The organism is Methylobacterium sp. E-066 (assembly GCF_022829635.1).
In the GTDB taxonomy this organism is placed as follows: Bacteria; Pseudomonadota; Alphaproteobacteria; order Rhizobiales; family Beijerinckiaceae; genus Methylobacterium.
In genome coordinates this window covers 57,396-102,694 of the sequence record NZ_JAKSYO010000215.1, presented here as the reverse complement: position 1 = coordinate 102,694, position 45,299 = coordinate 57,396, and the positions used below count along the sequence as shown (strand labels likewise).

At 65.4% G+C, this 45,299-nt stretch carries 47 protein-coding genes and 1 pseudogene (1 of these 48 only partly in view); 22 read left to right on the top strand and 26 right to left on the bottom strand.

Translation table 11 applies throughout. The features are described from left to right. The coding region (locus MKL20_RS32865) for a transposase (protein WP_244040221.1) at positions 1-175 on the bottom strand (175 nt) is incomplete at its 3' end. Between the two features lie 193 nt (positions 176-368). Between MKL20_RS32865 and MKL20_RS32860 the strand changes: the two genes are divergently transcribed. From MKL20_RS32860 to MKL20_RS32850, 4 genes and pseudogenes are all read left to right on the top strand, one after another. Next, entirely contained in the window at positions 369-1,673 is a 1,305-nt protein-coding gene (locus MKL20_RS32860) for an HD-GYP domain-containing protein (RefSeq protein WP_279595127.1), read from the top strand. Positions 1,674-2,332: 659 nt separating this feature from the next. Beyond that, the gene (locus tag MKL20_RS32855; RefSeq protein ID WP_244040215.1) at positions 2,333-2,614 is read left to right on the top strand and encodes a hypothetical protein; all 282 of its coding nucleotides are present in this window, start codon (positions 2,333-2,335) and stop codon (positions 2,612-2,614) included. After that, positions 2,599-2,751: pseudogene (locus tag MKL20_RS33320) on the top strand (GAF domain-containing protein); the annotation flags it as partial. The gene MKL20_RS32855 and the pseudogene MKL20_RS33320, both read left to right, overlap by 16 nt. A 57-nt stretch (positions 2,752-2,808) precedes the next feature. After that, a complete protein-coding gene (locus MKL20_RS32850) occupies positions 2,809-4,227 on the top strand; it encodes a sensor histidine kinase (protein WP_244040214.1) in 1,419 nt (472 codons plus the stop codon). 22 nt (positions 4,228-4,249) lie between these two features. Here the strand turns inward: MKL20_RS32850 and MKL20_RS32845 are convergent, their stop codons facing one another. Beyond that, on the bottom strand, positions 4,250-4,654 hold the full coding sequence (locus MKL20_RS32845; protein WP_244040213.1) for a response regulator: 405 nt from the start codon (positions 4,652-4,654) through the stop codon (positions 4,250-4,252). Between the two features lie 264 nt (positions 4,655-4,918). On the opposite strand from MKL20_RS32845, the gene MKL20_RS32840 reads away from it, so the two are divergent. Next, positions 4,919-6,103 carry a DNA methyltransferase gene (locus MKL20_RS32840; protein ID WP_244040212.1) on the top strand — a complete coding sequence of 395 codons (1,185 nt, stop codon included), beginning with the start codon at positions 4,919-4,921 and terminating at the stop codon, positions 6,101-6,103. Between the two features lie 44 nt (positions 6,104-6,147). Here MKL20_RS32840 and MKL20_RS32835 read toward each other — a convergent pair whose 3' ends face one another. From MKL20_RS32835 to MKL20_RS32825, 3 genes are all read right to left on the bottom strand, one after another. Further along, positions 6,148-6,345, bottom strand: a complete 198-nt coding sequence (locus tag MKL20_RS32835; protein ID WP_244040211.1) for a hypothetical protein — start codon at positions 6,343-6,345, stop codon at positions 6,148-6,150. A gap of 46 nt (positions 6,346-6,391) precedes the next feature. Then, positions 6,392-7,228 carry an EamA family transporter gene (locus tag MKL20_RS32830; protein ID WP_244040210.1) on the bottom strand — a complete coding sequence of 279 codons (837 nt, stop codon included), beginning with the start codon at positions 7,226-7,228 and terminating at the stop codon, positions 6,392-6,394. A 261-nt stretch (positions 7,229-7,489) separates the two neighbouring features. After that, a complete protein-coding gene (locus MKL20_RS32825) occupies positions 7,490-7,864 on the bottom strand; it encodes a VOC family protein (RefSeq protein WP_244040209.1) in 375 nt (124 codons plus the stop codon). A gap of 534 nt (positions 7,865-8,398) precedes the next feature. Here MKL20_RS32825 and MKL20_RS32820 point away from each other — a divergent pair. The 4 genes from MKL20_RS32820 to MKL20_RS32805 all read left to right on the top strand — a co-directional run bounded on the left by MKL20_RS32820 (position 8,399) and on the right by MKL20_RS32805 (position 11,585). Beyond that, complete coding sequence (locus MKL20_RS32820; protein WP_244040208.1) at positions 8,399-9,079, top strand: GntR family transcriptional regulator; 681 nt, start codon at positions 8,399-8,401, stop codon at positions 9,077-9,079. A gap of 99 nt (positions 9,080-9,178) precedes the next feature. After that, positions 9,179-10,525 carry a dicarboxylate/amino acid:cation symporter gene (locus tag MKL20_RS32815; RefSeq protein WP_244040207.1) on the top strand — a complete coding sequence of 449 codons (1,347 nt, stop codon included), beginning with the start codon at positions 9,179-9,181 and terminating at the stop codon, positions 10,523-10,525. A gap of 146 nt (positions 10,526-10,671) precedes the next feature. Further along, positions 10,672-11,085, top strand: coding sequence for a DUF3830 family protein (locus MKL20_RS32810; protein ID WP_244040206.1), 414 nt, complete (start codon positions 10,672-10,674; stop codon positions 11,083-11,085). A gap of 254 nt (positions 11,086-11,339) precedes the next feature. Continuing rightward, positions 11,340-11,585: a hypothetical protein gene (locus MKL20_RS32805; protein ID WP_244040205.1), complete on the top strand. Its 246-nt coding sequence runs from the start codon at positions 11,340-11,342 to the stop codon at positions 11,583-11,585. A 237-nt stretch (positions 11,586-11,822) separates the two neighbouring features. Here MKL20_RS32805 and MKL20_RS32800 read toward each other — a convergent pair whose 3' ends face one another. Beyond that, positions 11,823-12,290, bottom strand: coding sequence for a hypothetical protein (locus MKL20_RS32800; protein ID WP_244040204.1), 468 nt, complete (start codon positions 12,288-12,290; stop codon positions 11,823-11,825). A 145-nt stretch (positions 12,291-12,435) separates the two neighbouring features. Then, positions 12,436-12,660: a helix-turn-helix transcriptional regulator gene (locus tag MKL20_RS32795; RefSeq protein WP_244040203.1), complete on the bottom strand. Its 225-nt coding sequence runs from the start codon at positions 12,658-12,660 to the stop codon at positions 12,436-12,438. A gap of 194 nt (positions 12,661-12,854) precedes the next feature. Here MKL20_RS32795 and MKL20_RS32790 point away from each other — a divergent pair, with 194 nt between their 5' ends. Next, positions 12,855-13,187, top strand: a complete 333-nt coding sequence (locus MKL20_RS32790; protein ID WP_244040202.1) for a hypothetical protein — start codon at positions 12,855-12,857, stop codon at positions 13,185-13,187. Positions 13,188-13,698: 511 nt separating this feature from the next. Here the strand turns inward: MKL20_RS32790 and MKL20_RS32785 are convergent. The 16 genes from MKL20_RS32785 to MKL20_RS32710 form a co-directional block, all read right to left on the bottom strand. Next, the gene (locus MKL20_RS32785; protein WP_244040201.1) at positions 13,699-14,475 is read right to left on the bottom strand and encodes an HpcH/HpaI aldolase family protein; all 777 of its coding nucleotides are present in this window, start codon (positions 14,473-14,475) and stop codon (positions 13,699-13,701) included. A 391-nt stretch (positions 14,476-14,866) separates the two neighbouring features. Next, positions 14,867-16,231, bottom strand: a complete 1,365-nt coding sequence (locus tag MKL20_RS32780; protein WP_313902763.1) for an MmgE/PrpD family protein — start codon at positions 16,229-16,231, stop codon at positions 14,867-14,869. Then, positions 16,228-16,920 carry an ABC transporter ATP-binding protein gene (locus MKL20_RS32775; RefSeq protein ID WP_244040200.1) on the bottom strand — a complete coding sequence of 231 codons (693 nt, stop codon included), beginning with the start codon at positions 16,918-16,920 and terminating at the stop codon, positions 16,228-16,230. Before MKL20_RS32775 ends, MKL20_RS32780 begins: the two co-directional genes overlap by 4 nt. After that, positions 16,920-17,660: an ABC transporter ATP-binding protein gene (locus MKL20_RS32770; protein WP_244040199.1), complete on the bottom strand. Its 741-nt coding sequence runs from the start codon at positions 17,658-17,660 to the stop codon at positions 16,920-16,922. The genes MKL20_RS32775 and MKL20_RS32770 overlap by 1 nt, the downstream gene beginning before the upstream one ends. A 22-nt stretch (positions 17,661-17,682) precedes the next feature. Further along, positions 17,683-18,684, bottom strand: a complete 1,002-nt coding sequence (locus MKL20_RS32765) for a branched-chain amino acid ABC transporter permease (RefSeq protein ID WP_244040198.1) — start codon at positions 18,682-18,684, stop codon at positions 17,683-17,685. Position 18,685: 1 nt separating this feature from the next. After that, the gene (locus MKL20_RS32760; RefSeq protein ID WP_244040197.1) at positions 18,686-19,552 is read right to left on the bottom strand and encodes a branched-chain amino acid ABC transporter permease; all 867 of its coding nucleotides are present in this window, start codon (positions 19,550-19,552) and stop codon (positions 18,686-18,688) included. 36 nt (positions 19,553-19,588) lie between these two features. Next, complete coding sequence (locus MKL20_RS32755; protein ID WP_244040196.1) at positions 19,589-20,785, bottom strand: ABC transporter substrate-binding protein; 1,197 nt, start codon at positions 20,783-20,785, stop codon at positions 19,589-19,591. 15 nt (positions 20,786-20,800) lie between these two features. Continuing rightward, complete coding sequence (locus MKL20_RS32750) at positions 20,801-21,976, bottom strand: ABC transporter substrate-binding protein (protein ID WP_244040195.1); 1,176 nt, start codon at positions 21,974-21,976, stop codon at positions 20,801-20,803. A 140-nt stretch (positions 21,977-22,116) separates the two neighbouring features. Then, positions 22,117-23,037, bottom strand: coding sequence for an amidohydrolase family protein (locus tag MKL20_RS32745; protein ID WP_244040194.1), 921 nt, complete (start codon positions 23,035-23,037; stop codon positions 22,117-22,119). Positions 23,038-23,056: 19 nt separating this feature from the next. Next, positions 23,057-24,403 carry an MmgE/PrpD family protein gene (locus tag MKL20_RS32740; protein ID WP_244040193.1) on the bottom strand — a complete coding sequence of 449 codons (1,347 nt, stop codon included), beginning with the start codon at positions 24,401-24,403 and terminating at the stop codon, positions 23,057-23,059. Between the two features lie 44 nt (positions 24,404-24,447). Beyond that, positions 24,448-24,963, bottom strand: coding sequence for an acyl dehydratase (locus tag MKL20_RS32735; protein ID WP_244040192.1), 516 nt, complete (start codon positions 24,961-24,963; stop codon positions 24,448-24,450). Between the two features lie 135 nt (positions 24,964-25,098). Beyond that, entirely contained in the window at positions 25,099-25,947 is an 849-nt protein-coding gene (locus MKL20_RS32730; RefSeq protein WP_244040191.1) for an alpha/beta fold hydrolase, read from the bottom strand. A gap of 33 nt (positions 25,948-25,980) precedes the next feature. Beyond that, the gene (locus tag MKL20_RS32725) at positions 25,981-26,862 is read right to left on the bottom strand and encodes an SMP-30/gluconolactonase/LRE family protein (protein WP_244040190.1); all 882 of its coding nucleotides are present in this window, start codon (positions 26,860-26,862) and stop codon (positions 25,981-25,983) included. Between the two features lie 76 nt (positions 26,863-26,938). Further along, positions 26,939-28,189 (bottom strand): acyl-CoA dehydrogenase family protein, encoded by a 1,251-nt coding sequence (locus MKL20_RS32720; RefSeq protein ID WP_244040189.1) that lies wholly within the window; start codon positions 28,187-28,189, stop codon positions 26,939-26,941. 38 nt (positions 28,190-28,227) lie between these two features. Then, complete coding sequence (locus MKL20_RS32715) at positions 28,228-28,752, bottom strand: MaoC family dehydratase N-terminal domain-containing protein (protein WP_244040188.1); 525 nt, start codon at positions 28,750-28,752, stop codon at positions 28,228-28,230. Between the two features lie 27 nt (positions 28,753-28,779). Next, on the bottom strand, positions 28,780-30,000 hold the full coding sequence (locus tag MKL20_RS32710; RefSeq protein ID WP_244040187.1) for a CaiB/BaiF CoA transferase family protein: 1,221 nt from the start codon (positions 29,998-30,000) through the stop codon (positions 28,780-28,782). Positions 30,001-30,308: 308 nt separating this feature from the next. Between MKL20_RS32710 and MKL20_RS32705 the strand changes: the two genes are divergently transcribed. Both MKL20_RS32705 and MKL20_RS32700 read left to right on the top strand, forming a co-directional pair. Further along, positions 30,309-31,040 carry an IclR family transcriptional regulator gene (locus MKL20_RS32705; RefSeq protein WP_244040186.1) on the top strand — a complete coding sequence of 244 codons (732 nt, stop codon included), beginning with the start codon at positions 30,309-30,311 and terminating at the stop codon, positions 31,038-31,040. Then, positions 31,037-31,879, top strand: coding sequence for an IclR family transcriptional regulator (locus MKL20_RS32700; RefSeq protein ID WP_244040185.1), 843 nt, complete (start codon positions 31,037-31,039; stop codon positions 31,877-31,879). The genes MKL20_RS32705 and MKL20_RS32700 overlap by 4 nt, the downstream gene beginning before the upstream one ends. A gap of 8 nt (positions 31,880-31,887) precedes the next feature. On the opposite strand, the gene MKL20_RS32695 is transcribed toward MKL20_RS32700, so the two are convergent. Together MKL20_RS32695 and MKL20_RS32690 are read right to left on the bottom strand one after the other, a co-directional pair. Beyond that, positions 31,888-32,769 (bottom strand): MBL fold metallo-hydrolase, encoded by an 882-nt coding sequence (locus MKL20_RS32695; protein WP_244040184.1) that lies wholly within the window; start codon positions 32,767-32,769, stop codon positions 31,888-31,890. A gap of 10 nt (positions 32,770-32,779) precedes the next feature. After that, positions 32,780-33,943, bottom strand: coding sequence for an NADH:flavin oxidoreductase/NADH oxidase (locus MKL20_RS32690; protein ID WP_244040183.1), 1,164 nt, complete (start codon positions 33,941-33,943; stop codon positions 32,780-32,782). 176 nt (positions 33,944-34,119) lie between these two features. Between MKL20_RS32690 and MKL20_RS32685 the strand changes: the two genes are divergently transcribed. The 8 genes from MKL20_RS32685 to MKL20_RS32650 all read left to right on the top strand — a co-directional run bounded on the left by MKL20_RS32685 (position 34,120) and on the right by MKL20_RS32650 (position 42,688). Next, positions 34,120-35,082, top strand: a complete 963-nt coding sequence (locus tag MKL20_RS32685) for a hydroxymethylglutaryl-CoA lyase (RefSeq protein WP_244040182.1) — start codon at positions 34,120-34,122, stop codon at positions 35,080-35,082. 498 nt (positions 35,083-35,580) lie between these two features. Then, complete coding sequence (gene dctP, locus MKL20_RS32680) at positions 35,581-36,600, top strand: TRAP transporter substrate-binding protein DctP (RefSeq protein ID WP_244040181.1); 1,020 nt, start codon at positions 35,581-35,583, stop codon at positions 36,598-36,600. Positions 36,601-36,614: 14 nt separating this feature from the next. Beyond that, positions 36,615-37,124: a TRAP transporter small permease gene (locus MKL20_RS32675; RefSeq protein ID WP_244040180.1), complete on the top strand. Its 510-nt coding sequence runs from the start codon at positions 36,615-36,617 to the stop codon at positions 37,122-37,124. A gap of 79 nt (positions 37,125-37,203) precedes the next feature. Continuing rightward, positions 37,204-38,490, top strand: a complete 1,287-nt coding sequence (locus tag MKL20_RS32670) for a TRAP transporter large permease (RefSeq protein ID WP_244040179.1) — start codon at positions 37,204-37,206, stop codon at positions 38,488-38,490. Continuing rightward, positions 38,454-39,644, top strand: a complete 1,191-nt coding sequence (locus MKL20_RS32665; RefSeq protein WP_244040178.1) for a CaiB/BaiF CoA transferase family protein — start codon at positions 38,454-38,456, stop codon at positions 39,642-39,644. The genes MKL20_RS32670 and MKL20_RS32665 overlap by 37 nt, the downstream gene beginning before the upstream one ends. A 7-nt stretch (positions 39,645-39,651) precedes the next feature. Beyond that, complete coding sequence (locus tag MKL20_RS32660) at positions 39,652-40,446, top strand: enoyl-CoA hydratase/isomerase family protein (protein ID WP_244040177.1); 795 nt, start codon at positions 39,652-39,654, stop codon at positions 40,444-40,446. Between the two features lie 29 nt (positions 40,447-40,475). Next, on the top strand, positions 40,476-41,675 hold the full coding sequence (locus MKL20_RS32655) for an acyl-CoA dehydrogenase family protein (protein WP_244040176.1): 1,200 nt from the start codon (positions 40,476-40,478) through the stop codon (positions 41,673-41,675). 161 nt (positions 41,676-41,836) lie between these two features. Further along, positions 41,837-42,688 (top strand): alpha/beta fold hydrolase, encoded by an 852-nt coding sequence (locus MKL20_RS32650; RefSeq protein WP_244040175.1) that lies wholly within the window; start codon positions 41,837-41,839, stop codon positions 42,686-42,688. 61 nt (positions 42,689-42,749) lie between these two features. Here the strand turns inward: MKL20_RS32650 and MKL20_RS32645 are convergent, their stop codons facing one another. Further along, a complete protein-coding gene (locus tag MKL20_RS32645; protein WP_244040174.1) occupies positions 42,750-43,406 on the bottom strand; it encodes an IclR family transcriptional regulator in 657 nt (218 codons plus the stop codon). Between the two features lie 231 nt (positions 43,407-43,637). Here MKL20_RS32645 and MKL20_RS32640 point away from each other — a divergent pair, with 231 nt between their 5' ends. Then, the gene (locus tag MKL20_RS32640; RefSeq protein WP_244040173.1) at positions 43,638-44,585 is read left to right on the top strand and encodes a hydroxymethylglutaryl-CoA lyase; all 948 of its coding nucleotides are present in this window, start codon (positions 43,638-43,640) and stop codon (positions 44,583-44,585) included. Next, positions 44,582-45,299: the 5' portion of a CaiB/BaiF CoA transferase family protein gene (locus tag MKL20_RS32635; protein WP_244040172.1), read on the top strand. Its footprint extends 548 nt past the window's final position; only the first 718 of its 1,266 coding nucleotides appear in the window; the start codon lies at positions 44,582-44,584; its stop codon lies beyond the right edge, outside the window. The genes MKL20_RS32640 and MKL20_RS32635 overlap by 4 nt, the downstream gene beginning before the upstream one ends.

The window sequence follows — 45,299 nt, the reverse complement described above, 5'->3', positions numbered from 1 at the left end:
AGGGCACACCCTCGGCCCGCGCCGCCATCGGCTGGACGCTCTTGCGGTCACCCAAGCCGATCAGACCGCTCACGTAGAGCGGGCACATAGCCCGACGCGCCGGATGCGACAGTCCCGCAAGGAACGGCTGCAGCCACCGGTTCAGATCCTCACGCCATCCGCCAGCACCTGACATCGCGAGCACCCACGCTCATGGCCGTGGCAGGCGAATCCGCAAAAACCTCCAGCGTTCCCTCAATCTGCCAAAGTAGTGCTAGTTCGCATCGCGAAAAAGGGCTGCGGCTGTGGAAACGACACACGCAAAATCGCAAAATCCTTTCCCAAGTGGCGTTCGCCTTTCCGATATTCTGGCTGCTCTCAGCCACGCCTTGGATCTCACCGAAGGGCAGCCTGTCGGGCATTGCGTGCGTGCCACATACATCGGTATGCACGTGGGGCGTGCGATGGGACTTTCGACGCGCGAGCTATGGGAACTCTACTACACGATCATGTTGAAGGACCTGGGCTGCTCCAGCAACGCCGCTCGGATCTGTGCGCTGTACCTGTCAGACGACATCGGGTTCAAACGCGACTTCAAGACCGTCAGCGACAGTCTCCCGAAGGTGTTGAGCTTCGTGTTTTCACACACCGGGCTGAAGGCTGGTCTGGCTGAACGCTTTCGAGCCGTGCTAAACATCCTCCAGAACGGCGGGACGATCGTCGATGACCTGATCCAGACCCGTTGCCAGCGCGGCGCCGAGATCGCGAAGCGTCTACGCTTCCCACCCGCCGTCTGCGCGGCAATCCATGCGCTGGACGAACATTGGAACAGCACGGGGCGTCCGGACCATCTCGACGGACCGGCAATCCCACTCTACGCCCGCATCGCGCTCCTGGCTCAGGTTGCGGACGTGTTCCATACGGCGGCTGGTCCCGCGGCAGCCCTTACCGAGGTCAGAAGTCGGTCAGGGACTTGGTTTGATCCCCAGGTTGTCGCTTGTTTTGAGCAGGCGACAGCGGCGCCGAACTTCTGGGTGACGCTGGGTTCGGAAGCTGTCGAAGCGGAGGTCTCAGCGTTGGAGCCAACGCAGAGCGATGTCGTCGTCGATGAAGCGTATCTCGACGACATCGCTCGGGCGTTCGCCCAGGTAATCGATGCGAAGAGCCCGTTCACCTCCGGTCACTCCGAGCGCGTTGCCGTCTACGCCGACATGGTGGCGATCGAACTTGGCTTAGAACCCCAACGTCGCCGTTGGCTTCGGCGCGCCGCCCTCCTGCACGACATCGGCAAGCTCGGCGTCTCGAATACGATCCTCGACAAGAACGGTAAGCTCGACGACGACGAGTGGCGTAGCATGCGCGCCCACGCGCTCCTGTCCGAGACGATCTTGACCCGCGTACCTGTCTTCAACGACTTGGCTCGGATCGGCGGTTGTCACCACGAGCGTCTGGATGGACGCGGCTATCCGCGGGGTTTGAAAGAGGACGAGATCACCCTGGAGACGCGCATCGTCCTGGTTGCGGACGTGTTCGACGCGCTCACCGCCGACAGGCCGTATCGTAGTGCGATGCCGCTGGATAAGGCGCTAGGGATCATGCGCGCTGACCTGAACACGGCCTTCGATCCGTCTTGCTTCGCGGCACTGGAGCGGGCGCTTGCCGCGATAGAGGGGGACTTGGCGCGGGCTGCCTGATGTTGATCTACACGCTCACCAGGAGAAGAAGGAGTCGAGACCCAGCATCATGAACGCCAGCGTCGCCCCGGCCCCAATAATCCCCGCCGCCATTACGATGATTTCCACGATGGCGATCTCCGAGGGACTTGTTCGCCGTAAACCGGAGATAGGGCGGCAAAGTTTCCGTGGTGCCCGTTCACCATCTGATGAAGCGATCGAGGGCCGGTAAAGCCGCGACGGTGAGCGCGACAGCCCCGAGCGCTGCAACTAGCATGACCACGAGCGCAACAGACACGAGCAAGCCACTCCCGAACGGTTTCGGGATCAACCTGCTCAGGATGAAATCCGTGCTGTGCGACAAAATGGCCCGTAGGCGCTGATAGGTTCGTTTCCTGGTTGCTCACAACAGCGGTGGCGCTGGCTGAGGGCGGTTTTTCGACAGCCCAACTCGTGGCGGATGAGGTGATCAAGTCCGCTCTGCTGCATGATCCGCCGCTTAGACGCGTCACGATCGATCATTTCGTCGTCGGCAACGATCATGAGCGCCGCCACTCCCAGCATTCTCAAGTCGCCGCCGCTATAGGAGTCGATAGTGATTGTTCGCGGCCATGCTTGGATGTCTGATATGGAGGTTTCGCCGTGGGGTCAGACTTGCGTGAACAAGTGCGCTCCCGGTCATGAATGATCCGATCGTCCCCCCTCTCGTTCAGGACGACGATCGGCTCCGCGCGCTCAATGACCTCAGACTGCTCGACACCCCACCGGAGCAGAGCTTCGACGACATCGCACAGTTGGCGACCCTCGTATGCGCCACGCCGGTCGGGCTGGTGTCGCTCGTGTCAGGTGATCGGCAGTGGTTCAAGGCCCGCGTCGGTTTCCCAGCGTGCCAGACCGACCTCAACGCATCCGTATGCGCCTATAGCCTCTCGGAGTCGGATCTCCGATCATTCCGGACCTGACCGCTGACCCGCGCACGCGGAGCAACCCTCTCGTCGTCAGAGATCCATTCATCCGGTTCTATGCCGGGGCACCCTTCCGCGGGCCGGATGGGCACGTGCTCGGGACCCTGTGTGTCATCGATCACGCGCCTCGGCCCGATGGCCTTGACGAGCGGCAGGCGGATGGCCTCCGGCGCTTGGCCCGACAAGTCACGATGATCCTGCATGAGCGCGCGCAGAACTCGCGGCTGCGCGCCGAGCAGGCGGCCCGCGTGGCAGAAGCCACCCACTGGCGCAACCTGTTCACCCAGCTTCGTGAAGGCTTCGTCGTGGGCGAGGTCATCCGCGACGATCAGGGGCGGGTCACGGACTGGCGCTATCTCGAAATGAACTCGGCCTGGGGGGATCTGATCGGGATCTCGCCCGAGCAGGCGATCGGTCGCACGATCCGTGAGGTGCTCCCAGATGTCGAAGACGCCTGGGTCGAGGAATTCGCCCATGTCGTGGAGACCGGCGAGCCGATCACGCTCATGCGTTACTTGAGCAAGCTCGACCGCTGGTACGAGGGCCGGGCGCAGAAGCTCGGGCGCGATATTTTCACCGTGCTGTTCCTGGAGGTGACAGAGCGAGTAAAGGCCGAGCGCGCCGCACGGGCGCAACAGGCACAATTGCTCACCGTGATGGAGAGCGTGCCCATCGGCATTCTACTGGCTGAAGCGCCGTCAGGCCGCATTCTGATGGGCAACCGTCGTTTGGCTGAGATACTCGGCCACGATACCCTCTACGCGACCTCCAGCAACGCCTACACCGACTTCATCGCCTACCATGCGGACGGTCGGTGCGTGGACGCCAGCGAGTATCCCCTCGCTCAGGTCAGCAGCGGCGCGTGCGACCGTTCCAGCATCGAGGTGCAGTACCAGCGCCCAGACGGCGAGCGGCGTTGGATCGCGATAGCCGGGGAGGCGATCAAGGATGGGCAGGGAGAGTTGGTCGGCGCGGTCGTCGCCATCAGCGACATCGGCATTCGCAAGAACGCGGATGCGCAGCAGGACGTGCTCAACCGCGAACTCAGCCACCGGCTGAAGAACACGCTGACTCTGGTGCAGGCGATAGCCGCGCAGACCCTGCGCAACGCACCGGACATCGAAGCGGCCCGTGATGCGCTCGCCGCCCGCCTCGTCGCGCTCGGCAAGGCGCATGACATCCTGCTGGCCGGACACATCGACGGCGCGTGTGTGCGCGAGATCGTGCACGGAGCCCTCGACCTGCACGACGATACCGGGCTGCGGTTCCAACTCGACGGCCCGAGCCTGTCCGTTGGCCCCTCGACGACGCTTTCCCTGGGGTTGATCCTGCACGAGCTTGGCACGAACTCCACGAAGTACGGGGCGCTGTCCGTACCAGGGGGGATCGTATCTATCGACTGGTCGATCGAAGGCGTCGGCACCGAGGCCGCGTTCCGGTTCACGTGGCGGGAGCGGGGTGGTCCCACGGTGAAGCCACCGACCCGCATAGGGTTTGGCTCGCGCCTGATCCAGCGCGGCTTGTCCGGCGGCGATGTGGTGCTGGCCTATCCGCGTGATGGGGTGACGTGCACGCTGACGACGCTGTTGACGGGCTTACGATCAGGTTGATGCAGGCTCATCTTGCGAGCACTCAAATGCTGCCTGTCTGTCGCGACACGATGGCGTAGGCGGCACTGACAAGTTCAGATCCGTGGCAGGGCTTGCTCCTGAACTGTACGCCGCTCGGGAACTGGCCCAATCTCGGCCGGTCAGCGCCAGAGAGAACGACGACCCCGATCTCAGGCCAACGTGCAATGACGCAACGCACGAACTCATGGCCTCCCATGCCCCCGAGGGGCATGTCGAGGTCCGTGATTACGACCCGGATGTCGTCCCGCGAGGACAGGATCGCCATCGCCTCGTTCGCATGCCGCGCCTCGAACACGGTCATGTTCGCCTCGGTGAACACGTCCGCCGTTGCTAAAAGCAAAAGCGGCTCGTCCTCGACGACGAGCACGCCGATCTGATCATTTCGGAGAGGCGCCAGCGTCGGCACGGCGTCAGGTCTTGGGCTGGTCGAGGTAGGCGGCCACGCTTGTGGGACGCTAATGCCGGTCAGTGGCGCGATAGGCGGGGGAGGCGCATCCGCTTGAAGATCGACACGGACGTGCTTGGCTCGATCCGTCGAACGCGGGTCGTACTGGCCGCAGCGCTCCGGAACCACGAGACGGCCGACAACGCTGCGAGTAACCTGGGTTGCATCGGACGGACATATACGGTTTCACCCTCATGAGGCACGATTTCCGTAAAGGTTCGTCCCATGAATGCGGTGAGGTTGGGTGGCGAACTTCGCCGGGTCCGGCGCGAGGCGAATTTATCGCAATCCGCGCTGGCCGCACGATGCGGGCTTCATCTTGAGACGATAGCAGGCTTGGAGCGCGATCGAGGGACCGTTGCATCGCTCACCGTGGTCCTCACCGCGCTCGGGCACTGGTTCGAAGTTCAATACGATCCGTCTCAGTCGCTTGGCGAGCACCTGGAGGAGCGTCGCCGCAAGATGAGTAAGCACGTGGAGGGGCGCCTCCGAGGGAAAATCACGAAGACACGTCTGGCGGAGATGAGCGGCATCTCACGGCCAAGCTTGGAGCAAGTCCTGACGGATCGAGGTCAGGTCAACACGCTCGTCTCCGTAATGCACGCCCTCGGTCTCTCGCTGAGGCTCGTGCCCGCGACTGCCGCGGCCGAAGCTCCACCACTACGCCTACGATCGCACATTCGCGAGGTTCATCACGGCGACTGTCGTGAAATTATGACTCAACTGGAGGCTGGATCCATAGATGTTGTCTTTACAAGCCCACCCTATAACGCCGGAAAAGCCTCCGAAGAGTCGCTTAACCTCGTAGAGTACCTAGAGTTTGTGCGGGAATGGACCGCCGAACTTCCTCGCCTTCTTAGCCCAAAAGCGAATGTCTGGCTGAACCTCGGCTATACCCTCGATGATGGGCAGGCCGTTCCACTAACGTATCTATATTACCCAATAATGCGTGCGCATGGGTTTCGCCTCGTTCAGGAAATTGTATGGCGCTACGAAGGTGGCATGGCCTACAAGCGCCGCTTCACTCACCGGACTGAACGTCTCCAATGGTGGACCTTAGATAATAACTTCAGGTTCTATTTGGATGCCGTGCACGAGCCGGGCGAGAACAGGACAGATGATCCGCGCAACAACCCGCGGGGGAAGAACCCTGGCGACTATTGGTATTTCGATCGCGTCGCGGCCTCCTCGGCTGAAAAGACTCTGCATCCTTGTCAGACACCTGAGGTCATTATCGAGCGTGTGATCAAGTCTTGCTCCCGCCCTGGACAGATTATTTTGGACCCCTTCGGCGGATCAGGCACCACTGGCGTAGTGGCCTCGGGTCTCGGTCGGGGTTTCATATTAATCGAAAAAGACGAGCAGTACGTCAGCGAGGCAAGTCAGCGACTGGAGGCTGCTGTTGCATAGCATGGGCCTCCCGCCATGCCGGGCGCGGGTGTACTCAAAGATGATTATTCCCACGCGGCATCGAGTTGCGGGTCCCGCCGAGACGGCGCTTCGATGCGGACCCGAGGCATGGTGCGCAGCACGAGTTCCTCGAGGCTCACGCCCTTATCCATGGCCTCTTCGAGCGCCTGAGAGATCTCCTCCGGCTCCATCCTACCGATGATGGCCTGTGCGTCTTGCAACCTGATCTGCAGGTAGGTCATTGCGGCGCCTCCGAAGCGGGATGCCGTCATCGGGGACAAACCCTAATCAAAGGGTTCGGTAGGCCAGACATGCCGCGCCCATAGCGATGGCGGCGCAGGATGCGAGGCGGCGCTTGGTCAGCGTCTCCTTGAGGAACAGGCATCCGATGATGGCGGCGTAGACCACGCTGGTCTCGCGCAGCGCCGATACCACGCCCATAGCGTCGTACTGCATGGCCCAGATGACGATGCCGTAGGCGAGGAGCGAGACGAGGCCGCCGGTCAGCGCCATCCCAGTCTGCACCCTGGTGTAGGCCGGTGGCCTGCCACGCATCATGTAGAAGATCGGCGGCATAGTGAGGCTCCAGCACAGGAACATGCTGTTCGTGTAGGCCACGCTGCTTCCGGCCAGCCGGACGCCGATGCCATCAACGACGGTATACGCCCCGATCAGAACGCCCGTGGTTAGGGCGGCGGGGAGGAAGTCGGAGCGAAGGCCCTTACCCTGGAAGGCCAGCGAAATGATCCCTGCGGACACCAGCGCGATGCCGATGGCAGAGACGATGTTGATAGCCTCATGAGCGAAGAGCATCGCGCCCAGAGCGACCAGAACAGGCGAGGAACCGCGTGAGATTGGGTATGTCTGCCCGAGGTCACCGACGCGGTAGGTCCGCACGAGGGACAGGTTGTAGCCTGTGTGGATGATGGCCGAGGCGATCACGTAGGGCCAGCTTGCCGCGTTGGGCCACGGTACGAACACCGCAGCGACCGCGGTGACGCAGGTGACCGCAATCATCATCAGCGTCATGGACCAGAGCCGGTCGCCCCCGCCGCGGAGCACCGCATTCCATCCGGCATGCAGGATCGCTGCGCACATCACGCAGGTGAGGACGAACGGGCTCATGAGCCTCCCGTGAGCTTTCACTCACAGGATGATGGCCGCTCATGCGGCTGGCAAACGAGTTATGCTGGCGCTCGTGTTAGGAATGGTCACACGAACGCTCCTCCCCTGCGCGCAGGTCCTATCAAGCTGACCAGCAGATGCATCCCGGGCTCGTGTCTGGTCGATGGCCCGAGATTGCTCAGTCTAATGGCCGGTAGCTCGGTCAATATAAATCGGCGTGCGCGGGTCTACCGAGGTACACGACGACTGGCGTCGATCCGTTCACTTCGTCGGTTGAGTGCGTGCGGTAAGCTTATTTCCGTCCGGATCGCGAAGATAGGCGACGAAGGCTCCGTTCGGGCGCTCTGTGGGCGGACTCTCGATGGCGGTGCCACCATGCGTCGTACCAGCTTCGTGCCATGCGAGAACATGATCGCGGCTCACGGCGGCGAGACCGATCGTACCACCGTTGGCTACGGTCGCTGGCTTGCCGTCGATCGGCATCGTGATCATCAACTGACTGCCTTCGTGAGCGTAGATCAGCCTGCCTCTGGCATCTATCTCGCACGGCTTGCCTCCCAACGCGGCGAAGGTGGCGTCGTAGAAGCCTCTGGCCCGCTTCAGGTCGTTGCTGCCGATCATGACGTGGGTGAACATTCATCCTCTCCAGGATCGGTCATGCGCTGATCCTTGTCATGAGGAGCGCGACCGTGGCGGGTCAGGGTAACCGTAACGTTAAAGGCGATCGGTTGGTGGGAGATCCTGATACGCCGACATCATTGTGATCGACCCATCGTCGAGATCGACAGCCTCGACCCGTGGTCCGCGCGAGATCGACCAAGGCATCGGTGAGCACGCGCCGCATCACCTCGCCGACCATCGCTGGGACGTAGACCGCCTCCGCGCTTCCCTGTTCGGGTTATCTCAATTGATCCTCCAATCTGCTCAGGTGCTGCTTTTCCCCGGCGCCTTCGATGGTGTCCAGGAAACCCATCCGCAGTGGGATCCAGTGAATGGGCGCCCTGTACCGGCGAGCGGTAGGCGCTGGCGGCGCGGTCTGTAAACCGCGCGTCAGTGCTGGCCCCCGATGATGGTCAGGGAGTGGGAGCCGGTGCCCTGGCCGTACCACGATCTCCAGATCGCTCGTGGTACGGGCATTGCTTATCGAACTCGTATGGAAGCGTGATCTGCATGCAGACGCTCGAACTGACCATCCCCGCGATCGATCGCGTCATCGTCGATGCCATCCTGGCAGGCCGCATCACGGCCGGAACTCGCCTCGGCGAGCAAAGCCTCGCCACCCTGTTCAGCGTCTCCCGGACCATGACCCGCGAGGCGCTGATCCGGCTGGAGGCGCGAGGCATCGTTCAGGTCAGCCCCCGTCGCGGCTGGTTCGTGATCCGTCCATCGTTCGAGGAAGCCCAGGAAGCCTTCCAAGCCCGGCAGGCGATCGAGATGGGCATCCTCATGGCCGTCGAGCGACTCGGTTCGGAGGTCGTAGAGAAGCTGCGGGCACACGTCACCCAGGAACGTGAGGCCATCGCCTCGGGGGATCTTGAAGCTCGTAGCTTCCTGCTCGGCGATTTCCACGTCTGCCTCGTCGAGGCGCTCGGTAACCGCGTGTTGGCCGACATCCTGCGCGACCTGACGGCCCGCACCGTGCTGATCTCGGCGCTCTACCAGTCCGGCCACGACGCGACCGCCTCTTGCGACGAGCACGAGGCGATCACCGATGCGCTCGCCGCAGGTGACCTGAAGCGAGCGGCCGACCTCATGGTTGCGCACATCGGCAACGTCGAGGCTGGCCTGACACGTGCCAAGGACGACGACCCGCTCACCAATCTCCGTCAAGCCCTCAAGCTCTCATCGTGACGAGAATGAGAGCGGGGCTCGGCCGAGCCAAGTAAGAAAAGCCGCCACCGACTCAAGTGCTGCGTATCCCCCGATCCGAACCACCGAGGAGATTACGTGATGTCGGTCCAATCCATACCCATGCCCGCGCCGGATAAAGCGCGCGAGCCGCTCTACAAGTCCCTGTTCTTCCAGGTCGTCGTCGGGTTAGTGCTCGGGATCGTACTCGGCATGACCGCGCCCGACTTCGCGATCGGCCTGAAGGTGTTCAGCGACGCCTTCCTCAAACTTATCTCGATGATCGTCGCGCCGATCGTGTTCTGTGTCGTTGTGCACGGCATCGCCGGGACCGGCGATCTCAAGAAGGTCGGGCGTGTCGGCGTCAAGGCGCTGATCTACTTCGAGGTGATGACCACGGTGGCGCTCGCGCTGGGCATCGTGCTCGCCTACCTCGTAGGCCCCGGCCACGGGATGAACATCAACACCGCCACCCTCGATGGCAAGGCTCTCAGCGCCTATGCCGACAACGCGCATAAGCTCCAGGGCGGCGGCTTCTCCAGCTTCCTGCTAAACATCATCCCGACCACCTCGTTCGACGCACTCGCGCGCAACGACGTACTCCAGGTACTGTTCTTCGCGATCCTGTTTGGCGTCGCCCTGGCGCTCTACGGGGGCGAGCAGGGTAAAAAGGTCACCGACCTGATCGACGCTGTCTCGGGTGTGCTGTTCAAGGCGATGGGTCTGATCGTGCGCGTCGCCCCGCTCGGTGTCCTTGGTGCCGTCGCTTACACGGTCGGCAAGTACGGTGTCGGCTCGCTGACGCAACTGCTCTCGCTCGTTGGCCTGTTCTACGTCGCGGTGGCGATCTTCGTCATCGTCATCCTCGGTAGCGTGATGCGGTTGGCCGGGGTGAACATCTTCAAGTTCCTGGCGTATCTCCGCGAGGAACTGACCATCGTGCTCGGGACCGCCTCATCCGATGCCGTGCTCCCGCAGATCATGCGCAAGCTCGAATACATGGGCGTGAAGCCCTCGGTGGTCGGGCTGGTGGTGCCGACCGGGTATTCGTTCAACCTCGATGCCTTCTCGATCTACCTGACGCTGGCGGTGGTGTTCATCGCCCAGGCGACCGGCACGCCGCTGTCATTCGGAGATCTGCTCCTAGTGCTCGGCATCTCGCTGGTCACGTCGAAGGGCGCCCACGGCGTGCCGGGCTCGGCGATCGTCATTCTGGCCGCGACGCTGAACGCCGTGCCCTCGATCCCGGCGATCGGCCTTGTGCTCGTGCTCTCAGTGGATTGGTTCATCGGCATGGCCCGTGCGGTTGGCAACCTGATCGGCAACTGTGTCGCTACCGTTGTTGTCGCCGCATGGGAGGGTGATCTCGACCGGGCGCGCGCGCAGGCGGTCCTCGACAGCCCGCCGCCGGATCTGGCGGTGATCTCCGCGGCGGCGCAACCGGCCTGAAATCGGCAAGCACGGTTCCGTCCGGTCCGGATCAGCACCGGACGGAGCCACTCCTCCCGGTTTCAGCCCTGGATGTAGGATCGTGCCCGTCCAGGCCCACGACAACCGCGTCGATACGCGATGCGAGTGAGACGGAGACATTCGAAGTGAGCATCTTGCGTGTGACGGCCGGACCGTTCGAGTTCGAAGGCCGGTTCGAGGATGATGCGGCGCCGAAGACCTGCGCCGCCTTTCGTGCCCACATGCCGTTCACGAGCAAGGCGGTGCACGTGCGTTGGAGCGGTGAAGGCGTGTGGATGCCCTTGGGCGACCTCGATTTCGGCGTCGGGTACGAGAACCACACCAGCTACCCCGCGCCAGGACAGATCATCCTCTATCCAGGCGGCATCAGCGAGACCGAGATCCTGCTCGCCTACGGCGGCGTTCACTTCGCCTCGAAGATGGGCCAACTCGCTGGCAATCACTTCATCACGCTGACTTCCAGCCTGGAGAACCTGCGAAAGCTCGGCGAGATGGCCCTATGGCAAGGTGCGCAGTCGGTCGTTTTCGAGATCCCATGACCTGCTGTCGAACGGCGCGAGCCGTTGGCTGTCGCAACCGCGAAGCGATGCTCGTGGGGTGATGCGCATGCGGGTGTATCCGTAGCCGCAGGTTGAACACGATTTCTTCAACAGACGGTCGCTATCGCTGGCGATGACGCGTGAGAAGCGGCGCTCGTCCGGCGCGCCACTTCGGTCTGCACCCCTTTCGCAACCACAGGTCAGCGGCGCCGCCCGATCGGTCGCGCCACGTGACCGTATCGGGATCATCATCCGTGAGCTTCACCGTTACTGCCCGCGAGTCTGCGCGCCGGTTCGCCTATCAGCACGCCTCATTGCTGAACGCGCTGGATCAGGGCATGAGCCTGATCGCTGCCGGGATGGCGGACGTGCTGGTCGCGGACGGAAACGGTTTGGCGCGGACCCCGGCGGATCTGTACCGGCATCTGTTCGGTGGTAGGAGCGCCGAAAGCGCTCGCGCCCTCGAAGGACGGACTGGGACCTTAGCTCTGGTAGCGTAACTCGCAGACCCTGTTCTGAACGCTACGATTGTCGTCTCGTGCAGGCTCGGGTGCTTATCACGGGTCATGATGATGAAGGCGAGCGAGACGATGGGGTAGCTCGCGTCGAGCGTGACGTAACCGTGGTCTCCGCTCTCGTCGGCGTAGACGACGAGGTCCGACAGGGTGCTGGGATCGATGCGGGTGCGGCTCACGCCAACAGGCTTAGCAGCGAACGTGATGCCTGTTGGGGGCCATCTACTCCGCTGCGTAGACACCGAACGCCGAAATCGCGGGGTCGTCGAAGCACATCCTGACGACGCTTCGACTGCGCGCCTGCTTGGATTTGGCGTCAAACACGTAGTTCATCGTGTGCCGCAGCGCGTCCTCGTGGTGAGTGCGTGCTTTCGGCTTGTGCTTGCCAGTTTGGAAGAAAGTCAGGCTGAAGAAGGGCTTCCACGCCGGATAGTTTAAGTAGTAATGGCGACCGAGGCCGACAATCATCGCCAACACCGAGTATAGCTCGCGGCGGTAGCCCGCCTTGACTTCGCCGAGCTTGTGCCGGGCTTCCGCCGCGACGCTGAGCGGATTCTCTTTGATGCGGCGCTGAAGATCGGAGCTATCCGGCGGATAAGGTTCCTTCGTGCTGGCGCCCGAAACCGGCACCGTGGTCCACTCGCTTTTCGGCGATTTCGGCTTATTCGTGCGGTGTTTGGGCTTCTTCATGATGGGTTTGCCTTTTGAACAGCACCCGCCGCGCTTCTCGTAACGAGAATCAATGAGCGGCTCGGGTGCGATGATGAGGACTGGGACGGGAGCCACCGCGGGGAAGGGGGCGGCTGGCGGTCACCCCGCCCGCCGCCCCAATCGATCAGCGTTCGACGACTTCGTTGCGGCGGATCAGTTCGCGGATGTCTTCGGCGCGCCAGCATGTGATGCGCGGACCGAGTTTGATGGGCTGCGGGAAATCGCCTGAGGCTACTTTCGCCCACCAAGTGCTCCGGCTAACTGGCACCGGACCAAGGGGGGCCAGAATGGCCGCCAAGCGAACGAGGCCGGTCTCTGGAAACGGGGGAGGGTGCTTCGTATTCTGCATCGTTGATCTACTGAGTCAGTGCCGGCCGGCATGAGGAGATTTGGCAGAAGGCAGCGTCGTCCAAAATTATGCAGCGTCAGCCAGCATATGCAGTTCGGCGCTGCATATGCTGGCGCGCCCTGCATAATTTCACTCGTTGGCTAGAACGCACACGATCTCCATGCCGAATTCTCGGCACTACGATGGAGCATCACATGAAAACCGAAATTGGGACTGCGGGTAGTGAGCCCAACGGCCTCAAAGCTGTCGTGGAAATGGATAGCAGAATGACAGTTTCCGCAGACATTTTGAAGGAATGGGCAACCGAGATGATGCAGGAACTCGAGGACCTTGTCTCGAAACCCGGATTTCCGGCGCCAATCGAACAAACCGCGGAGCTTCCGCTACATCAGCGCGAATGGCCTGCCGTCGATGCAATGATCTTCACACTGCGCGAGGAAGGCCGCATCGTGCGCGTTGAAGCAACGCAACAGGTGAACGCGTCGGACACCTATTCGGTCAAGTTCGAGGTTACCAACCCGAGCTGAAACATAGGGTACGGCGGCCCACAGCCACCGTACTCACCTCAGTTTTGATGCCACTATAGATTCAAACGAAAGCCCGTTCGGTGATGCCGAATTAAAATATTTCGCAATTATCTGTTATATAGTTTGAATTTCAGGACCGAAGTCAATAATGATAAATCGGCCGTTCCAGAGAAAGTCAAATTATCCGCTGGCGTAGAGCTTGAACGGCACGCTCAGAAACACAGACCATCAATGATGGACAGCTAGCTTGACGCCTTTTCCGATGGCGCAGATTGGTTCTTCGCAATGGCCTACGAGATGTACGGCTTCGTGGACCATGTAGCGATTGACCTGACCGGTATTTTGGACTGAGCCAGTCGCGAGGCTACTGCAAGCTAGCGGCCATGGGTAGCCGAAAGGCCAGATCCGGGAAGCTGACAGGCGCGGGTGGCCGATAGCCCATCGCATAACCATCGACAGATATTCGGATCATGCCACGGCAACAATATTATATCTTCGTATCATTTCAAAATCATACAATCTTGTCGGCACGAAAGGCTTCAACTAGACGTTCCACACCGCGTGCCAAGATAAAGGCATCGCCACTCACGGCGACAAAACTGAATCCTGCTTCGAAATCGCATTTCGCTGCAATCTCGTTGAAATTCAGAAGTCCAGCGGCCTTGCCGGCTGCCTGGATCGCGCTGAGTCCGTCTCGAATTGCTGCCTGGACGGGATCCGCTCCTGGATTGCCGAGATGGCCCATGTTGGCCGCGAGATCCGCTGGGCCGATGAAGACGCCATCGACACCCTCCACTCCCGCGATATCTCGTGCGGCACGCAACGCCTCAAGCGTTTCCAGCTGAACGACCACGCTGATCTCCTCAGCGGACTGAGCGGGATAGGTCGTCCGTCGACCGTAATCCGTCGCTCGTGAGGTGCCGGCGAAGCCGCGGATCCCATGTGGGGGATAGCGAGTGGCTGCCACGGCACGGCGGGCCTCGTCCACGGTTTGTACGAATGGAAACATGAGCGAGCGAGCTCCCTGGTCGAGGAGGCGCTTCACCAGAACGGGTTCGTTCCACGGAACACGGACGACGGCCTCCGTCGTGGCGCTCGCGGCGGCTCGCAGGTGATCGACGACGGAGATGAGATCGTTGGGCGAGTGCTCCATATCGATCAGCAGCCAGTCTAGGCCAGCCCCCGCCGCAATCTCCGTCATCGTCGCAGAGCCGGTCGTCATCCAGAGCCCCACCTGACGCCGCTGCTCCAACAAGCCCCGTTTGAAAGGATTAAGAAACGAATCCATCTTTAAGCCTTCCTGTGTCTGCGCAATTTCTGCGAGTGATCCCAAACAGATCCGTTGGTGTATCGACGAGGGAGCGCTGCTCTTGTGCATCGCGATAGACCGGGGCGATGTGATCATGCGTGGAGCTGTAGCTTGGTCTTGTTGGCCTGAGGCGCCGTTCCCGACTCAAGGGCTGCGGTTCGCAACGGTCGCCAATGGGTGCTTGCTCTAATGCCGTCGGACCGGCGTCCCACGGGAAAGGCATGATGCTCGGTGATATGCGAGCGACTGAGCGAGATTGCGTGGATCACCAGATCTGGCCGGAACCTGCCGGTCCGCAATGGAGTGCAGGATCGAGGATCAGGAAACTTACCGATGAAATCGTAGCGCAAGCACACACCGGGAATGGCGGCTAAATTCGACTGATGAAGAGACGATCGAGCAACTGCCGGACTGAGACCGAGCCTTTCCCGAACGTGTCCGCTTCGATACCCGCGGCTACGCGCTGATCGAAGCCGCAGGAGGCAAGCCTACCGCGAAAGACCTCCAGGGCGCGGGCTCGATCCTGGTAGATCAGCGTCGCGGGTGCGTCAGCGGCCGTCCGCTCCATCCGCGTGCCATCGTCGAGCTCGACCGTCACCACCGCCTCGTTGTACGCGCCGTCATGAGGCTCGATGATGGTGAGAGGTACAAGTCGGAGAATCGCGGGATCTTCGCGGCGCTCGAGGGCGACGTCGTACTCGAGCTCGCCCAGCACCAGCATGGCGGCGACAGCGAAGGCCGTGGAGGCCAACGTCTGAACCGGCCGTTCAAAAGGACCCTTGTAGTTCGTGCCAGGATACTCGGTGTAGGCCCGCATCATCGAAATTCGGATCGCCCGAATGCGTTCGGTCGGAACGCCGGCCAGGTGGATCTCACGGGCCGCGACCACGGGCGCCATGTTGTCCCCGAGTGTCGCGAAAGGCTTGGCGCTCAGATCGAGCAGGGATTCGGGTCTCGGATCACGCCGCCAGCGCGCCGGTGGTTCGACGAGGCCCGGCAGCGAGCGCAGGAAGCCCTTCGCTCCCTCCAGCGCGTCCGGCGCGCCGAGTACGCCGCGGCCGGCGAGTTGCGCGGCGAGCAGCCCGCCGCGGGCGGCCTGCGCATTTTGCACCCGCCACTCGTCCGAGCCGCAGCGCACCGGCTCCAGCAGCCCACCCGTAATGTTCGCCGCCATCGCGACGGCGTTTCGGCAACCCGCCTCATCGAGGTTCAGCGCGACGGCAGCGGCCGCGGAGGCCCCGATCGTGCCGAGGGTCGGACTCGTCCGGATGCCGCGCGCGATCAGGGCGCGGGCGACCTCCTCGTCGGCCCCGAGCCAGTTCGTGACCGTGTAGCCCGCCACGATTGCCCGGAGCACCCGCTCGAGCGGTAGGTCGGCGGCGTCGCCCATCGATCCCGCGACCGGGACAATGAAGGACCCCGGATGCGACCACGAGGCGTGGTCGGAATCGTCGTGGAAATGCGCGTGCACCGCCACAGCATTGGCGGTCACGGCTTCCGAGAGGACCGTGCGGATGCCGTCCACCCAGATCCGCGCGGTTCCCGGTCCGTCCGGCACCGCCACGGCGATGCTACGCGCCGCGGCCGCGGTCGTCTCGTCACGGGCGATCAGCGCGAGCCCGATCGCGTCGAGAAGGCAGATCGCGGCCTTCTCCATCACGGCCGGCGGCAGTGGCTCCGCCGCGCAGCGCTGCACATACGCGCCGAGGCGCGCCGTCGCGTTCGGGGCGCTCACAGGTACTCCTCCGCCAGGGCGACGTCCCGGATCACGCCGACCGGCCCCTCACGTCGGACCTCGCCACCGCGCATGACGTAGCCGCGCGTGGCGAGCTTGAGGGCGGGCCGGGCCATCTGCTCGGTCATCAAAATGGTCGTGCCGCGCGCCTGAAGCGCTCGGATCGCATCGGAGATGTTCTTGATCCACACCGGAGCGAGGCCGAGGAACGGCTCGTCCAGAAGGAGGAGCGGCGGGAAGGAGGCCATCGCCCGGGCGAAGGCCACAATCTGCTGCTGGCCGCCGCTGAGCTGACCCGCCGGCTGGGCCTGCCGCTCGGCGAGGATCGGGAAGACCGAGCACAGCCAGTCCCAGGCCTCGCGCTGACGCTGGCGCCCGACGCCGAACGCGCCGGCGAGCACGTTGTCGAGGACCGACATGGACGCGAAGACGCGCCGCCCCTCCGGCGAGTAGCCGATTCCGGCGCGGGCGCGGCGATCGACGGTCATCCCGCCGAGGTCCCGGCCCTGAAATCGAACAAAGCCGGCCACGCTGGGCACCGTGCCGATCACCGCGTTGATCAGGCTCGACTTGCCCGCGCCGTTCGCGCCGACGAGGAGCACGGTCTCACCCTCGTCCACACGAACGGAGACGCCACGCAGCGCCGTGATGCCGCCGTAGCGGACGTCCAACCCCTCGACGATCAGCATCAGGCGGCCTCATCCTCGTCTGAAAGGCCCATGTAGGCCTCGATCACATCGCGCCGGGCGAGCACCTCGGCCGGTGGTCCCTCGGCGATGAGGTGCCCCGCATCGAGTACGAGGATGCGCGGGCAGAGCCGACGGATCAGGTCCATGTCGTGCTCGACGATCAGCACGGAGCAGCCGTGATCCGCACGGGCGGCCGCCACGAAGGCGTCGATCAGCGTGCGCTCGCGCCGCTCGAGACCGGCGGCCGGCTCGTCGAGCAGGAGCACCTTCGGGCCCGTCGCGTAGGCGAGGAGCAGTCCGAGCATCTTCTGCAGGCCGTAGGGCAGCTTATCGCTCGGCTCGTCGAGCCGCGGGTGGAGATCGAACTGGCGTAGGAGGGCGTCTACGCGCTCGACCACGCGCATCGGCGCACCGCTGAAGCGAAGGGCGCGCGATAGGTTCTCGCGCACGCTCGCCGACTTGAACGTGTTCGTCTGCTGGAAGGAGCGGACGAGGCCCATCCGGGCGAGCCGGTGTGTCGGCAGGCCGGTGATCGATTTCCCGTCGAGCGAGACGGAGCCGGCGCTCGGCGGGAACCGTCCGCACAGGACGTTGATGAGGGTGGTCTTGCCAGCCCCGTTCGGCCCGATGACGCCGAGCACCTCGCCCGGCCGCAGGCTGAAGCTGACGTCGTGAAAGACCTGCAGGCCACCGAACCGCTTGACGACGCGATCGACCTCTAACCCGGGGGTGTCGGTCATTTTCCCCTCCGAAGCATCTGCATCAGGTGCCCCGCGGTGCAGCGGTGCCAGTCGCCAGGTGCGCGGTGGCTGGGCGCAGACCGCCCACGCGGCGGACGAGCGCCATCGCCGTCCCGACGATGCCGCCGCGCGCTACGAGGACCACCACCACGATGAGCAGTCCGTAGAGCCCCTGCGAGTACTGGCCTTGGTTCGAGAACAGGTTCGTGAGCGTGACGAGCAGCGCCGACCCCAGAACGGGCCCCAGAATCGACGTCCGACCGCCGACGATCGTGTAGGCGATGTAGTTGACCGAGGATCCAGGGCCGAACGAGGTCGGGTGGGCGGTGAGCAGCATGTTAACGAGGGAGAACCCGGCCATGCCGGCCAGCCCCGCCGCGACCACAAAGCCCAGCACCTTGTAGTGCCAAACGACGAGCCCGAGACTTTGGGCGAGGGGCTCGTTCTCCTCAATCGCGGCGAAGTGCTGCCGGCACAAGCTCGTCACGAGCGCCGTCACGAGCGCCGCCGCGAGGGCGACCGCTGCTGTGAGGACCAGCACAGAGGCGTTATCGGCGAGTTCGATGCCGAAGGCGGTCGTGGATGGCATCCCGACGAGGCCGTTCGAGCCGCCGGTGAGCTGCGGCGTCTCGAACAGGACGAGCTGCACGATCTCGGATAGCACGAACGTGACGAGGACGAAGTAGACGCCCCGCAGGCGCAGTACGAGGACGCCGATCGGCAGCGCCACGATCGCCGGTGCCACAAAAGATAGCGCGGTAAGCGCGATCGCGTCCGTCACGCCGCCCTGCAGACCCGCGATGGCGGCCGCGTAGCCGCCGATGGCCATGAAAGCCGGCACGGCGAAGGTAAGGAGGTTCATGCGCAGCATCAGGTAGACGCTGAAGGCGGCGGTGATCGCGATCAGGATCTGGTTCGCGAGGGAGATGGGGAGCGGGTCGTCGGTGAACCGCGGGATAAGGAGCGAGGCCGCCACGACCAGGATGGTCGCGATCTCGCCGGCGTGGCGCCTGAGCAGGCTCATCTCAGGCCTCCCGCGCGATGCGGCCGAACAGGCCTGAGGGCCGCACGACGAGGATGATCAGCACGAGCACGAAGAGCGCCAGCGCGCCCTTGGAGCCGCCGAGATAGACGGAGGAATAGGCCTCGACGAGCCCAACCAGGAACGCCGCGACCGTTGCGCCACCGATCGAGCCGAGGCCGCCGAGGATGACGATCAGAAAGGAGGTCGCCAGCACCGGGTCGCCGACATGGGGCGCGAGCGACAGGATCGGCGTGACGAGTGCCCCGGTCATGCCGGCCAGCCCGCAGGCCAGCGCGAAGGCCAGAGGAAACAGGAGCCGCGGCCGTAACCCTTGCGCGGCCGCGACCTGCCGGTCGTCAGCGAGCGCCCGGAGAGCGCGGCCGAGATCGGTCCGAAAAATGAGAGCGTAGACGCCGAGGATCGCGAGCAGGCAAACGGCCAGGACGACGAGGTTCGCGATCGGGAAGTAGAACGGCCCCGCCCGCAACGTGCCGTTCAGCGGGAACTCGAACAACGGCGATTCAGGCCCAAAGGTGATCAGGATGCCGGTCGACAGCATCAGGTAGAGGCCGAGCGTGAGCATCAGCGTGGCGAGATGGTCATCGACCAGCCGCTCGATCAGCAGGAGCTCGAACAGGTAGCCGAGGATGCCCGTGACGAGGGTCGCGAGGACGACCGCGAGTGGATAGGGCAGGCCTGCGGCCGAGACGAACCAGTAGGCGGCGTATCCCCCCAGCACGTAGAAGCCGCCATGGGCGAAGTTCACCACGCCGAGGATGCCGAAGATCAGCGTGAAGCCGAGCGCGAGGAGCGCGTATTGCGCTCCGAGGCTGACCCCGATCAAAGTTGCTGTTACGAACGAAGTCATCGGCGCCTCTCAGAATGCTGGGATTACGTGCCGAATTTATTTTCCAGTCGCCGCTTCGTGCTTGGCGATCGGCCGTGGTTTGCCGTCGACGATCAGACCGATGCCGAACGGGAACGAGAGTTCCTGATTGATCCCGTAGAAGTCCTGACCGATCCACAGGCCCTGGCCGAAATCCGGGTCGTCGACCGGCAGCGTCCGTAGCGCGGCCGCGACCGCCTTCGTGTCCGTCGCGGTGCCAGCTTTGGCGATCGCTTTGGTGACCATGCGGGTCGCGGCCACAAACGGGTAGAACAGCGTGTTCTCCGGCCGCTCCGCGCCGACCAACTGACGATACCGCTCGCCGAGCGCCTTCAGCCTCTCGTCGACGACCACATTCTCGTACCAGTAGAAATTCTGCAGGACGTCCATGCCGCCTGCGACGCGGGCGATCTCTTCGGTCCCGGAGCCGCCGAGCCGCCCCAGCACGCCCTTGTAGCCGGCTTGCCGCAACTGCTTGACAATCACGCCGGCGTCACCCGGCGGCGACGAGGCGGTGTCCACCGCATCCGGGTTCCGGGCGATGATGCGCGCGGCAATCGCGGCGAAGTTCGACGTGCCGCGCTGATAGTATTCCTCCGCGGGTTCGACGCCGTGCCGGCGATAGGCCTCGGCGTCGACGCTCGCGATGTCGGTGCCGCCCTGATCGTTCGGCGCGACGATCACCACCGATTTGATGCCGTAGGTCTGTTTGGCGACGTCCACGATCGAGGGCGCCCATCCGCTCGGTCCGGGTCCGCTGTGGAAGACGAGCGGCCATTGCGGGCCGATGGCGTTCTTGGCGAAGCTATCGCCCATCACTAGGAGGTTGTTGCGCGCCGCGATCGGCTTCACGCCGGTCATCTCGGGCGATCCCACCGGGCCGATGACGAACCGCACGCCCTGACTCACGAAGTAATTCGCGCCTGCCGCAGCACCCTCCGCGTTGTACTTGGCGTCGAAGGCGGTGACGGTCACGCGGCATTTCTCCTGCCCGACCTGCAGGCCGCCGGCCGCATTCTCTTCGGCGGCCACGAATTCGGCCGCGCCCTTGACGGCGAGCCCCCATTGCGCGGCCGGCCCTGAGAGCGGGCCGAGGGCGCCGAACTTCACCTCGCAGGCGGCGCGTGCGGGCGCGATCGCGGCGAGTGCCACGATGGCGGCGATCGCGCCCGCCCTGATCGTCTTCGGCCCGCGCATTCCGTCCTCCCGGTACACGTCTCGATCCGGCCGCTACTCCGCGGGCGGATCCGCCCTCTGGATGGGCTTCATCTCGCCGTTGACCATCAGGCCGATGCCGAACGGGTAGGAGATCTCTTGGTTGATCCCGAAGAACTTCTGGCCGGTCCACCGCCCTCGCCCGAGGTACTTGTCGTCGACAGTCTGCCTGCGCAGCGTCGCGGCGACGGCTTTCGTGTCGGAGATCGTTCCGGCTTCCGAGATCGCTTTGAGGAGGAGACGACCCGCCGCCACCCAGAGCACCATCGTGGTGTTCTCTGGGGCAGCCGTGCCCATGACTCTCCTGTAGTCGTCATAGACAGCGCGGACACGGGGATCGGCGATGGCGACGTTCTCGTACCAGTAGGCGTCCTTCAGCACCTCTGGGCCGCCGCTTATCCGCAGGATTTCGTCGGTCGCGGCTCCGCCGAGGCGGCCGATGGAACCCTTGAAGCCGGCTTGACGCAGTTGCTTCACCAGCACGCCGGCGTCTGAGGGTGCCGAAGAGGCTGTATCGACCGCATCCGGACCGTGACTCAGGATGCGGGTGACGATCGGTGCGAAGTTCGCCGTACCGCGCTGGTAGTACTCGGTCGTCGCCTCGATGCCGTTCTGCCTGTAGACGTCCGCGTCCACGGAGGCGATGTCGGTCCCGCCCTGGTCGTTTGGCGCTACCACGACGACCGACTTGAGACCGAACTGGCTTTTGGCGACCTTCACGATCGGGTCGGCCCAGACCGAGGGGCCGGGCCCCTCGTGGAAGACGAGCGGCCATTGCGGACCGATGGCGTTCTTCGCGTAGCTATTTAGGAAGACCAGCATGCCGTTGCGCGCCGCGATCGGCTTGATACCGGTCGCCTCCGGCGAAACCACCGGCCCCAGCACGAACTTGATGCCCTGGCTGGCGAGGCCGTTGCCGGCCGCCGCGGCGCCCTCGGCCGTCGCCTTCGTGTCGAAGGCCGAGGTCGTGACGTGGCAGCTTTCCGCGCCGACTTTGAGGCCACCAGCGGCGTTGGCATCGGCAGCCACGAACTCTACCGCCGCCTTGATCGCGGCGCCCCACTGCGCCGTCGCGCCGGACAGACCGCCGACGATCCCGAGCTTCAGCTCGCAGGCCGCCCGTGCAGGGCCGGTCGCTATGATCAACGCACAGCACGCGCCGAGCGCCGAGCGCGCCGAAGACGCCATCATGGCGTTTCTCTCCCTGGTCTAGCGCTTGACGCGCTTGTTAGAGCACTTCCCGTCGTGGCACGTGCAGGCTCAGCATCGGAGTATGCGGTGCAACGTTTTGTTGGTGCCGCCTGCGCGACCCGAGGGTCGCGCAACCGGGTCTAGAAACCGTAGAGCTGTCGAGGGTTAGCCACGAACAGCCGGTCCACATCGGCCGCGTCCGTCGCGATAGTCGGGACGAGGTCGAGTAGGGCGGCGTCGTCCGGGACGGCGTCGTAGTAGTTCACGTGTGGCCAATCCGTGCCCCACACGACGCGGTCGCGGTTCGCTTCGAGGAGCGCGCGCGCGTAGGGCACCGCGTCGGAGTAGGGCGTCCCGGCGACCGAGATTCTGTCCGCGCAGGAGAGCTTGCACCAGACCTCGCCGCGCCGGACCATCTCGCAGAGATGGACGAAGCCTGGGCTGTCGACGCCACGGTCGGTGGTGATGCGGCCCATATGATCCACGACGACTTGGAGCCCATAGGAGAGCAGCGTCGGGGCCCATTGCGGCAGGTCGTCCGCGTCGAGCCAGGCCTGGATGTGCCAGCCGAGGCGCTTGATCCGCGGCGCCAGCGCGGCGAGGTCGTCGGGACCCGCCCCGCCCCGGTAGACGGCCGCCCCAGCGCGCCGGAACAGATTGATGCGGATGCCCCGCACGCCGGCCTCGTTCAGTTCGTCGAGACGACGGTCGCTCGTGTCGCCGCGCAGCACCGCGACTCCGCGCAGCCGGTCCGGCTCCGCTCGCAGCGCCTCGAGGACGACGTCGGGGCTCTGGATCCCGGTCTGTACGATCACCGCCTTGGCGATACCAAGCGTCCGGTGCAGGCGCCCGAGGGCCGCGAGGTCGAGCCCGAGCTCGGGCGTGAAGCTCCGGTCGCCCTCATAGGGAAAGCGCGCCGGATCGCCGAAGACGTGGACGTGGCAATCGCACGACCCGGCCGGCGGCACGAATTGCGGACGGCGCGGCGGGAGCGGCGGAAGGCAGAGGCGCGGCTCGCCGCCGTGGCCGCCCGTGGTCGTGGTGTTCACCGATCCGTTCACGTTGCTACTCAGTCGCTGCTCAATGGATGGCGGTGATGGCTCGGGCTGGCGCGCCGTCCATCCGCTGAAGCCGGTCGAATAGGACGGCGGGCGCCACGACCGAGCGGCCGGCCTCGAGGCAGTTCTCGAATTTGGCGAAGAGTTCCTCGTCGCGCAGCGGGTTGTCCGCGTGGCCGCGGGCGCGCGCGACATGCTCGGTCTCGAGCGAGCCGCCGCTCTTGAGCTGGACGCGTGACCAATCGGCCAAGGCAGCGCCCGGCTGGTCGGGATCGTACGCGGACGTAGTCTCCACCGTGACGCTGCGGATCAGCGCCTGCACGTCCGACCCGCGGACGAAATCGTCCGTGAGTTCTGTGAGGCCGACACGATTGGCGACGATAGAACTCGCCAGGGCGAACTCGATCGAGAACTTGGCCGCCAGTCCGGTCTCGGGCCGGTGATTACGCAGGATGGTCGCGTAGTTCTCGCTCAGGTGAACGGTGATGCCCTCGACATCGGCAGCACGTAGTCGTTCGGCCCGGGCGAGATCGATCATCCCGTCGATCGCCCGGTGCGTGCAGTAGCAGGCCGGGTATTTCTTGATGTTGAGGCCGGTCTTGAGGACGTGCCAATCGTCACCGAGCCGTGCGGGGGGCGTCTCGCGGTTGACGTCGCCCGCCGGTGAGACGGCCGCGAGATAACCCTGCGGATGCTCGAGCGCGTCGAGATTGGCCGTGAAGCCCGCCGCCGCGAGCCGGGCCGCGATCACCCCGCTCTGCGCCGATCGGCCGGCGTGAAACGGCTTCGTCATCGTACCGAAATTCGCCATGAGCCCGGCGCTCTGGGACGCCCCGAGCGCGAGGGCGGTCGCCGCGCGCACCGGGTCGAGCCGACGAAGCGACGCGCAGGCGGCCGCTGCCCCGATCGCCCCGAAGATGCCGGTCGGGTGCCAACCTTTGCCATGGTGGAAGCCGCGGTCGCGACCCACGAGTTCGGCCCAGGTCTCATAACCGGCGAGGTAGGCGGCCACCATGTCGCGGCCTGACGCGCCGAGCGCCTCGGCCTCGGCCAGGATTGCCGGGACCAAGACCGTGCTCGGATGGCCCCGCAGGGCGACGTCGTCGAAATCGAGCGCGTGCGCCGCCGTACCGTTGATCAACGCCGCATCGGCGGCGCTGGCCGTGCGGTCCGTGAACAGGAGGGAGGACGATCCGGGGCCTGGATCGAGAGTGTCCTGCAGGAGACGCGGCGCGTCCTCGTGCCGTCCGGCGATCAGGACGCCGATGCAGTCGATGAAGCCCATCCGAGCGATGCGGGCGGCCTCCTCCGGAACCCCGTCCGGCGACAGGTCTGCCACGAACTGGCCAAGCGCACGGGTCAGCGACATGATGACCTCACGGATGGATGCGGATGCTCGGGCGGACCTGTGCGTCAGGCCTCGGGCGGGACGAAAGGGTAGGGGAAAGCGGCACCGTTCCGGAACGGCAGGGCGATCGTCGCCGCGCCGGGGGTCGACTCCTTGCCCTCGCCGTTGACGATGCCGAGATCGAGGTCGACGAGGCCGTAGCGCCCCTCGATCGCGCGCGTTCCGGTCACCTTGGCCCAAATCGACAGCGTCTCACCGACGAGGTTCATGGCCCGGAACTGAAACTTGACCTTCCACACCCAACCGGTGTCTCCGGCCCAGTCCTTCAGCAGCTGAAGGATGAATTGCTGCTTCAGCGAGCCGTTGATCAGGAGGCCCGGCAACTTGTCGTGACCGGTCGCGAACGGCAGATCGTAATGAATCTTGTGCCAGTTCTCCATCGCAGCCGACCAGCGCATGAGGTGCGCGGTCGTCAGCGGCCCCTTAGACAGCGTATCGACCTGTTGCCCGACCGAGAGATCCTCGAAGACAGGCCCCTGTCGGGGGGCCACAGGCGCCTTCATCGCCACGGCCGCGCTCATCACACCCATCCTTGAACGCGTGAGGCAGCGCCAGCGCGCCACGGCGCGACCGAACCGGTCATCACACCCTCCCTAATTCGCTAAGCGAATAGCATATTTGTTATTTGCGACGTTAGGCTCGGAGCGCACGCGGCGTCAAGAGCGAGGCGGTCCGAACGGCGACAGCGCGTTGACCAGGCAGCCCACAAAAGCGTCGGGCGCCTCGTGGGCGACCCAGTGCCCCGCCTCGGGAATGACGGTGAAGGCGAGCCCGGGGCAGAGGCGCCGCAGCACCGCCTCGGCGCGCTCGGGGCAGCCCTCGACGGCGTGGTCGTGCCCGCCCCAAATGCCCGCGACGGGTATGCGCAGGCCCGGCAACGTAGCGAGGAGCACGTCGCTCGTGCCGATCGGGCGGCTGTCGAACCGGGCCCGATGGCTGTTCCAGTCCTGGATCGCGACCGCGAGGTCATCGATTTTCCCCGGATCGGCGATCATCCAGCGCGACAGGTTGGTGCGATGGGCTTGCGCCCGCTCGAATCCCGACTTGTCGCGCACGCGCACGAGTGACGCCGTCCCACGGATGACGCCGAGCCCGCCCGAGCCGACGAGCGTCAGGCTCCGCGCAGTGCCGGGAGGGGCAGTCGCGGCCATCAATCCGGCCAGCACGCCACCGAATGAGAATCCGGCGAGATCGTAGTCCACCTCCGGTCCGAGCACCTGCGCCAGCCCGGCGAGCAGGATGGCGGCGAGCTCCGGTCCGTCAGCGCCGGCGGGCGGCAGGGCTGAGGAGCCGAGACCGGGCAAGTCCGGCACGATGACCAGCCGCCTGGCGGCGAGGGCCGGGATGACGCGGAACCAGTGTAGCCACGAGCCGGCGCCCCCGTGCAACAGAATCAATGGCTCGCCGCTCCCCCACAGCCGCCAGATCATCTGGCCGTCGCCGCAGGCGGTCCACCGCGCGCGCGCGGAGCGTTCCAGAGCGTCCCAGGGCTCGAACTCGTACATACAATCCTCGGATGCTCACAGGAGACAGCCGCGTCAGCCAGTGAAGAAGGGCTCCGGAATGCCGCGGGTGCCGAGGCCATGCACGGCGAACAACGCCCCCGCGAGCGGTTGCCGGGCGCGCACCTCCGCGTCGAGGAAGATCGTGCCGGAGGTCACGTAGAGGATGTCGAGGTCTGGGCCGCCGAAATTACACATGGTCGGATGGCTGACCGGCAGGCGCACGATCCGGTCGAGCCGGCCGTCGGGATCGAAGCGCGCGACCGCACTGTCCCCGATGAGTGCGCACCAGTAATGGCCATCCTCGTCGAAGGCCGCTCCATCGATGCGCCAGGGTAGGCCCGCCGTGCGCAAGTAAGGCCGGCGGTTCGCGACTGTGCCGGCGGCGAGATCGAGATCGTATCGGTACGTGACCTCGCCGGCGCTGTCGCCGAAGACGAGGGTGCGGTCATCGGGGCTGAACGCCATCCCGTTCGAGATGATGAAGCCGGTATCGATCCGCGTGACCGTCCAGTCCGGATCGAGCCGATAGAGTGCGCCGCCCGGATTGTGGTCGGTCGGATCGCGCGAGCCGCACCAGAACCGGCCGGCGCGGTCACATTTGCCATCGTTGAGACGATTGTCGGGCCGATCCGGCTCGGGATCGACGATCGCTCGGATGGTGAATGGATCGAGGTCGAGTTCGCAGAAGCCGACCTGCATGGCCGCCACGAAGCCGCCGCGCTCGCGGAACGCGAAGGAGCCGATCTTGTGCGGGAGGGGCCATGCCTCGACCGAGCCGTCGGGCCGCAGCCGCTGGATGGCGGGTCGACGGGTGTCGACCCAGTAGAGCGCCTGCTCGCCGGCGTGCCAGAGCGGGCACTCGCCGACGAGGTTGTGTGCCTCGTGCACGAGGCGCACGTCCGCGGTGAGCTTCATGGCCGCGCTCCCATCAGACGCGACCCTAAGTGGCTCAACGACACACGCCGCCGCATTTCGCGCGTCGGGCCGATCGTCAGGCCAGGAGCTTGCGGGCGATGAGGACGCGCTGGATCTCGCTCGTGCCGCCGCCGATCTGGGCGTGCCGGAGCACGCGGTAGAACAGCGTCAGTGGCAGTTCGAGCGACTCGCCCATCGCACCGTGGACCTGGATCGCGTGATCGAGGCAACGTGCGCCCCAATCGGTGGAGGTCATCTTCACGAGGGCGGCCTCGGCCCGGACGTCCTCGCCCGTGTCGGCGCGGGCCGCCATCTGGTAGGTCATCGCTCGCAGTGCGGTGATGTCGACGTGCATGTCGACGAGCTTCCACTGAATCGCCTGGCGCTCGGCGATCGGTTTGCCGAACGTCTTGCGCTCCTTCGCCCAGTCGATCGACATGTCGAGCGCGCGCTGCATCTTGCCGAGCGCGTAGGGACCGCGCATCAACCGGTCGTGGATCGTGAGCCAGCGCTGGCCGAGGGAGAAGCCGCGTCCGACCTCGCCCAACACGTCCTTGTCGGGCACGAAGCAGTCGTCGAAGTGGATGATGTGTTGCGAGGCGCGCGGGCCGAGCCAGGTCGCGATGCCGGGCACCTCGACCCGCATACCGGGATTACCGCGATCGAGCAGGAACATGGTGATGCCGCCGCGCTGGCGCTTCTCGGGATCGGTCACCGCCTGGACCATGAGAACGTCGCAGTCGCCCGCGTTCGAGATCCACATCTTGGTCCCGTTCAGAACCCAGCCGCCGTCGGCGCGGGTCGCGCGCGTCGTCATCATGCCGCCGGGATCGGAGCCGGCGCCTGGTTCGGTCTGAGCAAAAGCGGTGGTCTTCACCCCGTCGATGACCGGTTGGAGAAACCGCTCCACCTGATCGCCCCGGCACTCGTAGAGGATGTTCGGGACGTTCGCGAATGGGAACGGCACAGCGCAGTAATTGAATTCCTCCTCGATCACCACCTGGGCGAGGAGCGAGAGGCCAGGCCCACCAAATTCCTCGGGTACCAGGAGCTTGAAGAGTCCGCTGTCCTGGGCGATGCCCTCCAGCCGATCGGCTGTCTTCTTGTCGAAGACGGAGCGGATGTTGATCATCGGCGGCAGGCCGTAGGCGTGCTTGTCGCTCGCGAGGAATTCTCGCTCGAGCGGCATCAGTTCCTCGCGAACGATTCGGCGGGCGAGGTCGCGGTATTCCTGGATTGACGGCGGGACCTGGAAGGCCCCGATCTCGTCCTCCGCTAGGGTGTGGCCGTGGTCGGCACCCCTGCCTGCATCGCGCGGCATGTCCATGGTCGTCTCCCGAGATATTCGATGGGCGTTGGGGCGGCTCAGCGCCGAATGTGCGTCTTGCGGACCTTGAGCAGCAGTTCGTCGTTCGTCGTCCGGTACTCGGTCTCGACGATTACGAAGAGCATGGCCGTGCCGTTCTTGGCTTCGCGCTCGTAGATGTCGGCGTAGCGTGAGCGCTGCTTCACCGCCTCGCCATGCCGGGCATAGCGGACGATCTCGACCTCAGAGCCGCCGTTGAGAAGCGCGCGTCCCGGAAGAGGAAGCTCCGGCAAGCCGTCGCTCGCCGCCGAGACCAGGCCGTCAAAATCCGGATCCGCCGCCCGCTCGGTCAGCGCGTCGGGCGTGCCGAGCGGGCGGCGAAACATGAAGGCGGGGTAGAGGGGCGGCGCGACCGGACCGCCGTAGCGCCCGGCCTCCGCGCCCGGGGCGTAGCCCGGATCCTCATCCATGATCGCTTGGGCGTAGCGGCGCACGGCGCCGGGCTCGACGGTGTCGGTCGCGATAATCTCGGCGCTCGTGCGGCCGATATAGCCCTTGATCTCGTCGGTCAGCATGACAGGCATGAGATTCTCCCGGTATCGCCGGCGCGCTCAGGCAGCCGCGTCGGTCCGCGGCCGCTTGACGCCGACCGCGCCCTTGGCTGCGAGCGCGTCGATCTTCTCCTGATCCAGGCCGAGTTCGCGCAGGATCTCGAGCGTGTGCTCGCCTAAGTGCGGCGGGTGTCGTTCGATGCGGCCCGGCGTGCCGGAGAACTTGATCGGCAGGCCGGCGACACGGATCGGGCCGAGCCCCGGCACGTCCATGCGGACGATCATCTCGCGGTCGACGACCTGCGCCTCCTCCACGACTTGATCGATGCGATTGACTGCTGTGCAGGGTACCCCGGTCGCCTCGAGCTTGCCCACCCAAGCCTTCACCGTGTCGGCCGAGAGAGTCGCGTTGATGAGCCCGATAAGCTGATCACGGTTCTCGGCGCGACCGTTGGCGTTCGCGAAACGTGGGTCGTCGGCCCATTCGGGCTGACCGATCGCGCGGCAGAAGCTCTGCCACATACGCTCGTTGAAGGCCGCCACGACGAGCCAATCGTCCGATGCCTGAAAGGCCTGATAGGGCACTGAAACGGCCGAGCCACTCCCGCCAGGCCCTGGCACCACGCCGGTCGAGAAATACCGGGTGAGGTGGTAGGACAGCATGGAGAGCTGACCTTCGAGGAGCGATGTGTCGACGCGCTGACCACGCCCGCTCCTATGTCGCTCCTCGAGCGCCATGAGGATCCCGATCGTGCCGAGCATGCCGGCTCCGACGTCGGCGACGGAGATGCCCATTTTGACCGGCCCACCGCCGATCTCGCCGGTGATGCTCATGCCGCCGGAAAAGGCCTGCATGAAGAGGTCGTTGGCGGGATCGTCCCGCCGCGGGCCGCTCGCCCCAAACCCGCTGATCGAACAGTAGATCAGACGCGGGTTCACCGCCGATAGACTCTCGTAGTCGAGCCCGGCTCGGGCGAGGGCGCCGTAGCGGTAGTTGTCGACGAAAATATCCGCTTTCGCGACGAGCTGCCGCGCGATCGCGGCGCCGCCGGGATCCTTAAGGTCGAGCGCCAAGCTCCGCTTGTTGCGGTTCGCCGACGCGTAGTAATGCGACATCGACTCGTGGAAGTACGGCGGCCAGCCGCGGCTGTCGTCGCCCTGACCGACGCGCTCGATCTTGATAACCTCGGCACCGTAATCGGCGAGCATCATGCCGCAGTACGGACCAGCCATGGCGACGCTGATTTCGACGACACGCAGTCCGGAGAGGGGGGGAGCCATGGCGTTCGATGTCCTCCCTGGCCGTTCTTTCGACGGGACGCCGCTTGGAGGGCGACCGCGTTGACGGCTTGAATTCACTATGCGAGTAGACCACTCGTAAATGCAGATTAGGCGCTTCAGGACGGGTTGTAAACGTGGGTCGGGCGACGCGAGACGAAATCAATGAACCGGCGGAGAGCACGCGTCGGCGGCCGGGGAGGGCAGCGACCGCGGCGCAGAGGCGTGCGCCTGCGCTGCGGGACTCGGACGCCTTTGAGGACGAGGGCCACGCGCCTGCCGACATCTCCGGCGACAAGGATCGCCAGTTCGTGACAGCTTTGGCGCGCGGGCTCGAAGTCCTATCCTGCTTCAGCGCGGCCCGTCCGGCCCTGAGCGGCACGGAGATCGCCAGCCTGCTCGGCCTGCCTCAGCCCACCGTCTGGCGCCTGTGCCGCACGATGACGAAGCTCGGCTATCTCGCGGTCGGTTCGGACGAGCGGCTTCGGCCGGCCCTACCGGTGCTGCGGCTCGGCTACACGATTCTGTCCGAACTGACGCCGATCGAACTCGCCCGTCCGCACCTCCAGGAGCTCGCGGACGCGGCGGAGGGTGCGGCCGGTCTCGCCGTGAGGGATGGCTCGGACATGCGCTTCGTCGAGCGCTGCGAGAGCCATTCCCAGCTCCTGATGAATCTCAAGGTCGGCTCGCGTGTGCCGGTTGCGACCTCCGCGCTCGGCTGGGCCTACCTCGCCGGCTTCCCGCAGGACGAGCGCGAGGCGCTGCTCGGCCAGGTCAGGCCGGACCACCGCGTCTGGCGCGCGGTGGAGAAGCCCCTTCGGCGCGCTCTGGACGCATACGTGTCGGACGGGTTCATCATCAACGACGGCGTGTTTCATCCCGGCTACAATACGGCGGCCGCGCCGGTACTCGGATCCGACGGGCGTCCGGTCTTCGCGATCAATTGCGGCGGCGCCGCCTCTATCCTGTCGATCGAGAAACTGCGGCGGGAGATCGGCCCGCGCCTGCGCGATCTCGCGACACTTCTACGGACCGCGTCATGAACCGGGTGCGCCGCTCCACCACCCCCTCGCGCCCAGCCCCGGAGCGCGAGGCCGGCCCGGAGGGCGATCGCCAGTTCGTCACCGCGCTCGCGCGCGGCCTCACGATCCTCGGCTGCTTCTCGCCCGCGCGTCCGGAGATCGGCGGCTCGGAACTCGCCGCCCTGACTGGCCTGCCCCAGCCGACCGTCTGGCGTCTCTGCCACACCATGATTCGGCAGGGCTTTCTCGTGCCCGTGAACGGCGACAAGCTCCGTCCCGGGATCCCGATATTGCAGCTCGGGCGCGCGGTGCTGGCTGGCATCCCCCTCGCGGAGAGGGCCCAGGCACGCATGCAGGCGCTCGCCAATCGATTCGGGTCGGCGACAGGCCTCGGAGCCCGCGACGAGAACCGGATGGTTTTCGTGCAGCGCTGTCTCAGCGACGCCCAGCTCCTGATGAATCTTCGGATCGGCTCACGCCTGCCGCTCGCCACCTCGGCGGTCGGTTGGGGCCTGCTCTCGGGCTACGAGGAGGCGGAGCGCGCGGAGTTGATCGAGCGCCATGCCGCCCCCGATCCGCGCTGGCAGAAGGCCGAGCCGGAGTTTCGGCGCACGCTTCAAGACTACGCGACGCAGGGCTTCATCACCAATCTCGGCGCCTTCCACCAGGGCTACAACACGGCGGCCGCACCCGTGTTCGGTCCGGATGGGCGGCCCGCGTTCGCGCTGAGCTGCGGCGGTTCGGCCGTCACTCACACGCCGGCCTTCCTGCGGCGTGAGGTCGGGCCTGAGGTCGTCCGCCTCGCGGTCACGCTGGAGGCGGAGCTCGGCGGAAGGCGGCCTAAAACCGAGCCGCGATGACAGCGGTTTTAGAGGGTGTAGGTCCAGGGCTCCATCAAGATTTGGTAGGTGCCGTCGCGCGCAGTGACACGGCCGAGGCCCGGGAAGTGCAGGTGCATGCCGCCGATCAGCAGGTCGTCGCGTTCGGCGAGCGCGAGGACGGCGGCGCGGGACGCGGCGGCTTTCGGTCCGTCGAAGTCGTACATCATGTAGACGTCGGGCCGCGGCACCTGGATCTCGGGCACGTGCACGGTATCGCCCCAGATCAGGATCTCTTCGGTCCCTGAGCGAATCCGGTACGCGCAATGACCGGGTGTGTGACCATCGCAGAGCAGGGCCGTGATGCCGGGTAGCACCTCGTCCCCGTCCCGGATGGTGCGGATCCGTCCATCGTAGGGTCGGAGCCGGAAGCGACCGCCCTCGAAGTAGCGTACGCGCTGCCTCTCGGTCGCGGCCGACATCCTGGCATCGTCGAACCAATGCGCGATCTCGGCCTCGTGCACGACGATGTCGGCGTTCGGGAAGAGCGCCGCGCCGGCATCGCTCGTAATCCCGCCTGAGTGATCGGGGTGGACATGCGTCAGGAGGATCGTGCCGACCTCTTCGGGCCGGATGCCGGCCGCCGCCATGTTGTCCGGCATGCGCCCGCAGGTCGGTCCCATCATGGTGCCCGAGCCCGCATCGACGAGCACGGTCCGATCCGGCCAGCGCAGGGCGAACATGTTCACCGAAATCCGGGGCTTCGGTCGACCGGTGCCGGCCAAGATCATGGCTTCCGCTTCGGCGGGCGTGATCACCTCCACGGCCTCGGTCGGCGGGTCGACAAAACCGTCGGACAGCGTCGTGACGATCAACTCGCCGACGCGTCGGTGGTGGACACCGGCGACCTGCGCGGTCGGGATCGGTCGCATGGCGTAGCCCTCAGTCACGCGCGTCGATGCCCCGCTGCCAAGTCGAGGGGCGGCCTGGGAAGCGCGACCTCGCCCGCTTCTCCAACCAGTAGCCGTAAGCGTCGGGGACGTGCGCGAAGCCGGGCTCGATGCCGAGCTTCTGGGCGGCGTCGATCGGCCAATTCGGGTTGTGCAGCATCTCCCGGCCGATCGCCACGAGATCCGCCTGGCCGGACCGGACGATACCGTCCGCCTGATCGGCATGGATGATGTGGCCGACCGCCATGGTCATGACGCCGGTCTCGGCGCGGATCCGCTCGGCGTGGGGAACCTGGTAGCCGTATCCGATATCCGGAGAAGTCGCGACGTGCGTGTAGTTGGCGACACCGCCGGTCGAGCAGTCGATCACGTCGACGCCGACAGCCGACAAGCGCCGTGTCAGTTCGACGCTATGCTCGATCTCCCAGCCCGCGCCATCCACCGCCGAGATGCGGAAGAAAAGCGGCTTGCCTTCAGGCCACGCCTTGCGGGTCGCGGCCGCTACCTCGATCGCGAACCGCATCCGGTTCTCGAGGGAGCCGCCGTACTCGTCCGTGCGCTGGTTGGCGACGGGCGACAGAAATTCATGGATGAGATAGCCGTGCGCGCCGTGGATCTCGACCGCCTCGAAGCCGGCTCTGCGGGCGCGGTCCGCCGCCTGCGCCCAGGCCTGCGCCAGCCCGGCGATCTCGTCTCGCTTGAGCTCTCGAGGCGTGCCGTGCTGGGCATCGTGCGGGATGGGGCTCGGCCCGACGAGGTCCCAGTCGCCGCCCCCGGGTAGGGACGTGTCGGCCGGGAGCGGGCCGCGGCCCTCCCACGGCCGCGACTGGCGGGCCTTGCGGCCGGAATGGCTCAGCTGGATGCCGGGGACGGCGTTGTGTGCCTTGATGAACTCCGTGATGCGGATCATCGGCTCGATGTATCGGTCGTCCCAGAGCGCCAGGTCGGCGGGGGTCGTGCAGCCGCGCGGGTCGACCTTGGTCGATTCCATGAAGACGAGCCCGCAGCCGCCGGCCGCGTACTTGCCCAGATGCATGAAGTGCCAGTCGTTCACCCATCCGTCGGTCGCGGCGTAGGTGAGCATCGGGGAGAGAACGATACGGTTCTTGAGCCGCACGTCCCTGATCTGCAGCGGGCAGAACAGATCCGATATCATGAGCGCCTCCCGGGCCGGCGCTCATTCGGCGCCTCCTCGTTGGGCTCCGACATGCCACGGTCGGGCGGTGGATTTCAACTTCTGAATGGGCTATTCGCAAAAATCGAAGAGAGTGCGGAGAGGAGCGGTCGCGTGATCGCCCCGCTCGCGATACCGGCGCGACAGGGAGAGTGGTGATGTCCGATCTGCCGAAATCGGTGAAAATGATCGAGGTCGGGCCGCGCGACGGCCTGCAGATCGAGCCGCGTATCGTGCCGACGGGCGAGAAGCTTCGCATGATCGACGCCATCGCGGAGGCGGGTGTCAAGGAGATCGAGGCCGGCTCCTTCGTGAACCCGAAAGCCGTGCCGCAGATGGCGGACGCGGACGAGCTCTTCGATAAGATCGAGAAGAAGCCCGGCGTGCGCTATCGCGCGCTCTGGCTGAATCCGAAGGGCCTCGAGCGAGCCATCGAGAACGGCCATGTCGACATGGACGGCAAGCTCACCATCACGGCGAGTGAGGCCTTCATCAAGCGCAACACCAACCGGTCCATCGACGAAACCTTCGCGCAGATGCCCGACTGGATCGCGCAGTACCGGGAAGCCGGGATCGTCGTGAATTCCCTCGGCGTCATGGCGGCGTTCGGATGCAATTTCGAGGGCTATATTCCCGAGGATCGGGTCGTCAGGCTCGTCGATCGGACGATGAAAATCATGGATGATCACGGCTGCCGGCTGACCTATCTCAGCCTCGCCGACACCATGGGTTGGGGTACGCCCGGGCAGATGAAGAGCCTCGTCGGCAAGATCCGCCACAAGTGGCCGGACCTGACCCTGAAGCTTCACCTCCATGACACGCGCGGCCAAGCGGTCGCCAACGCCGTCGCCGGCATGGAGATGGGCGTGACCGAATTCGATGCCTCCGTGGGCGGCCTCGGCGGCTGCCCCTTCGCGGGTCACAAGGGCGCGGCTGGCAACATCTGCACGGAAGATCTTGTTTTCACGTGCGCGGAGATGGGAATCGAGACCGGCATCGACCTCGACGCCCTGGTGGAGGCGGCCAAGCTCTCGGAAGAGTTCGTCGGCCACCCGCTTCCCGGCAAGGTGATGAAGGGTGGCACGCTGACCCGCTTTAAGAGTGAGGCCGGTCGCGCCTGAAGAAAGACGCGACGGACGGACATCTATGACCCGGGGATCCCCGCCCGGCTTGCGGGATGGGATCTCCGGCCCCGGAACAGAGCGGAAGCGGGCTAGGGGCAGAAGACCGAGGACATCCACGGCGGCATATCTGCTGTCGCATTCGCGCGGGAAGGCGGCCTATCCGCCATCGATGCGCTCTCCAGTGCGGCTCAGCGAACGACATCGATTCAACGATCACCGCCAGGGCGGCCTTGGGCTTCTATGAGTCCGTAAGCGGAGGGACGCGTCCCCCCGAACCCATCTCCTCGAGTCGAATTGGGACCTCGGTGGAGCCAATCAGGCTACTCCTCATAGATACGGTACAGGCTTCGTCATCCTCCGTCGTTGACGGGGCGACGCCCGACCTCTAGCCTGAATGACCTATTCGCAGCGCGGATTCGCCGGCTTGCACGGAGGATCACTGACGATTGCGAACGCAGAGAGTTTCGCGCGGACGAGCCTCCGGGAGGAAACGAGATGAGGCGTGGCATCCTGTGGGCCGCCTGCGCGGTCGCCGCAATCATCTGCGGTCCGGGGGCGCGGGCCGAAGCGCAGTTCAAGCTGCGCGCATCGGTCGATACCTCGCTCAGCCACGCCCGGACGCAATCGGTGGCGGATTACCTGAAAAAAGTGCAGGAGCGCTCCGGAGGCCGGATCGAGACGGAACTCTTCCATTCAGGCCAGCTCTATCGCGACCGCGATGTCGTGAAGGCGCTCCGACAGGGCAGCGTCGAAATGGCGGCGCCCGGCAATTGGGTCCTGACCGGCCTCGTGCCCGACGCGGACGTCTTTCAGCTGCCGATCTTCTTCGGTCAACTCGCCTCAGTCGCTTATGGGGCCGCCGACGGCAAAATCGGTCAACTCGTCGATACGCAGTTTCAGCAGAAACTCCAGGTCAAGATCTTGGGCCGCTGGTTGCCGCTCGGTTACCAGAACTGCTACGCGACTTCGAAGCCGATTAAAAGCTTCGACGATTGGGCAGGCATGAAGATCCGCAACTCGGGCGGGGCCGGCCAATCGCTGCGAGCGAAGTTCTTCGGTGCAATTCCGAACCTCACGGCCTGGCCCGACGTGCCGCTCGCGCTCTCGCAGGGAACATTCGACGGGCTCTGCTCGACGGATGAGAGCCTCGCCAGCGCCAAGCTTTGGGAGGCCGGCGTCAAGTATGGATTTGAAGATCACGAGTTTATCGGCTTTTATGTACCGATGATATCAGATCGATTTTACAGACAACTGCCTGCCGATCTTCAGAAAATCGTCGTTGATACATGGCAAGAGAACATCGAAACATACCGCAAAAACATGGAAACAGCGCAGGAAGAGGCGCACAGGACGCTTGAAAAAAACGGCGTTCAGTTCTTCTCGCCCGGATTGGAGGCCCTCTCCAAGATCCGCCAAAAGATGATGCCGACACAGGACGACGTCGCCAAGGAACTCCGCCTGTCCGCCCCTTTGATGAGCCAGATCAAAGCCGAATCGGGCAACCTTAGCCAGTGACAGCCAGCGCGACGATGTCGGCCATCAGCGTCCTCGATCGTGTCGAACGTTTCCTGATCGGCCTGTTCGGGACTGCGGCACTCGCGGTCGGCACCTACCAGGTGATCGGCCGCTACGTCGACCAGAGGATCGCCTTTGCCTACGGTGAGGAGGTCGTCGTCTACTTCACCGTCTGGGCAGTCTTTCTCGCCACGAGTCAGCTCGTCCGCACCGACGGCCACGTCCGGCCTGATCTTGTGCTGCGTCTGCTACCGCCTCAGGGGCAGCGCTGGTTCGAAATCTTCAATTGCTGCGTGGCGCTCGCCTTCTGCGGAGGCCTGACGTGGTTCGCTCTCGAAGTCGCGACAGGCTCCTTCGACCTCGACGAGCGCTCGAGCACCGGGCTCGAGTTCCCGATGTGGATCTACTACGCATCGATCCCGGTCGGGGCCGGTCTCATGTCGGTCCGCTACGCGCTGCGGCTCTACCGCTATCTGTTCGAATTTGATCCGAGCACGATGATCATCACGACTGCCGAGCATTGAAGCGAGGCGTACCGTCGATGCCTCGTACCCCTTCCGAGCCAAATTGATCCCTCTCACGTCCAGGGCACGACCCGACGCGATGTGGCCCCTCCTGTTCCTCATTCTGTTCTTCGGCCTTCTCGCGGCCGGGTTGCCGATCTTTCTCGTGCTCGGCTTCTGCGCGGCCGTGCTGTTCGGCATGTCCGGCCAGCCGCTGGTCGGCATCGCGCAGAAGATCGCCGACGAGATGAACTCCTCAACCCTGATGGCTCTGCCCCTCTTCGTGATGGCGGCGGCCTTCATGCGGCGCGGCGGCGTCGCCAAGGCGCTGGTCGACGTCGCCATCGGTTGGTTCGGGCGCTTCCGGGGAGCGCTTGCCCTCGTGACCGTCGTGTCCTGCACGCTGTTTGCGGCGATCTGCGGCTCGTCGGTCGCGACGGCGCTCGCGATGGGCACGATCCTCGTTCCCGCCATGCTCGAGCGCGGCTATCCCCGCCATTTCGCGCTTGGCGTCGTCGGAGCATCAGGCACGATCGGGATCGTCATACCGCCCAGCCTGTCGCTCATTTTGTACGGGCTCATCGCCGAGCAGTCGGTACCGCGGCTGTTCCTGGCTGGCATCTTGCCCGGTCTCCTCCAGGCCGTGACTTTCTTCGCTTACGTCCTGTACTATTCCTACAAGCACAAGCTCCCACGCGAGGAGCCGGTGCCGTTTCGCAGCCTTGTCCGCATCACGCTGAACGCGCTTCCGGCGCTGTGCGTGCCGATCATCGTGATGGTCGGGATCTACGGAGGGCTGATGACGGTCACCGAGTCAGCCGCGATCTCCGCGCTCGCTGCACTCGTCGTAAGCTTGGTCTTCTACAGGGGCTTCCGCTGGACGCAGACCCTCGACGTAGTCGCAGACGCGATCAAGAGCGCTGCCACCATCATGATCATCGTGGCCTCCGCGCTCGCCTTCGGCCACTGGATGACCGATTCCGGGATCCCCGCGAAACTCGTCCAGTTCACGGTCGATCACAATCTGCACGCCTGGGAGTTCCTCCTGGCGATCAACCTGCTGCTCCTGCTCCTCGGCTGCTTCCTCGAGGTGGCGGCAACGCTTCTCGTGGTGATGCCGATTCTGGCACCCGCTCTGAAGCCGATCGGGGTCGATCCCGTGCACTTCGCGATCGTCTTCACCCACAACATGGAGATCGCGCTCGTCCACCCACCCGTCGGGCTCAACCTCTACGTGCTGGCGACGATCTCGACCGCGCCCGTATGGGAGGTCGTCCGGGGGATCTGGCCTTTCCTGATCCTACTCGTGCTCGTCCTCATGATCATCACCTACGTCCCGGAGCTGTCCCTGTGGCTGCCGCATCTCGTCTATGGGCCGGCGCGATGACGGAGGCGGCTCCCGGTCCCAAAGCCGACGCCCCCCTGACCGGCCTCACGGTCTTCGAGCTCGGCCACAGCGTCGCCGCCCCCTTCGCAGGGCTGATCCTGTCGGACCTCGGCGCAGAGGTGATCAAGGTCGAGAACCCCGCCACCGGAGACGCGGCTCGGGGCTGGGGGCCGCCCTTCTGGGAAGGCGATGCGGCGGCCTTTCACACGCTCAACCGCGGCAAGAAGGGGCTGGCAGTCGATCTCGCCGATCCGCAGGAGGTCGGCGCACTCCGGCGACTGATCCTTGCCCGCGGCGATGTCGTGATCCAGAATCTGCGCGCAGGCGCGGCCGATCGTTACGGCATCGGCGCAGCCGCCCTCACGGCGGCCAAGCCCGACCTGATCTACTGCGATCTGGGCGCCTTCGGCGGAACGGGCCCGCTCGCGCACAAGCCCGGCTACGATCCGCTGATGCAGGCCTTCGGCGGGCTGATGAGCGTCACCGCCGAGGGCGGCGACCGTCCACCCGTCCGCGTCGGGGCGTCCGTGGTCGATTTGGGGGCGGGGCTCTGGTCGGTGGTCGGGATCCTGACGGCGCTGCTCACCCGGAAGGCGACCGGCCGCGGCGGCCTTGTCGCGACCTCGCTCTACGAGACGGCGCTCGCCTGGGTGTCGATCCCGATGGCCGGCTATCAGGCCTCGGGGGCGATCCCGCTCCCCTTCGGCTCGGGCATCGCCGAGATCGTCCCCTACCAGTGCTTCGCGACCCGCGACGGTTGGCTGATGATTGCGGCCGGCAACGACAATCTCTTCCGCAGGCTTTGCGCGGTGCTCGCCCGACCAGACCTCGCCGCCGACCAGCGCTTCCAGACAAATCGCGATCGGGTGTCTCACCGCGAGATCATCGTGCCGATGTTGGCCGAGGTCATCCGCGACTGGCCGATGGCGAACCTTCAGCATCAGCTCGACGCATCCGGTATCCCCAACGCGCCGCTCCAGAACATCGCCGAGGCGGCCCACCACCCGCAGACCGCCGCGCTGGGGATCATCCAGTCCGGGCCCGAAGGATCGCTACCGGTGGTCGGCCTGCCGCTGCGGCTGGACGGCGCACGTCCGGCCATGCGTTGGCCGACCCCGAAGCTCGGGGAGCACAACGACCTCTTGTCCGATTGAGGCATCCATGCGCGAGACCTACGCGACCCTGACAACTGAGCGCCCTCACGCCGACGTGCTCCTGGTGACGCTCAACCGGCCCGAGGCTGCGAACGCGATGAACACGCAGATGGGCCGCGATCTGCTTGACTTGTTCGACGGGCTCATCGCCGACCCCGGCCATTGTCGCGCCGTCGTCCTGACCGGATCCGGCAAAAAGGCCTTCTGCGCCGGCGGCGACCTCAAGGAACGCAACGGCATGACAGACGAGGCCTGGCAGGACCAGCACCTCATCTTCGAGCGCGGCGTTCGCGCGCTCATCGAGTGCCCGGTTCCGGTCGTCGCGGCCGTGAACGGTGCCGCCTATGGCGGCGGCTGCGAGATCGCGCTGTGCTGCGACTTCATCTACGCGGCCCGGCACACCCGCTTCGCGCTGCCGGAGGTCACACTCGGCATCATGCCGGGCGCGGGCGGCACGCAGACCCTGCCGCGCGCGGTAGGGGAGCGACGTGCCAAGGAGCTGCTCCTGTCTGGCCGTCCCTGGTCGGCCGAGGATGCGGCAGACTGGGGCATGGTCAACCGCGTCTGCGAGGGCGAGCGACTGCTCGCCGAGGCGCTCGAGACGGCCGAAACTATCGCCGCGAACGCGCCGATCTCCATCCGCCAAGCCAAGCGCGCCATGCACCACGGCCTTTCCCTATCACTCGCCGACGGCATGCTGTTCGAGATCGAAGCCTACAACCGCATGGTCCCCACGGAGGACCGACGCGAGGGCGTGCGCTCCTTCAGCGAGAAGAGGAAGCCGGTCTTCACAGGCCGCTGAGATCGCATTGCGCGTAGGAGGAGTACGTCATGGAAGGCCACGTCAGCACCTCGCCGGCCGTCACCGTCGAACTCGGTGAGGATTACCCGGAGCTGCGTGACGCGGTTCGCCGCGTCTGCGCCAAGTATCCGAGCGCATATTGGCGCGACCTGGACGCGCGCTCCGCCTATCCGACGGATTTCGTCCGCGACCTCACAGACGGCGGCTTCCTCGGCGCCCTGATCCCAGAAGAATACGGCGGTACCGGCCTGCCGCTGCGGGCGGCAGCCGTCATCTTGGAGACGATCAACGCCTCGGGCTGCACCGCCTCGCCAGCGCACGCCCAGATGTACATCATGGGAACGCTCCTCCGGCACGGCAGCGAGGAGCAGAAGCGAAAGTATTTGCCCGGCATCGCGGACGGAAGCATCCGACTTCAAGCCTTCGGGGTCACGGAACCGACCACCGGCTCCGACACTACGAGGCTCAAGACCCGGGCGGAGAAGCGTGGCAACAGCACTTACGTCGTCACAGGGCAGAAGGTCTGGACTTCTCGTGCTCTCCATTCCGACATGATGCTGCTCCTTGCCCGGACAACACCGATCGACCAAGTTCAGAAGAAAACCGACGGGCTATCGGTCTTTCTGGTCGACCTCAAGCGCGAACAAGCAGCGGGCCGGCTTCAAATTCGGCCGATCGACGCGATGATCAACCACAACACGACCGAAATCTTCATGGACGAAATGGAGGTTCCGGCCGAAAATTTGATCGGCGAGGAAGGCAAAGGCTTCCGCTACATACTCGATGGGATGAACGCCGAGCGCGTGCTCGTCGCCTCCGAATGCGTGGGCGACGGGCGCTGGCTACTGGAACGGGGTATCGCTTACGCGAAGGACCGCCGCGTGTTCGATCGTGCCATCGGCCAAAATCAGGCGGTCGCCTTTCCGCTCGCCCGCGCTTGGGGCGAGCTTGAGGCGGCCGACATGATGTGCCGCCGCGCGGCGGCCCTCTTCTCGGCAGGGCAGGATTGTGGTGCCGACGCCAACATGGCCAAGTTGCTCGCCTCGGAGGCGACATGGCACGCGGCGGAAGCGGCGATGCAGACCCATGGCGGCTTCGCCTTCGCGCGCGAGTACGACATCGAGCGGAAATGGCGCGAGGTACGCCTCTACCAAATCGCTCCCATCTCGACGAACATGGTTCTGGCCTACGTGGCCCAGCAGGTACTCGGGCTGCCGCGTTCGTATTGAGTGCGGATCAGCCTCGAAGTTCAGCCCTTCAAAGTCCATGCGAGGGCTCGAGGTGAGGGAGCCTCTCGGCCCCGCGGCTCGCTTTACCCCGACGTGTCTGCAGAGTGGGGCAGAGGGGCCTACCGGCTACATCGTTGTGCTGATCACAAGAGGCCGGGCACATGGAAAACGCGCACGCTATGACCGTCGAAGCTCTGGAGGCGCGCAGCCGTCTCATCCGTACGCCCGTCGCCTATACGCGCGGCTGGTTGGAATGGCGGATCTGGGGCGAGGGGCCGCCTCTCGTCCTGATCCACGGCGGCCACGGCTCTTGGACGCACTGGATTCGGACAATCCCAGCTCTGTCGCGCCATTTCACCGTGGTCGCGCCGGATCTGCCGGGCTACGGCAGCTCAGATCCGCCCGCCTCCGGTGTGGCCGATCCGGACGAATTCGCGCGACTGCTCGGCGATGGCCTTTCGGCGGTGATCGGTGACGGTCGCTTTGGGCTTGTTGGCTTCTCCTTCGGCGGCGTCGTCGCGGGGCACCTGGCGGCGCTGATTCCGGATCGAGTGCGGCGCCTCGTGCTCATCGGCGCAGGCGGGCTCGGGCTGCCGCGGCCCCCGCCACCGGCCCTTGTGAAATGGGCCGCGTTGCCCGCATCACAGCAGCCCGAGGCTCATCGCGCCAACCTCGCGGCCGTGATGATCGCGGACCCGAGCAGGATCGACGATCTTGCTCTCCATCTGCAGGCTGAGAACACACGCCGTGCTCGGCTTCGCAGCCGATCGGTTTCGGTCACCGACACGCTCCGCCGCAAGCTGGCTGAAGCGCGTGTACCGCTCGCAGGCATATGGGGCACATGCGATGCGATGACCGGCGAGCACATTGAGACGCGCCGTAAACTCCTTCTGGAGTTCGATCCCTACGCTCCGTTCCTGGCAGTGGAGGGCGCCGGGCACTGGGTCGCTTATGAGGAACCCAATGCTGTCGAGCACGCGCTGATATCGTGGATGGATACACCTAAATATTGAGCTTGAGGACAAGACACATGATTGCAGTCGCGCTCGCGGGCGACACTTCGTTGCACCGTCATCAACCGCCCAGACGATGCGTCAAGTCCGAAGCTTCGGCGCGCAACGCCTGGGTCAAGGCGTCGATGCCTCCGCCCTCGAAACGGCTGCGGAGGCCCACGATGCCGATAGCGCCGAGAAAGGCTGCGTTCGCCCCATGGACCGGCGCCGCAATCGCCGCCGTCTCCGGGTCGCGCTCGCCGAGCGAGACGGCGAAGCCGCGCGCACGGATAGCCGCGCTCGCCGGATCCGTTCCCCCGGTGAACGCGAGCAGGACGCGCCCACCCGCCCCGCGGTCGAGCGGAAGCTGTGCGCCCTCCTCGAGGTGATGGCGGATCATCCGAGGCGCGTGGTGGCGGTAGAGACAGATCCGCTGCTCGCCGTCGCGGACGTAGAAGGCCGCGGTCTCGCCTGTCGTCTCGGACAGGCGCGCGAGCGCCGGACGGACGTATTCGGTCAGATCGAACGCCTGCCGGTAAAGCTGTCCGAGGCGCAGCGGGGTCGGCCCGAGGCGGAACTGACCGTTTTCGTCGCGGTGTAGGTAGCCGAAGCGGGCGAGCGATCCCGACAGCCTGAGGATCGTGCTCGGGTAGAGCCCTGTGAGGTGTGCGATGTCAGCGAGCGTCAGGCGCGCGCGGTCCTCGCTGAAGGTGTTCAAAATCACGAGCGCGCGTTCCACAGCCTCGACGCGCGGCTCCTCCTCCGGAGAAGTGCCTGCCGCCCGGACTTGGTTGGATGGACGTCCGCGCCGACGGGCAGCCCTCTCGTTTTCTGGTTCCATCGCTAACCTCCGAACGAATCGTGCTGTTGACGCCGACGCGGTGATCGGAGATATTTTCTATCAGTCAGAAATTAATTCTGCCAGATAGAATTATCGCCGTTTAATCGTCATCGGCGGTCGGGAGGAGAGATGTCGGAGATCGACGTCGTCGTGAGCGAAGTCGGGCCGCGTGACGGCTTGCAGAGCATCGCGCGGACGATGCCGACCGAGGCGAAGGTCCGCTGGATCACCGCGCTGGCGGCCGCCGGATTGCCGGAGATCGAGGTCGGCTCCTTCGTCCACCCCGGACGTCTCCCGCAGATGGCAGATACGGCCGAGGTGGTGCACGCCGCGGTCAAGCTGCCGGACGTGACCGTCCTTGCCCTCGTGCCCAACCTGAGAGGTGCACAGCGCGCGTTCGCGGCCGGTACCCCCAAGCTGACGGTGCCGATCTCGGCCTCGCGCCTGCACAGCCAGTCGAATGTCGGCATGACGCCTGAGCAGGCCGTCGAGGACGTCGCGCGCATGTGCGTGCTCCGCGACAGCCTGCCCGCGGGCCAGCGCCCGGGCATCGAAGTCGGCATCTCGACAGCCTTCGGCTGCACCCTGGAAGGACCGGTCGACGAAGCCTGGGTGATCGCGCTCGCCGAGATGGTCGCGCGCGCCGGCGCCGACAGCGTCGGCTTGTCCGACACGACTGGGCACGGCAACCCGGCACAGGTGCGGCGTATGTTCAAGGCGCTCAAGCGTGCCCTGGGCGATCGTGCGGGGGGCGGTCACTTCCACAACACGCGCGGGCAGGGACTCGCCAACGTGGTCGCGGCGCTGGAGGCGGATGTCACCACGTTCGATGCCTCGCAGGGCGGCCTCGGCGGCTGCCCCTACGCGCCGGGCGCCACCGGCAACATCGTCACCGAGGACCTCGTCTTCCTATTGGAGGCGACGGGCCTGCGTACCGGGATCGATCTCGACCGGCTGATCGCGGCGCGGGCCGTCGTCGCCGAAGCCCTGCCCGGCGAACCGCTCTACGGCCATGTGCCCGATGCCGGCTTGCCCAAAGGTTTCCGCACTGCCAGCGATCAGAGGAGCGCCGCATGACCGAGCCGCACGGGGACGACCGAGTGCTCGCGCAGGCGCTCACATCAGCTCGGGCTCTGCCCCTCGCTGGCGTGCGCGTCGTTGAGTTCTCGCACATGGTGATGGGCCCGACTTGCGGCCTCGTCCTAGGCGATCTCGGCGCCGACGTGATCAAGATCGAGCCGGTCGGGGCGGGCGATAACACCCGACGCCTACCGGGCTCGGGCGCCGGTTTCTTCTCGACCTACAACCGAAACAAGCGCAGCCTCGCGGTGGATTTGAAGTCGGCGGAGGGCCTCGCCCTGGTCAAGCGCCTGATCGCGGGCGCCGATGTGGTCACGGAAAACTTTCGACCCGGCGCTCTGGACAAGCAGGGCCTCGGGGCCGAGGCGCTCTGCGCGGAGCACCCGCGGCTGATCTACTGCTCGTTGAAGGGCTTCCTGACTGGACCCTACGAACACCGCACGGCCCTGGACGAAGTCGTGCAGATGATGGGCGGTCTCGCCTACATGACTGGGCCGCCCGGCCGGCCGCTGCGCGCCGGCGCCTCAGTCAACGACGTGATGGGCGGGATGTTCGCCGCCATCGGCATCCTCGCCGCCCTGCAGGAGCGGCACCGGACAGGCCGAGGCCAGGTAATCCGCAGCGGCTTGTTCGAGAACAATATGTTCCTCGTCGCCCAGCACATGGCGCAGTTCGCTGTGACCGGGAAGGCCGCCGCGCCGATGCCGGCCC

Coding starts and splice junctions, on each gene's coding strand:
- MKL20_RS32760 (WP_244040197.1), bottom strand. CDS start 19,552: ATGACTTCGTTCGTAACAGCAACTTTGATCGGGGTCAGCCTCGGAGCG.
- MKL20_RS32765 (WP_244040198.1), bottom strand. CDS start 18,684: ATGAGCCTGCTCAGGCGCCACGCCGGCGAGATCGCGACCATCCTGGTC.
- MKL20_RS32840 (WP_244040212.1), top strand. CDS start 4,919: ATGAATGCGGTGAGGTTGGGTGGCGAACTTCGCCGGGTCCGGCGCGAG.
- MKL20_RS32675 (WP_244040180.1), top strand. CDS start 36,615: ATGTCGGCCATCAGCGTCCTCGATCGTGTCGAACGTTTCCTGATCGGC.
- MKL20_RS32735 (WP_244040192.1), bottom strand. CDS start 24,963: ATGAGCGCGGCCGTGGCGATGAAGGCGCCTGTGGCCCCCCGACAGGGG.
- MKL20_RS32720 (WP_244040189.1), bottom strand. CDS start 28,189: ATGGACATGCCGCGCGATGCAGGCAGGGGTGCCGACCACGGCCACACC.
- MKL20_RS32795 (WP_244040203.1), bottom strand. CDS start 12,660: ATGCAGAATACGAAGCACCCTCCCCCGTTTCCAGAGACCGGCCTCGTT.
- MKL20_RS32850 (WP_244040214.1), top strand. CDS start 2,809: ATGATCCTGCATGAGCGCGCGCAGAACTCGCGGCTGCGCGCCGAGCAG.
- MKL20_RS32710 (WP_244040187.1), bottom strand. CDS start 30,000: ATGGCTCCCCCCCTCTCCGGACTGCGTGTCGTCGAAATCAGCGTCGCC.
- MKL20_RS32655 (WP_244040176.1), top strand. CDS start 40,476: ATGGAAGGCCACGTCAGCACCTCGCCGGCCGTCACCGTCGAACTCGGT.
- MKL20_RS32670 (WP_244040179.1), top strand. CDS start 37,204: ATGTGGCCCCTCCTGTTCCTCATTCTGTTCTTCGGCCTTCTCGCGGCC.
- MKL20_RS32695 (WP_244040184.1), bottom strand. CDS start 32,769: ATGCGACCGATCCCGACCGCGCAGGTCGCCGGTGTCCACCACCGACGC.
- MKL20_RS32715 (WP_244040188.1), bottom strand. CDS start 28,752: ATGCCTGTCATGCTGACCGACGAGATCAAGGGCTATATCGGCCGCACG.
- MKL20_RS32820 (WP_244040208.1), top strand. CDS start 8,399: ATGCAGACGCTCGAACTGACCATCCCCGCGATCGATCGCGTCATCGTC.
- MKL20_RS32800 (WP_244040204.1), bottom strand. CDS start 12,290: ATGAAGAAGCCCAAACACCGCACGAATAAGCCGAAATCGCCGAAAAGC.
- MKL20_RS32785 (WP_244040201.1), bottom strand. CDS start 14,475: ATGGATTCGTTTCTTAATCCTTTCAAACGGGGCTTGTTGGAGCAGCGG.
- MKL20_RS32775 (WP_244040200.1), bottom strand. CDS start 16,920: ATGCTGATCGTCGAGGGGTTGGACGTCCGCTACGGCGGCATCACGGCG.
- MKL20_RS32825 (WP_244040209.1), bottom strand. CDS start 7,864: ATGTTCACCCACGTCATGATCGGCAGCAACGACCTGAAGCGGGCCAGA.
- MKL20_RS32730 (WP_244040191.1), bottom strand. CDS start 25,947: ATGTACGAGTTCGAGCCCTGGGACGCTCTGGAACGCTCCGCGCGCGCG.
- MKL20_RS32640 (WP_244040173.1), top strand. CDS start 43,638: ATGTCGGAGATCGACGTCGTCGTGAGCGAAGTCGGGCCGCGTGACGGC.
- MKL20_RS32855 (WP_244040215.1), top strand. CDS start 2,333: ATGAATGATCCGATCGTCCCCCCTCTCGTTCAGGACGACGATCGGCTC.
- MKL20_RS32685 (WP_244040182.1), top strand. CDS start 34,120: ATGTCCGATCTGCCGAAATCGGTGAAAATGATCGAGGTCGGGCCGCGC.
- MKL20_RS32700 (WP_244040185.1), top strand. CDS start 31,037: ATGAACCGGGTGCGCCGCTCCACCACCCCCTCGCGCCCAGCCCCGGAG.
- MKL20_RS32790 (WP_244040202.1), top strand. CDS start 12,855: ATGAAAACCGAAATTGGGACTGCGGGTAGTGAGCCCAACGGCCTCAAA.
- MKL20_RS32740 (WP_244040193.1), bottom strand. CDS start 24,403: ATGTCGCTGACCCGTGCGCTTGGCCAGTTCGTGGCAGACCTGTCGCCG.
- MKL20_RS32750 (WP_244040195.1), bottom strand. CDS start 21,976: ATGATGGCGTCTTCGGCGCGCTCGGCGCTCGGCGCGTGCTGTGCGTTG.
- MKL20_RS32660 (WP_244040177.1), top strand. CDS start 39,652: ATGCGCGAGACCTACGCGACCCTGACAACTGAGCGCCCTCACGCCGAC.
- MKL20_RS32830 (WP_244040210.1), bottom strand. CDS start 7,228: ATGAGCCCGTTCGTCCTCACCTGCGTGATGTGCGCAGCGATCCTGCAT.
- MKL20_RS32690 (WP_244040183.1), bottom strand. CDS start 33,943: ATGATATCGGATCTGTTCTGCCCGCTGCAGATCAGGGACGTGCGGCTC.
- MKL20_RS32725 (WP_244040190.1), bottom strand. CDS start 26,862: ATGAAGCTCACCGCGGACGTGCGCCTCGTGCACGAGGCACACAACCTC.
- MKL20_RS32815 (WP_244040207.1), top strand. CDS start 9,179: ATGTCGGTCCAATCCATACCCATGCCCGCGCCGGATAAAGCGCGCGAG.
- MKL20_RS32835 (WP_244040211.1), bottom strand. CDS start 6,345: ATGACCTACCTGCAGATCAGGTTGCAAGACGCACAGGCCATCATCGGT.
- MKL20_RS32770 (WP_244040199.1), bottom strand. CDS start 17,660: ATGACCGACACCCCCGGGTTAGAGGTCGATCGCGTCGTCAAGCGGTTC.
- dctP (WP_244040181.1), top strand. CDS start 35,581: ATGAGGCGTGGCATCCTGTGGGCCGCCTGCGCGGTCGCCGCAATCATC.
- MKL20_RS32650 (WP_244040175.1), top strand. CDS start 41,837: ATGGAAAACGCGCACGCTATGACCGTCGAAGCTCTGGAGGCGCGCAGC.